Origin of the sequence: Mycobacterium palustre, from assembly GCF_002101785.1 — a bacterium.
In the GTDB taxonomy this organism is placed as follows: Bacteria; Actinomycetota; Actinomycetes; order Mycobacteriales; family Mycobacteriaceae; genus Mycobacterium; species Mycobacterium palustre.
The window spans coordinates 170684-226172 of sequence record NZ_LQPJ01000136.1 but is presented as its reverse complement, the minus strand read 5'-3'; the positions used below and the strand labels follow the sequence as shown (position 1 = coordinate 226172).

Annotated in this window: 57 protein-coding genes and 1 pseudogene (2 of these 58 cut by a window edge); 25 read left to right on the top strand and 33 right to left on the bottom strand. The window is 68.5% G+C overall.

Annotated elements, in window-relative coordinates; all coding sequences use genetic code 11:
- The 3 genes from AWC19_RS24265 to AWC19_RS24255 all read left to right on the top strand — a co-directional run.
- A protein-coding gene (locus tag AWC19_RS24265) for a tyrosine-protein phosphatase (RefSeq protein WP_085080625.1) crosses the window boundary here: on the top strand, positions 1-661 show its 3' portion. 179 nt of this gene lie to the left of the window's left edge; the window shows 661 of its 840 coding nt (coding positions 180-840); its start codon lies beyond the left edge, outside the window; the stop codon is at positions 659-661.
- Entirely contained in the window at positions 642-2855 is a 2214-nt protein-coding gene (locus tag AWC19_RS24260; RefSeq protein ID WP_245849290.1) for a PE family protein, read from the top strand. The genes AWC19_RS24265 and AWC19_RS24260 overlap by 20 nt, the downstream gene beginning before the upstream one ends.
- 97 nt (positions 2856-2952) lie before the next feature.
- Positions 2953-4683: a PE family protein gene (locus AWC19_RS24255; protein ID WP_085080623.1), complete on the top strand. Its 1731-nt coding sequence runs from the start codon at positions 2953-2955 to the stop codon at positions 4681-4683.
- Positions 4684-4694: 11 nt separating this feature from the next.
- Here AWC19_RS24255 and AWC19_RS24250 read toward each other — a convergent pair whose 3' ends face one another.
- The 8 genes from AWC19_RS24250 to AWC19_RS24215 form a co-directional block, all read right to left on the bottom strand.
- On the bottom strand, positions 4695-5663 hold the full coding sequence (locus tag AWC19_RS24250) for an NADPH:quinone oxidoreductase family protein (protein ID WP_085080622.1): 969 nt from the start codon (positions 5661-5663) through the stop codon (positions 4695-4697).
- A gap of 4 nt (positions 5664-5667) precedes the next feature.
- Complete coding sequence (locus AWC19_RS24245) at positions 5668-6528, bottom strand: SDR family oxidoreductase (protein ID WP_085080621.1); 861 nt, start codon at positions 6526-6528, stop codon at positions 5668-5670.
- Positions 6529-6584: 56 nt separating this feature from the next.
- A complete protein-coding gene (locus AWC19_RS24240; protein WP_085080686.1) occupies positions 6585-8015 on the bottom strand; it encodes an aldehyde dehydrogenase family protein in 1431 nt (476 codons plus the stop codon).
- A gap of 126 nt (positions 8016-8141) precedes the next feature.
- The gene (locus AWC19_RS24235) at positions 8142-9065 is read right to left on the bottom strand and encodes an SAM-dependent methyltransferase (RefSeq protein WP_085080620.1); all 924 of its coding nucleotides are present in this window, start codon (positions 9063-9065) and stop codon (positions 8142-8144) included.
- The gene (locus AWC19_RS24230; RefSeq protein WP_085080619.1) at positions 9066-10007 is read right to left on the bottom strand and encodes a class I SAM-dependent methyltransferase; all 942 of its coding nucleotides are present in this window, start codon (positions 10005-10007) and stop codon (positions 9066-9068) included. It abuts the gene before it with no gap.
- Positions 10008-10038: 31 nt separating this feature from the next.
- Positions 10039-10977 (bottom strand): class I SAM-dependent methyltransferase, encoded by a 939-nt coding sequence (locus AWC19_RS24225; RefSeq protein WP_085080618.1) that lies wholly within the window; start codon positions 10975-10977, stop codon positions 10039-10041.
- 79 nt (positions 10978-11056) lie between these two features.
- On the bottom strand, positions 11057-11695 hold the full coding sequence (locus AWC19_RS24220; protein WP_085080617.1) for a TetR/AcrR family transcriptional regulator: 639 nt from the start codon (positions 11693-11695) through the stop codon (positions 11057-11059).
- A gap of 2 nt (positions 11696-11697) precedes the next feature.
- The gene (locus tag AWC19_RS24215; protein ID WP_085080616.1) at positions 11698-12681 is read right to left on the bottom strand and encodes a pirin family protein; all 984 of its coding nucleotides are present in this window, start codon (positions 12679-12681) and stop codon (positions 11698-11700) included.
- A gap of 96 nt (positions 12682-12777) precedes the next feature.
- Between AWC19_RS24215 and AWC19_RS24210 the strand changes: the two genes are divergently transcribed.
- A complete protein-coding gene (locus AWC19_RS24210; RefSeq protein WP_085080615.1) occupies positions 12778-14223 on the top strand; it encodes a chloride channel protein in 1446 nt (481 codons plus the stop codon).
- Between the two features lie 4 nt (positions 14224-14227).
- On the opposite strand, the gene dps is transcribed toward AWC19_RS24210, so the two are convergent.
- Entirely contained in the window at positions 14228-14773 is a 546-nt protein-coding gene (gene dps / locus AWC19_RS24205) for a DNA starvation/stationary phase protection protein Dps (RefSeq protein WP_085080614.1), read from the bottom strand.
- Between the two features lie 87 nt (positions 14774-14860).
- On the bottom strand, positions 14861-15772 hold the full coding sequence (locus AWC19_RS24200; RefSeq protein WP_085080613.1) for a DNA-3-methyladenine glycosylase family protein: 912 nt from the start codon (positions 15770-15772) through the stop codon (positions 14861-14863).
- Between the two features lie 100 nt (positions 15773-15872).
- On the opposite strand from AWC19_RS24200, the gene AWC19_RS24195 reads away from it, so the two are divergent.
- The gene (locus tag AWC19_RS24195) at positions 15873-16280 is read left to right on the top strand and encodes a nuclear transport factor 2 family protein (protein WP_085080612.1); all 408 of its coding nucleotides are present in this window, start codon (positions 15873-15875) and stop codon (positions 16278-16280) included.
- A 14-nt stretch (positions 16281-16294) separates the two neighbouring features.
- On the opposite strand, the gene AWC19_RS24190 is transcribed toward AWC19_RS24195, so the two are convergent.
- From AWC19_RS24190 to AWC19_RS24180, 3 genes are read right to left on the bottom strand one after another with little or no spacing between them, the layout of a single operon-like run.
- Positions 16295-16675, bottom strand: coding sequence for a DUF427 domain-containing protein (locus AWC19_RS24190; RefSeq protein WP_085080611.1), 381 nt, complete (start codon positions 16673-16675; stop codon positions 16295-16297).
- A 59-nt stretch (positions 16676-16734) separates the two neighbouring features.
- Complete coding sequence (locus tag AWC19_RS24185) at positions 16735-17760, bottom strand: NAD-dependent epimerase/dehydratase family protein (protein WP_085080610.1); 1026 nt, start codon at positions 17758-17760, stop codon at positions 16735-16737.
- Positions 17757-18263, bottom strand: a complete 507-nt coding sequence (locus AWC19_RS24180; protein WP_085080609.1) for a nuclear transport factor 2 family protein — start codon at positions 18261-18263, stop codon at positions 17757-17759. The genes AWC19_RS24185 and AWC19_RS24180 overlap by 4 nt, the downstream gene beginning before the upstream one ends.
- Before the next feature lie 102 nt (positions 18264-18365).
- Between AWC19_RS24180 and msrA the strand changes: the two genes are divergently transcribed.
- Positions 18366-18881, top strand: a complete 516-nt coding sequence (gene msrA, locus AWC19_RS24175) for a peptide-methionine (S)-S-oxide reductase MsrA (RefSeq protein ID WP_085080608.1) — start codon at positions 18366-18368, stop codon at positions 18879-18881.
- Between the two features lie 6 nt (positions 18882-18887).
- On the opposite strand, the gene AWC19_RS24170 is transcribed toward msrA, so the two are convergent.
- A complete protein-coding gene (locus AWC19_RS24170) occupies positions 18888-20213 on the bottom strand; it encodes a cytochrome P450 (protein ID WP_085080607.1) in 1326 nt (441 codons plus the stop codon).
- A gap of 130 nt (positions 20214-20343) precedes the next feature.
- Between AWC19_RS24170 and AWC19_RS24165 the strand changes: the two genes are divergently transcribed.
- Together AWC19_RS24165 and AWC19_RS24160 are read left to right on the top strand one after the other, a co-directional pair.
- Entirely contained in the window at positions 20344-20949 is a 606-nt protein-coding gene (locus tag AWC19_RS24165; protein ID WP_085080606.1) for a TetR/AcrR family transcriptional regulator, read from the top strand.
- Between the two features lie 39 nt (positions 20950-20988).
- The gene (locus AWC19_RS24160; RefSeq protein WP_085080605.1) at positions 20989-21201 is read left to right on the top strand and encodes a TOBE domain-containing protein; all 213 of its coding nucleotides are present in this window, start codon (positions 20989-20991) and stop codon (positions 21199-21201) included.
- Between the two features lie 21 nt (positions 21202-21222).
- Here the strand turns inward: AWC19_RS24160 and AWC19_RS24155 are convergent.
- Together AWC19_RS24155 and AWC19_RS24150 are read right to left on the bottom strand one after the other, a co-directional pair.
- Positions 21223-22112 (bottom strand): annotated as a pseudogene (locus AWC19_RS24155) (alpha/beta fold hydrolase).
- Between the two features lie 27 nt (positions 22113-22139).
- Complete coding sequence (locus tag AWC19_RS24150) at positions 22140-23303, bottom strand: sulfotransferase family protein (protein ID WP_142281390.1); 1164 nt, start codon at positions 23301-23303, stop codon at positions 22140-22142.
- A 105-nt stretch (positions 23304-23408) separates the two neighbouring features.
- Between AWC19_RS24150 and AWC19_RS24145 the strand changes: the two genes are divergently transcribed.
- A complete protein-coding gene (locus AWC19_RS24145) occupies positions 23409-23996 on the top strand; it encodes a TetR/AcrR family transcriptional regulator (protein WP_085080603.1) in 588 nt (195 codons plus the stop codon).
- Positions 23993-25105 carry a DUF1214 domain-containing protein gene (locus tag AWC19_RS24140; RefSeq protein ID WP_085080602.1) on the top strand — a complete coding sequence of 371 codons (1113 nt, stop codon included), beginning with the start codon at positions 23993-23995 and terminating at the stop codon, positions 25103-25105. Before AWC19_RS24145 ends, AWC19_RS24140 begins: the two co-directional genes overlap by 4 nt.
- A 54-nt stretch (positions 25106-25159) precedes the next feature.
- On the opposite strand, the gene AWC19_RS24135 is transcribed toward AWC19_RS24140, so the two are convergent.
- The 4 genes from AWC19_RS24135 to AWC19_RS24120 are packed head-to-tail and all read right to left on the bottom strand — an operon-like array spanning position 25160 to position 28943.
- Positions 25160-26194, bottom strand: a complete 1035-nt coding sequence (locus tag AWC19_RS24135; RefSeq protein ID WP_085080601.1) for an LLM class flavin-dependent oxidoreductase — start codon at positions 26192-26194, stop codon at positions 25160-25162.
- Positions 26194-26718 carry an SRPBCC family protein gene (locus AWC19_RS24130; protein WP_211284987.1) on the bottom strand — a complete coding sequence of 175 codons (525 nt, stop codon included), beginning with the start codon at positions 26716-26718 and terminating at the stop codon, positions 26194-26196. Before AWC19_RS24130 ends, AWC19_RS24135 begins: the two co-directional genes overlap by 1 nt.
- Positions 26719-26729: 11 nt before the next feature.
- On the bottom strand, positions 26730-27830 hold the full coding sequence (locus AWC19_RS24125) for a fatty acid desaturase family protein (protein WP_085080600.1): 1101 nt from the start codon (positions 27828-27830) through the stop codon (positions 26730-26732).
- A gap of 18 nt (positions 27831-27848) precedes the next feature.
- Complete coding sequence (locus AWC19_RS24120; protein WP_085080599.1) at positions 27849-28943, bottom strand: ferredoxin reductase; 1095 nt, start codon at positions 28941-28943, stop codon at positions 27849-27851.
- Between the two features lie 69 nt (positions 28944-29012).
- Here AWC19_RS24120 and AWC19_RS24115 point away from each other — a divergent pair, with 69 nt between their 5' ends.
- Positions 29013-29687: a TetR family transcriptional regulator gene (locus tag AWC19_RS24115; protein ID WP_085080598.1), complete on the top strand. Its 675-nt coding sequence runs from the start codon at positions 29013-29015 to the stop codon at positions 29685-29687.
- Positions 29688-29728: 41 nt separating this feature from the next.
- Here AWC19_RS24115 and AWC19_RS24110 read toward each other — a convergent pair whose 3' ends face one another.
- Positions 29729-30088: a hypothetical protein gene (locus tag AWC19_RS24110; RefSeq protein WP_085080597.1), complete on the bottom strand. Its 360-nt coding sequence runs from the start codon at positions 30086-30088 to the stop codon at positions 29729-29731.
- A gap of 46 nt (positions 30089-30134) precedes the next feature.
- On the bottom strand, positions 30135-30740 hold the full coding sequence (locus AWC19_RS24105) for a GNAT family N-acetyltransferase (protein ID WP_085080596.1): 606 nt from the start codon (positions 30738-30740) through the stop codon (positions 30135-30137).
- 126 nt (positions 30741-30866) lie between these two features.
- Between AWC19_RS24105 and AWC19_RS24100 the strand changes: the two genes are divergently transcribed.
- Together AWC19_RS24100 and AWC19_RS24095 are read left to right on the top strand one after the other, a co-directional pair.
- Entirely contained in the window at positions 30867-31964 is a 1098-nt protein-coding gene (locus AWC19_RS24100; RefSeq protein WP_085080595.1) for a F420-dependent hydroxymycolic acid dehydrogenase, read from the top strand.
- 86 nt (positions 31965-32050) lie between these two features.
- Positions 32051-32635, top strand: a complete 585-nt coding sequence (locus AWC19_RS24095) for a hemerythrin domain-containing protein (protein ID WP_085080594.1) — start codon at positions 32051-32053, stop codon at positions 32633-32635.
- Positions 32636-32702: 67 nt separating this feature from the next.
- On the opposite strand, the gene AWC19_RS24090 is transcribed toward AWC19_RS24095, so the two are convergent.
- Positions 32703-33599 (bottom strand): manganese catalase family protein, encoded by an 897-nt coding sequence (locus tag AWC19_RS24090; RefSeq protein WP_085080593.1) that lies wholly within the window; start codon positions 33597-33599, stop codon positions 32703-32705.
- A gap of 163 nt (positions 33600-33762) precedes the next feature.
- Between AWC19_RS24090 and AWC19_RS24085 the strand changes: the two genes are divergently transcribed.
- Positions 33763-34458: a GAF and ANTAR domain-containing protein gene (locus tag AWC19_RS24085; protein WP_085080592.1), complete on the top strand. Its 696-nt coding sequence runs from the start codon at positions 33763-33765 to the stop codon at positions 34456-34458.
- A 66-nt stretch (positions 34459-34524) separates the two neighbouring features.
- On the opposite strand, the gene AWC19_RS24080 is transcribed toward AWC19_RS24085, so the two are convergent.
- Positions 34525-34980, bottom strand: coding sequence for a MaoC family dehydratase (locus AWC19_RS24080; RefSeq protein ID WP_085080591.1), 456 nt, complete (start codon positions 34978-34980; stop codon positions 34525-34527).
- 107 nt (positions 34981-35087) lie between these two features.
- Between AWC19_RS24080 and AWC19_RS29965 the strand changes: the two genes are divergently transcribed.
- From AWC19_RS29965 to ag85C, 6 genes are all read left to right on the top strand, one after another.
- Positions 35088-35261 (top strand): hypothetical protein, encoded by a 174-nt coding sequence (locus AWC19_RS29965; RefSeq protein WP_169718148.1) that lies wholly within the window; start codon positions 35088-35090, stop codon positions 35259-35261.
- A 29-nt stretch (positions 35262-35290) separates the two neighbouring features.
- Complete coding sequence (locus tag AWC19_RS24070) at positions 35291-35797, top strand: metallophosphoesterase family protein (RefSeq protein WP_085080589.1); 507 nt, start codon at positions 35291-35293, stop codon at positions 35795-35797.
- 56 nt (positions 35798-35853) lie between these two features.
- Positions 35854-36315, top strand: coding sequence for a MarR family winged helix-turn-helix transcriptional regulator (locus AWC19_RS24065; protein WP_085080588.1), 462 nt, complete (start codon positions 35854-35856; stop codon positions 36313-36315).
- Positions 36312-37133 carry an ATP-binding cassette domain-containing protein gene (locus AWC19_RS24060; protein ID WP_085080587.1) on the top strand — a complete coding sequence of 274 codons (822 nt, stop codon included), beginning with the start codon at positions 36312-36314 and terminating at the stop codon, positions 37131-37133. The genes AWC19_RS24065 and AWC19_RS24060 overlap by 4 nt, the downstream gene beginning before the upstream one ends.
- Positions 37123-37950, top strand: a complete 828-nt coding sequence (locus AWC19_RS24055; RefSeq protein ID WP_085080586.1) for an ABC transporter permease — start codon at positions 37123-37125, stop codon at positions 37948-37950. Before AWC19_RS24060 ends, AWC19_RS24055 begins: the two co-directional genes overlap by 11 nt.
- A gap of 240 nt (positions 37951-38190) precedes the next feature.
- Positions 38191-39192 (top strand): diacylglycerol acyltransferase/mycolyltransferase Ag85C, encoded by a 1002-nt coding sequence (ag85C, locus tag AWC19_RS24050; protein ID WP_085080585.1) that lies wholly within the window; start codon positions 38191-38193, stop codon positions 39190-39192.
- Between the two features lie 36 nt (positions 39193-39228).
- Here the strand turns inward: ag85C and AWC19_RS24045 are convergent, their stop codons facing one another.
- The 5 genes from AWC19_RS24045 to AWC19_RS24025 form a co-directional block, all read right to left on the bottom strand.
- Entirely contained in the window at positions 39229-39942 is a 714-nt protein-coding gene (locus AWC19_RS24045) for a YoaK family protein (RefSeq protein WP_085080584.1), read from the bottom strand.
- Between the two features lie 25 nt (positions 39943-39967).
- Positions 39968-41332 (bottom strand): maltokinase N-terminal cap-like domain-containing protein, encoded by a 1365-nt coding sequence (locus tag AWC19_RS24040; RefSeq protein ID WP_085080583.1) that lies wholly within the window; start codon positions 41330-41332, stop codon positions 39968-39970.
- Positions 41329-43107, bottom strand: a complete 1779-nt coding sequence (gene treS, locus AWC19_RS24035; RefSeq protein WP_085080684.1) for a maltose alpha-D-glucosyltransferase — start codon at positions 43105-43107, stop codon at positions 41329-41331. Before treS ends, AWC19_RS24040 begins: the two co-directional genes overlap by 4 nt.
- Positions 43108-43228: 121 nt before the next feature.
- Positions 43229-44284, bottom strand: coding sequence for a S1C family serine protease (locus AWC19_RS24030; protein ID WP_142281380.1), 1056 nt, complete (start codon positions 44282-44284; stop codon positions 43229-43231).
- Between the two features lie 147 nt (positions 44285-44431).
- Positions 44432-44884: a nuclear transport factor 2 family protein gene (locus AWC19_RS24025; RefSeq protein ID WP_085080581.1), complete on the bottom strand. Its 453-nt coding sequence runs from the start codon at positions 44882-44884 to the stop codon at positions 44432-44434.
- Between the two features lie 50 nt (positions 44885-44934).
- Here AWC19_RS24025 and AWC19_RS24020 point away from each other — a divergent pair, with 50 nt between their 5' ends.
- The gene (locus tag AWC19_RS24020; RefSeq protein ID WP_085080580.1) at positions 44935-45342 is read left to right on the top strand and encodes a TIGR03668 family PPOX class F420-dependent oxidoreductase; all 408 of its coding nucleotides are present in this window, start codon (positions 44935-44937) and stop codon (positions 45340-45342) included.
- 161 nt (positions 45343-45503) lie between these two features.
- Positions 45504-47663, top strand: coding sequence for an elongation factor G-like protein EF-G2 (locus tag AWC19_RS24015; protein WP_085080579.1), 2160 nt, complete (start codon positions 45504-45506; stop codon positions 47661-47663).
- A gap of 9 nt (positions 47664-47672) precedes the next feature.
- Here the strand turns inward: AWC19_RS24015 and AWC19_RS24010 are convergent, their stop codons facing one another.
- Positions 47673-49274 carry a FadD7 family fatty acid--CoA ligase gene (locus tag AWC19_RS24010; protein ID WP_085080578.1) on the bottom strand — a complete coding sequence of 534 codons (1602 nt, stop codon included), beginning with the start codon at positions 49272-49274 and terminating at the stop codon, positions 47673-47675.
- A 237-nt stretch (positions 49275-49511) separates the two neighbouring features.
- Here AWC19_RS24010 and oxc point away from each other — a divergent pair, with 237 nt between their 5' ends.
- Positions 49512-51251: an oxalyl-CoA decarboxylase gene (gene oxc / locus AWC19_RS24005; RefSeq protein ID WP_085080577.1), complete on the top strand. Its 1740-nt coding sequence runs from the start codon at positions 49512-49514 to the stop codon at positions 51249-51251.
- On the opposite strand, the gene AWC19_RS24000 is transcribed toward oxc, so the two are convergent.
- The gene (locus tag AWC19_RS24000; protein WP_085080576.1) at positions 51235-52167 is read right to left on the bottom strand and encodes a LysR family transcriptional regulator; all 933 of its coding nucleotides are present in this window, start codon (positions 52165-52167) and stop codon (positions 51235-51237) included. The two genes, oxc and AWC19_RS24000, sit on opposite strands and share 17 nt — an antisense overlap.
- Positions 52168-52217: 50 nt before the next feature.
- A complete protein-coding gene (locus tag AWC19_RS23995; RefSeq protein ID WP_085080575.1) occupies positions 52218-52874 on the bottom strand; it encodes a cysteine hydrolase family protein in 657 nt (218 codons plus the stop codon).
- A 195-nt stretch (positions 52875-53069) separates the two neighbouring features.
- Here AWC19_RS23995 and AWC19_RS23990 point away from each other — a divergent pair, with 195 nt between their 5' ends.
- Positions 53070-53795 carry a L,D-transpeptidase gene (locus tag AWC19_RS23990; RefSeq protein ID WP_085080574.1) on the top strand — a complete coding sequence of 242 codons (726 nt, stop codon included), beginning with the start codon at positions 53070-53072 and terminating at the stop codon, positions 53793-53795.
- A 37-nt stretch (positions 53796-53832) separates the two neighbouring features.
- Here AWC19_RS23990 and AWC19_RS23985 read toward each other — a convergent pair whose 3' ends face one another.
- Positions 53833-54459, bottom strand: coding sequence for a hypothetical protein (locus tag AWC19_RS23985; RefSeq protein WP_085080573.1), 627 nt, complete (start codon positions 54457-54459; stop codon positions 53833-53835).
- A 157-nt stretch (positions 54460-54616) separates the two neighbouring features.
- Here AWC19_RS23985 and AWC19_RS23980 point away from each other — a divergent pair, with 157 nt between their 5' ends.
- Positions 54617-55489, top strand: partial view of an NADP-dependent oxidoreductase gene (locus tag AWC19_RS23980; RefSeq protein WP_085080572.1) — the 5' portion only. It continues 81 nt past the right edge of the window; only the first 873 of its 954 coding nucleotides appear in the window; its start codon is at positions 54617-54619; its stop codon lies beyond the right edge, outside the window.

The window sequence follows — 55489 nt, the reverse complement described above, 5'->3', positions numbered from 1 at the left end:
GGCCCGCGAGGTGGCCCGGCGCGGCCCGGGGCTGGTGCCCGAGGGCGTCGAAATCCACCTGCTGCCGGTTCCCGACTTGTCCGATCGAACCTCAGAGGGCGAGCAGGCCGAGGGTGCGGCGCCGCACGAGGAGGCGTTCCAGCGACTGCTGCGCGGGCAACCCGACGGCTCCGGCGAACCCGTCAACGAGGCCGCGGCCCGCTTCATGACCGACGAGTACCGACGGTTCCCGACCCGTAACGGCGCGCAGCGCGCGCTGCGCCGCGTCGTCACGCTGCTGGCCGCGGGTCGGCCCGTGCTCACCCACTGCTTCGCCGGCAAGGACCGCACCGGCTTCGTCGTCGCGACCGTCCTCGAGGCGGTCGGCGTCGACCACGACGCCATCGTCGCCGACTATCTGCGCAGCAACGACGCCGTGCCCGAACTCCGGACGCAAATCTTCGAGATGATCCAGCAGCGCGGCGATACCGAGCTGACGCCGGAGGTGGTCACCTTCACCGAGGCTCGCCTGTCCGATTGGGTGCTCGGGGTCCGCCCCGAGTATCTGGCCGCGGCGCGACAGACGATCGACGAGGAGTTCGGGTCGTTGGGCGCCTACCTCGCCGACGCCGGCATCACCGACGCCGACGTCGATCGCCTGCGTGACGCGCTGCTCGCCTGAAAGCCGCCTCCCCGCCGCGGGATCGCTTCAGCCGCGGGCGATTTCATGGCCGAGGGGCGTCGGGCCTTGGCCTGCCCGGCATTTCACGACTTCCCGTCGATTTCGTCGCCGCCGCAACGGTCCGTCGGCGGGTTTTGTCCGGTCGCCGGAAACGACCGACACCGACGTCGTCAACGCCTTGAGCCGGGGGGGCGACGGCCACCCGGCTGCTTCCGACCGCGGACATCCTCAGTGCCGCAGCGACCGCCATCCCGGTCTAGGACTGGCGGCCCTGGCGGGCTCCTGGTGTCGAAGGCCTGGCCCCCGGGGGAGGGGCGGCGATGCGGCGCAAAACGATGCGTCAAAATGCCGCGCGCGCCGGGGCGCCCGCTCTAAGCTACTCGTGCAGGTTCCAGCGATGCACCAGCTCAACGGCTTGTCAACCTCGTCGGTTCCGCCACCACAGCCCTGCGTCCGAAAGGGAAAGCCGATGACGAGCTTGATCACGCAGCCCCAGATTTTAGCGACGGCGGCGCAGGATGCTTCGGCACTCAGGTCGGTGATCGAGGAGGCCCGGACGGCCGCGGCCGGCCCCACGACCAGCCTCGCGGCGGCCGCCGAAGACGAGGTGTCGGCCATCACCGCGCAGTTCTTCGGCGCGTTCGGTCAGGAATATCAGGCGCTGCTGCAGCAAGCGACGGCGTTCCACAACGAGTTCGCGGCGACATTGGCCGCGGCAGGAAACGCCTACGCGCAAGCCGAGGTCCAGATCGCCGCCTCGCTCGGGCTCACCGCTACGGCGAACCCCGTGTTTGCCGCGGCGACCCAAGGGGCGGACCCGGCCGTCGTCGCCAATCTGATCATGACCGGCAGCGGCACCGCGACACCGTCAATGGCTTATATGAACGCCGTCTTCAGCCGCTTTTTAAACGGCACGTTCGGCGGCCTCGGGCCTTTCACTGGCCCGCTTCAAGCGGTCTCCACCGCAGAAGGTTTATATCCATTCACTGGCGTCAAGGATCTGACGCTGGACATCTCGCTGGCCCGCGGCGTCACCGAGCTGGACAACGCGATCAACCTGGCGATCCACCCCAACACCGCCAACGCCGTCTCGATTTTGGGCTACTCGCAGAGCTCGATCATCGCCTCGCTGGAGATGCCGAAACTTCTGGCCGAGGGCTTTACCAATGGCACTGGTGGCAGCCCAATCCAGGCATACTTCACTTTGCTCGGTGATCCGGCAAACCCCAACGGCGGCCTGCTGTCCCGCTTCCCGGGCCTGAGCTTCCCGAGCCTGGGCGTCACGTTCGGCACCTCCACGCCCAGCAACGATTTCCCGACCACCATTTGGACGCTCGAATACGACGGCTTCGCCGACTTTCCGCGGTACCCGATCGACATCTTCTCCGACCTCAACGCGCTCGCGGGCATCGTCTTCGTGCACGGCACCTACCCCCGCCTGACGGATGCGGTGCTTCAAACGGCCTTCCAATTGCCGCAATCCGGTGCGCCGTCCATGACCACCTACGAGATGATCCCGACCAACGACCTGCCGCTGCTGACGCCGCTGCGGGCGATCCCGCTGATCGGCAACCCGATCGCGGACCTGGTCCAACCGGACCTGAAGCTTCTGGTCAACTGGGGCTACGGCGACCCCAACTTCGGTTTCTCAACCAGCCCCGCCGATATCCAGACGCCGTTCGGGTTCCTGCCGCCGCCGAGCGCGACGACGCAACTCGCCGCCCTCTTGCCCGGCGCCACCCAGCAGGGGGTCAGCGCCTTCGTCAACGACCTGTCGAACCTGGGCACCTCCCTTCCGGGCGCGGCGTCGTCGGGGCTCGCCGCGTTGACACTGCCCGCGGCGACGATTCCGACAACACCCACCGGCATCATCTCGGCCATCGAGGCGGCCAACAACAACATCGTCGGCACCTTCACGACCGACTTCTCGACCGCTTACGCCACGCTGCTGCCAACAGCAGACATCGGGACAGCGGTCTTTGTGACCATTCCGTCCTACGACGTGAACCTGTTCCTCAACGGGATCACCGAAGCGATCAACGGCAACCCGATTCAAGGGCTGATGGATGCGTTCGGCGATCCGATCGCCGCCGATATCGGGCTGACCACGCTCGCGGGCGGTTTCGAATTCATCAGCCTCGAGAATGCGTTCGACACGATCTTGACCGGGACACCGAACCCAGGCCCCTTCTGATCGTGTTTGCCGCCGACGAGGCCAATAACGTTGCTGCGCAAGCATATCCCGGGTTAGCATTCGACGACGAGCCGTGGTGACAAGGGGGAAGTAGCGCATGACGGGCTTGCTCGCGGAGCCACAAGTGCTGGGGGCGGCCGCCGCGGACGCTTCGGAAATCGGTTCGACGATCAACGCCGCCAGGGCGGCGGCCGCTGGCCCGACGACCGCTGTCGTGGCCGCCGCCGAGGATGAAGTGTCGGCAATCGCCGCGTCCCTGTTCGCCGCGTACGGCCAGGAATACCAGGCGATCCTGCAGCAGGCGACCGCGTTCCACGACCAATTCGCCGCGGCGTTGGCGGCCGCCGCAAGCGCCTATGCCGCGGCCGAAACGCAGGCCGCCAATACGCTCGGCTCGCTGACCGGCAATACGCTTGGCTCGCTGACCGGCAATACGGCGGCCGGGATGGCAGGAGCGACGGTGGCCAACGCGCCGCTGGCCGATCCGCCGGTCGCCGTTTCGCTGATCCTGGGCGCAAGCGGCGTGCCGATCCCGTCGCCCACCTACATCGCGGCGGCGTACGGCAAGTACATCTCTCCCTACTTCACCACCGGCAACCTACAGCCGGTGTTCACGCCGGAGGGGTTGTACCCGATCACCGGCATCAAGGATCTGACCCTGAACATCTCGGTGGATCGGGGGCTGACGATCCTGGACAACGCGATCATGCAACAGGTCAATGTCAACAACAACACTCCCGTCAACGTGTTCGGCTACTCGCAGGGCGCCATCCTGGCCGCGCTGGAGCTGCCGCAACTCGCGGCCGCCCACGTGCCGCCCTCGGCCGTGAACTTCGTGCTGGTCGGCAACGAGATGACCCCCAACGGCGGCATGCTCGCGCGCTTCCCCGGCCTCAACATCCCCAGCCTGGGGCTGCCGTTTTACGGCGGGATGGCGTCGAACCTGGGATACACCGTCATCAACAACACGATCGAATACGACGGCTTCGCCGACTTTCCGCAGTACCCGATCGACTTCCTTGCCGACCTCAACGCCGTCATGGGCATCGTGTACGTGCACGGCACCTATCTGGAAATCCCGCAGGCCCAAATCGCTTCGGCCATTACCTTGCCGACGTCTCCCGGCTACAACGGTGGCACCACCTACCGCATGATTCCGAACCCGCACCTGCCGCTCTTGGACCCTCTGCGTTCGATCCCCTATTTCGGCAACCCGCTCGCGGATTTGCTGCAACCGGACCTGAGGTATCTCGTCAACTGGGGCTACGGCGACCCGGCCTACGGTTGGTCGACCGGCCCAGCGGACATCACCACACCGTTCGGGGTGTTCCCGCCGCTCGCCGCGACCACCGCGCTGCCCGGCGACCTGATCAGCGGTGCGCAGCAGGGAATTGCTGCGGCGGCAGCCGATTTCGCGGCCCAAGGGCCGCCGCAGTTGCCGCACCTGTCGCTGTCGGGCATGGCGGGGACGCCGCTGTCGTTGCCGTCGCCCTCGATCGACGGGTTCATCAACTCCCTGCAGACGGCCAACACCAATGTCGTCAATGCGTTCGCGTCCGACTTCTCGACGGCCTACGCGACGCTGCTTCCCACCGCGGACATCGGCACCGCCGTGCTGGTCACGCTGCCGTCATATGACCTCAACCTGTTTCTGAACGGGATTTCGCAGGCCATCAGCGGCGACCCTGTCCAGGGCCTCGTCAACGCCATCGGCCAGCCCATCGCCGCCGACGTCGGCCTGGGCACGGTGGCGGGCGGCGTCGAACTCCTGATCATGGTGGACACGCTTGACACGATCGTCACCGGCACGCCGCACCCGAGCCCCTGATCGGCGCGGGCCTAGGGTTCGAGCACGACCTTGCCCAGCACCCCGCCGTCGGCCAGGGTCTGCAACGCCGTCTGACCCTCCGAGAGCGGAAAGCGTTGCGGTGGGGGCGGTTTCAACCCCAGGAAGACCAGCTGGCCAAGGCCCCAAGCGAACAGGGCCGCCGAGCCGGGGACCCTGTTCAGATACTCGCCCCAGGCCACGCCGACCACGCTGACGTTGCGCAGCAGCAGGCGGTTCACCTTGACGGTGGGGATGCCGCCCGCGGCGAACCCGATCACCAGCAGCTTGCCGTCGATGGCCAGCACCCTGATCGCGTCGTCGAACGCGGGCCCCCCGATGGGGTCGACGACGATGTCCACGCCGCGGCCCTCGGTGTAGTCGCGCACCCGGTCGGCCCAGCCGTCGGTCAGCGGCAACACCAGGTCGGCGCCCAGCGCGGCGACGTAGTCGACCGCGGCCTCCCGGTGTACGACGCCGATCACCTTCTTGGCGCCCATCGCCTTGGCGACCTGGATCGCCGCGGTGCCCACGCCGCCGGCGGAGCCCAGCACCAGCACCGTGTCGCCCGGCCGCATGGCGGCGCGGCGCGCCAGGGCGAAATACATGGTGTTGTAGTTGACTAACAACGAAACCGCTTCGGCGTCATCGAGTTCGGCGGGGCTGCGCATCACATTGGGCACCGGGACCGCCACCTGTTCGGCGTAGGCGCCCAAGATCCCGAACGCCGAAACCCGTTCGCCGACACGAAAACCCGATCCCTCCGGCGCCGACCGCACCACCCCGGCGGCCTCCATGCCCGGCACGAACGGCGGCGGCAGCTTCAGCTGGTATTCGCCCTTGGCCAGCAACAGGTCCGGGAAGCAAACCCCGGCCGCCCGCACGTCGATGACCACGTGGTGATCGTCGGCGGCGACGTCGTCGATGTCGGTGTATACAAGGCCGTCCGGGCCGGACAGCCTTTTGACCACACAGGCTTTCATGGCCCTACAGCTTGAAGCCGGCCTTCTGCGCTTTGGAGAGGTCGGTGATCTCGCTCCAGTGCTCGGCGACGTCCTGCACCGACGGCGGCCGGTCGAAGTTCACGCCCTGGTTCTCGAACAGCGCGACGCGCTGGACCTTGCCGCCGCCGACCACGAAAATCGAACCGTTGTCGGCGTTTTCCTCGGTGCACAGGTAGGCCACCACCGGCGCGACGAAGTCGGGCGTCAGCTTCTCGAGCACCTCGGGCGGCAGGATGTCCTGGGTCATCCGGGTCGCCGCGATCGGGGCGAGGGCGTTGGCGTGAATGTTGTACTTGGCCCCCTCCAGCGCCAGCGTGTTGATCAGTCCGACCAGGCCGAGCTTGGCCGCGCCGTAGTTGGTCTGGCCGAAGTTGCCGAACAGGCCGCTGGTGGAGGTGGCGACGACGACCCGGCCGTAGCTCTGCTCGCGGAAGTGCGGCCACGCGGCGCGGATCACGTTGTATCCGCCGTAGAGGTGCACCTTGAGCACCGCGTCCCAGTTCTCGAAGGACATCTTGTGGAAGGTGCCGTCGCGCAGGATCCCGGCGTTGCTCACCACGCCGTGCACGGCACCGAACTCGTCGAGCGCGGTCTTGATGATGTTCTCGGCGCCCTCCGGCTCGGCGACGCTGTCGTAGTTCGGAGCCGCCCGCCCGCCGGCCTCCTTGATCTCGGCGACAACCTGGTCGGCCATGTTGTGGCCGGCGCCGGTGCCGTCGCGGGATCCGCCCAGGTCGTTGACGACGACGCTCGCACCCTCCCGGGCGAGGGTCAGGGCGTACTCACGGCCCAGTCCCCCTCCCGCGCCGGTGACGACGATGACGCGATCCTGCACTCCGGGCATCGGGTTCCTCTCTACGGTGAAAGATAGTTCCTGGCAAGTGAATTGGTGTGGCGGTGTCAGAACATTCGGCGTGCCATCTTGAAGGCGCGCTTGGTGTAGGGCGGGTAGATGAAGCTGGACAGGTCGGGCCGCGTCGGCTTGGTCAGCACCGACTTGCGGTGGCTGAACTCCTCGAACCCGTACTTGCCGTGGTAGGCGCCCATGCCGGACGGGCCGACCCCACCGAACGGCAGCTTGGCCGTCGACACCTGGAAGGCGATGTGGTTGACCAGCATGCCGCCGGCCGGCACCTCCTTGATCACGCGCTCGCGGGTCTCGCGGGCCTTGGTGAACAGGTACGCGGCCAACGGCTTCGCGCGCGAATTGACGAAACGTATTGCGTCGTCGAGGGATTTGACGGTGATCACCGGCAGCACCGGGCCGAAGATCTCGTTTTGCATCAACGGCCCGTCCGGATCGGGATCTACGACGACCGCCGGCTGGATGCGCAGGCTCGACGGATCACAACTGCCGCCGACTGCGATTTTGCCGTCCGCGCCGGAGAGGTAACCGCTGATCCGGTCGAACTGGCGCTGGTTGACGATCCGCACCCCGTCGGGCTTGTCCGACGTGAATTCGGTGATGGCCGCGCCGATCTTGTCCACGAGCTCGTCGCGGATCTTCGCGTCCGCCAGCACGTAATCGGGTGCCACACAGGTCTGCCCGTTGTTCAAAAGCTTCATCCAGGCGATCCGCTTGGCGGCGACGTCCACGTCGGCGTCGGCCGCCACGATCACCGGACTCTTACCGCCGAGCTCGAGGGTGCACGGCGTCAGGTGCGGCGCCGCGCCCTCGTAGACCTTGCGGCCGATCTCGGTGCCGCCGGTGAACATCACCCGGTCCAGGCCCTGCGCGATGAGCTCCTGGCTGACCGATCCGTCGCCCTCGACCACGGCGATCGCGTCGCGGTCGAGGTAGCGCGGCACCAGCTCGGCCATCAAATGCGATGAGGCGGCGGCGATCTCGGACGGCTTGAGGATGACGGCGTTCCCGGCGGCGATCGCCCCGACGGCCGGGCCCAGCGTCAGGTAGTACGGGTAATTCCAGGCGCCGATGATCAGCACGGTGCCATAGGGTTCGTACTCGATCCAGCCGCGGCCCGGCAGTTGGGGCACCTCCAGCAGTTGATACCGGCGGCGCGTCCACCGGCGCACCCGCTTGGCCGCGTACTTCGCCTCACCGGCGGTGGTGGCGACATCGGCGATGTAGGCCTCGAACGGGTGGCGGTCTAGGTCCTCGACCAGCGAGGCGGCGATCGCGTCCTCGTTCTCTTCCATCAGCCTGGCCAGCTGCAGCAGCTGATGCCTGCGCCACTCGATGTCGCGGGTGCGGCCGGTGGCGAACGTCTTGCGCAGCCGGGCCACCGTCCCGGGGATGTCGACGGCCTTGGCTGGGGTCCCGTTGGTGGCTTGCGATGTCTTCGGTGCAACCGATTCGGTGGTCATCACGTCCCTTCCCTTGTGCACCTCCATGAGGCACCGCTACCCCGCGCGCGCGTTCATGGGTGATAACCGCGATCCTAACTATCCGGTTGGGTGAGCAGTAACGAAGACGGTGGGCGGGGACTCGCCGGATCAGGGTTTGGTGGCGGTCACGAAGCTGTTGGTGAAGGGCCGCCCCTCGGATTGCGGAGCGCGGCCCAGTCGCAGCGCCTCCTCGCGGGCATTGACCGTGCGGGTCGACCAGCCGTGCGCCCCGAACCAGTGCGCGGCCTCGGGGCGGCCGTCGTCGTCGAACCAAAGGTCGAACGGGTTGAACGAGGTGTCTTGGCCCCGCGCCTCGCGCTTGGCCCGCAGCTGCTGCCACCTCTGCTCGGCCTCGCGGCGTTTGGCCTGGTCGACGCCGAACATCTCGACGGCCAGCCGGCTGCCGGGCGCGCTCAGCGCCTCGATCGAGCCGAACATGGCCTCCTGCGCGGCCGCCGGCAGGAACGGCAACAGCCCCTCGGCCAGCCAGGCGGTCGGGCGGGTGCCGTCGAAGCCCGCGTCGCGCAGCGCCTTGGGCCAGTCGTGGCGCAGGTCGACCGGCACTGGCCGCCGGTCGGCCACCGGGATGGCGCCGTGGGCGGTGAGCGTCTCGGCCTTATAGTCCAGCACCTTGGGCAGGTCGATCTCGTAGACGACGGTGCCGGCCGGCCAGTCCAGCCGGTAGGCGCGCGAGTCCAGGCCGGCGGCCAGGATCACCACCTGCCGGATCTCCGCCGCGGTGGCCTCGGCGAAGTACCCGTCGAAGAAGTGGGTGCGCACCGCTTGGTAATCGATCATGTGGCGGGAGTCGACGGTGAAGTCGGCGTCATCGTCGTCGTCGGGGGCCCACCACGCCGCCACCTGCTCCCGAACCCCCTCGAGCTCGGGAGTAGAGACCAGGACCTCGGCGAATTCGTCCCGGATGAGCGGGTCGGTGCTGGCCGTCTCGGCGGCGCGGGCCAGCGCGACCATCACCGCGGTGGCGCCGACGCTGGTGGCGATGTCCCAGGAGTCGTCGACCGCGCGCGGCATTTAGAGCCGCTCCCCGATCACGAAGTCGGAGAACGCGTCCTTGTCGTCGGCCAGCACGATGCCCTCGATCCAGCGACCCAGCCGGCGCATCTCGTCGGTCGAATGCTGCGCGTGCGCGCGCCAACCGTGGTCGTTGAGCCAGGCGGTGACGTCCGCGCGGTGCTCGTCTCGGTACATCAGCTCGCCGACGTCGACGGTCTCCTCCAAGCCGATCTCCTCGGCGACCTTCCGAAACCTCTCACGCATCTGCTGTCGCCGCTCGTCGGCGTGCGAGGGGGCGGTCTCGGCCGAGACGCGGCTGCCGGCCGGGCTCAGTTCACCGACCAGGGTGAACAACCGGTCCTGAGCCTCGGCGGGCAGGTACATCAGCAGGCCCTCGGCCAGCCACGCGGTCCGCACCAACGGATCAAACCCCGCGGCGCGCAGCGCCGTCGGCCAGTCCTGGCGCAGGTCGATGGCGACCTCCCGGCGGTCGGCCGACGGTGTCACGCCGTTTTCGGCCAGCGTCGTGGACTTGTAGGCCAGCACCTCGGGCTGGTCGATCTCGAACACCGTGGTGCCGGCCGGCCAGTCCAGGCGGTAGGCGCGGGAGTCGAGCCCCGACGCGAGGATCACGACTTGCCGGATCCCGTCGGCGACGGCGTCTTTGAAGTAGGTGTCGAAGAAGTGCGTCCGGACCGCTTGATAGCCGCGGATGTGCTCGATGTGCGCCGCGGATTCGGCGTCGAGCTTTTCCACCTTGGCCGCGACCTCGGGATCGAGCAGGGCCTCCCACAGCACGCCGGCCCCGGCGTTGGTGACCAGGAGCTTGGCGTACGGGTCGCGGATCAGGGCGTCGGGCCGCTCGGATTCGACGGCCCGCGCGGCGGCCACCATCACCGCGGTCGTGCCGACGCTGGTTTTGATGTCCCAGGTGTCGTCGTGGGTGCGCAGTGAGCTCATCGCGTTGCTCCTTGAATCGATCCTTGGCCGGTCACGAGGTGTCGCCGAGCCGCGCCCGCAGCAGCGTGCTGCGGGCCGCGTCGTCGGTCAGGTCTTGCGGTACCGCGCGGCCCAGCCGGGCCATCTCCTCGCGGTTGTTGACGGCGCGCACGTGCCAGCCGTGCTCGGTTAGCCATTGCCCCGGGTCGGAACGGTCGGGCTCGTGGAAGGTCAGCGCCTCGACGTTGACGTCCAAACCGAGGCGCTCGCGCATCCGGCGCCAACGCCGGGTGTTGCTCGACGAATTCATGCCGAAGGCCTCGATGGCGACGCGGCTGCCCACCGCGCTGAGGGCGGTGAACTTTTCGAAGAGCCGGTCCTGGGCGTCGCTGGGCAGGTAGGGCAGCAGGCCCTCGGCGAGCCAGGCGGTCGGCCGGGTGCGCTCGAACCCCGCGGCGGTCAGGGCCGCGGGCCAGTCGTCGCGCAGGTCCACCGGGACCGGACGCCGCACGGCGGCGGGAACCGCGCCGTGCGATTCCAGGATGTCGGCCTTGTATTCCAGCACCTTCGGCTGATCGATCTCGTAGACCACGGTGCCGGCCGGCCAGTCCAGGCGGTAGGCGCGGGAGTCGAGGCCGGCGGCCAGGATCACCACCTGGCGGATCCCCGCGCCGGCCGCGTCGGCGAAGTACGCGTCGAAGAAATGGGTGCGCACGGCTTGGTAGTCGATGCTGAGGCGATGGGCCCGCCGCCCCTGCTCGTCGCCGTCGAGCCAGGCGAGCCCGGGGTCGGTGAGCCGGACCCATGCCGGGCCGGCGGCGGAGACCAACGTCTTTGCGAACTCGTCACGGATCAGCGGGTTCGGGCCGGCGGTCTCGGCGGCGCGCGCGGCGGCGACGCCCAGCGCGGTGGCGCCGACGAGTTCGGTGATGGTCCAGCTGTCGCCGGCGGTTCGTAATGAAGGCGGTAGCGAGGCGTCCACGTCAGTCATGTCGGCACCATGCTACCGAATAAGTTAGTTAGCCTATGCGCTTTGTGCCCGATCTCACTGGGTCGGGTCGCCGCGGTCGTCAGGCGTCGGGGCGCCCGAGGGCGCCTTCGAGCAGCCTGCGCAGCATGTCGCTGATGGCCAGAATCTCTTCATAGCTGCGGACGTAGCCGGCATAGAACGCGACGCCGCACAGCACGACGATTATCGTCTCGACCAACGCGCAGGCGTCGATATCCGCCGCCACCTCGCCGCGCTCGATTGCGTCGTTGACGGCGGCCGTCAGAAATTTCCGGGTAATTCGCACGGAATCGATTTCGGTCCCGCTTAATTCCGGGTGCCGTTGCGATTCCAGCACGGCGGTAACGAGAAACGCGGAGACGGCCGGGTTGTCGGAATTCGCGCGCACTGCGGCGGTGATGAACGCGGTTAGCCGGCCCATCAGGGTGGTCTCGCCTTCCGCCTGCCGGATGCCTTCCCCGATGACCACCGCGTTGGCCTGCTCGAGCACCTCGCGGTACAGCAGCCGCTTGGTGGAAAAGTAGTGGTTAATCGCCGGACGGGTCAGGTCGGCCCGCAGGGCGATCGCCTGGAACGTCGCCCCGTCGTAGCCGCGTTCGCTGAACACCAGGCGAGCCGCTTGCATGATTCGCTGGCGCGTCTCCTCTGCCTTGGCTGCAGGCGGCCGTCCCGGCCTGCGACTCGCCGTGGGGGGCGACATTTCTAAAGTGTGCCACCACCCCGGCGGGGCATTAAAGCGTTCGGCGGAATGCTGCCGAACTTTCCGGCTTGGTAGTCCTGGAGCGCCTCGAGCAATTCCACACGTGTGTTCATCACAAAAGGTCCATAGTGGAATACCGGCTCACGAATCGGCCGCCCGCCCAGTAGCAGCACGTCAATTGCTGACGTCCGGGACGAGTCCTGGACCCGATGCGCGCCGACCGTTAGCCGATCGCCGGGACCGAGCACGGCCAACTGGCCCGCGCCGATCGGGTGAGCGTCCGGACCGACGTAGCCGGCCCCGGACAACACGTACACCAAGGCGTTGAAATCGCGTCGCCACGGGATGTTGAGCCGGGCGCCGCTTTCGATCGTGGCGTGCGCCAGCGTGACCGGCGTGTGGGTGACGCCGGGGCCGCGGTGTCCGCCGATCTCGCCGGCGATGATGCGCACCAGCGCCCCGCCATCCTCGGACGCGACCAACGCGGCGTCGCCGCCTTCGATGGCCTGATAGCGGGGCGGCACGAATTTATCCTTCTTCGGCAGATTCACCCACAGCTGGACACCGTGGAACAGGCCCCCGCTGTCGACCAGTTCGGCGGGGGGCGTCTCGATGTGCAAAATCCCGGAACCGGCCGTCATCCATTGCGTCGCGCCGTCGGCGATCAGGCCGCCGCCGCCGTGCGAATCCTGGTGGGCGAACTTTCCGTCGATCATGTAGGTGACGGTCTCGAAGCCGCGGTGCGGGTGCCAGTCGGTGCCCCTGGGCTCGCCCGGCTGGTAGTCGACCTCGCCCATCTGGTCCATGTGCACAAAGGGATCCAGGGCGGCGGAGCTGACGCCGGCGAACGCACGGACCACCGGGAAGCCCTCACCCTCGTAGCCGCGCGGACCGGTGGTGACGGATCGAACCGGCCGTTCCGACTCGGCGGGACCGGCCGGCGCGACCCGCGGCAACGTCACGGTGTCGGCGGTGACAGCAGGCATGTGTTTCGTTACCTCCTCGACCAGACTGCCGATATAACCGGACTCCGGTCCAGTTATTCCCCTGCCGCAGGGGTCGCCGGATGCTTGGATGGGAGCGTGGGCGAACCGGAGGGTGGCAAACCCGGGCTTAACGGTGCGCCAGTCGCCCCGGTGGCCGCCGCCGGCGGACGGTTCGGGGCATCGATCCGGAAGTCCGGATACCTGCAGAAGTGGCTGCTGCTCGGCGTCACCATCGGCGCCGTCGCCGGCCTCGGGGCCGTCGTCTTCTATCTCGCGCTGCGCTACACCGGCGAGTTCCTGCTCGGCTACCTGGCGGGCTACCACATCCCGAGGCCCGCGGGGGAGGGCGGCGGCCGCGGATCCGCCGGCTTCGTCCGCCCGTGGGCGATCCCGCTGGTGACGACCGGCGCCGCGCTGCTGTCGGCGTTTCTGGTGGTGAAGCTCGCCCCGGAGGCCACCGGTCACGGCACCGACCAGGCGATCGAGGCGGTGCACACCGATCCGCGCGCCATCCGCTTCCGGGCGGTGCTGGTGAAGCTGGTGGCCAGCGCGCTAACGATCGGCTCCGGCGGTTCGGCCGGCCGGGAGGGCCCGACGGCGCAGATCTCCGCCGGGTTCTGCTCGCTGCTGACGCGACGGCTGAACCTGTCCGACGAGGACGGCCGCATCGCCGTGGCGCTGGGCATCGGCGCGGGCATCGGCGCCATCTTCGCCGCACCGCTGGGCGGGGCGGTGCTGGCGGCGTCGATCACCTACCGCGACGACTTCGACTACCGCTGCCTGCTGCCGGGTTTCGTCACCTCGGGCACCGCCTACGCGGTGCTCGGGGCCTTCCTCGGGTTCGATCCGCTGTTCGGCTACATCGACGCCGAGTACCGGTTCGAGAGGGCCTGGCCCCTGCTGTGGTTCGTGGTGATCGGTGCGGTCGCCGCCGCGGTGGGCTACCTGTACGCGCGCGCCTTCCACGCCTCGGTTCGGCTCACCCGCCGGCTGCCCGGCGGGCCCGTGCTCAAGCCGGCGGTCGGCGGGCTGCTGGTGGGCCTCCTCGGCCTGGTGATCCCGCAGGTCCTCGGCAGTGGCTACGGCTGGGCGCAGCTGGCCGCCGACCGCGGCGCCCTGATGGCGATCCCGTTGTGGATCATCATCGTCTTGCCCGTCGCCAAGATCGTCGCCACGTCGCTTTCGATCGGCACCGGCGGGTCCGGCGGCCTTTTCGGTCCGGGCATCGTGATCGGCGCCTTCGTGGGCGCCGCCGTGTGGCGGCTGGGCGAGCTGTGGGCGATGCCCGGCGTGCCCCACCAGCCGGGAATCTTCGTCGTCGTCGGGATGATGACGTGCTTCGGCAGCGTCGCCCGCGCGCCGCTGGCAATCATGATCATGGTCGCGGAGATGACCGGCTCGTTCTCCGTGGTGCCCGGGGCCATCCTGGCCGTCGGGGTGGCGGCGTTGCTGATGTCGCGCACCAACGTCACGATCTATGAGGCGCAGCGGCTGGATCGGGAGGCCGCCGAGGCGGCGCGCCGCGTGTCGGGGCAGGCCTAACCAGCTACGCGTTGCGCGCGCTGCTCGCCGCGTCCTGCTCGGTGGTCGATCCCTCGTGGGTCAGCCGCCCGCCCCCGCTTTCCAGGTGGGCCCTGACGAACCACTGAAACTTCTCGAGATCGGCCGCCTGGTCGATCAGCAGGTCCTGGGTGACCGGGTCGAGCTCCTCGGTCTCTTCGATGCATTTGCGAATGTCTTCGATCACGCCCGTGTAAACCAGGTCCAACGCGGCCAGATGGGACTGCGCGCAGTCACGGCCGATGGAATAGTCGTCCCAGGTGCGGTCCTTGATGATGGCGCCCGGCGTGCCCTGCGGTGAGCCGCCCAGCGCGGCGATGCGCTCGGCGGCGTCGTCGGCGAAGCCGCGGACCGCCTCCACCTGCGGATCGATCATCTCGTGCACGCCAATGAAGTTGGGGCCCACCACGTTCCAGTGGATGTGCTTCAGCGTCAGGTGCAGGTCGTTGTAGGTGCTCAGCTGCTTTTGCAGCAGCTCGATCAGCCGCGCCGCCTGCTTGTCGGTCAGTCCCGGAATGGTGAACTGTGTCATAGGAAACTCCTCCTGTCTCGTCACGTCTTCGCCCTGGGTTACCCGATGGCCGTTGCTAAAAACCCAGGGCGCGCAACGCCACAGTGCTCAGAGCCGGCTGATGTGCTGCACCGGGAGCCGCGCCCCGCGCCGCGGTTCGCGCGCCAGACCGCTGGCATCGAGCAACCGCACCACGCGGTGGCGGTGCGGCCGCATCGGTTCGAGCAGCTCGATCATCCCGGCATCGTCGACCGGCCGCCCCACCAGCGTCCAGCCGATCATCTTCGGGATGTGGTAGTCGCCCACCGACAGCGCGTCGGCGTCGCCGAACGCCCGCTGCGCGGTCTCGGCCGCCGTCCACTGGCCCACCCCGGGCAGCGACGTCAGCGCCTCGCGGGCCTCGTGCGGCGGGCGCGACGTCAGCCGCTCCAGTGAGGCCGCCCGCCGCGCGCACGCCACGATCGACCGCGCCCGGCCCGGGTCGACGTTGGCGCCGTGAAACTCCCACGAGGGGATGTGGCGCCACACGTCGGCCGCCGGTGGCACCCGCATCCCCGCGGGCGCCGGCCCGGGCGCCGCCGATCCATACTTCGTCACCAGCAGGCGCCACGACCGGAACGCGTCCGCGCCGGGCACCCGCTGCTCGATGATCGCGGGGATCAGCGCTTCCAGCACCAGCCCGGTGCGGCCCAGCCGCAGGTGCGGAACCCGTCGGTGCGCAGCGGCGACCGTCGGGTCGCGCGGCACGAAGTCCGAGGCGTCGTCGTCGGCGCCCAGCATCGCGGGCAGCCCCTCGAGAAACTCCTGCGCGCCCGCACCCCATGCCACGCAGTGGGCGGCGTCGGCTGCCGCGCGGCTGATCCGCGCGGTGACGGCCCCGGTCGGCAGTAGGCTGGTGCGCCAGATGGTGCCGTCGCCGGGCAGCCGGAAGCACGGGTCGCGCGGGCCGCGGCGCAGCGGGGCCAGGGTGTGGCCGAAGCTGGCCGCCCCGGAAAACGTGACGGTGCGCGCGTTTTTCACCCGGCTCTTCTCATTTGCGGAAATGTATTTGCGGCAATCACAGTTAGTTCTACGTTCGTGCTGATTGACCGCCACTCGTGTGCCACGACACTATTGCGATGTGATGACGCCATTCGATGGCCCTCACACAGAGCTCGCCTGGATGTTCCTGCAGAGCATGAGCGAGGGGGGCGATTTGGACGAGGGCTTCACGTTGCTCAGCGACGACTTCACCTACTGGAGCGTCTACACCCGGGTTTCGTTTGACAAGGACACGCTGCGCAAGGCGATCGACTGGCGCAAGCAGACCCTCGAGCTCACCATCGACCTGCTCCGCTGCATCAGCGAGGGCGACACGGTGGTGGTGGAGGCCAACGCCTCCGGCACCACCGTCGACGGCGTGAAGTTCGACAGCCCGTTCGTGTGCATCGTGGAAACCCGCGACGGGCTGATCGTCTCGATGCGCGAGTACAGCGACACGCGCGCGGCGGAGCGGGCCCTGCCGGGCGCGGCGGAGCGGGCCCACTGACCCGCTACCGGGTGCTATGAGGCCGAGACGCTGATTTCGGCCTTGTCGGGGTAGAACGCGACATGCCCCGCGATCGCCGCGACGGCCGGGTAGGGGTGCTCGTAGGTCCAGATCACGTCGTCGACGGTGTCGCCGGCCGCGGTGGTCACGCTGTAGTAGCTGGCGTCGCCCTTGAACGGGCAGTAGGTGCTGGTGTCGGTGCGGGTCAGCCGGTCGGAGACCACATCGCTTAGCGGAATGTATTGCACCGCAGGCAAAGTCGCTTCACGCAGTTCCAATGCCTCGGTCGTGTCCGCGACCAGCTCGCCGTTGACGCGAACCTGCACCCGTCCCCGCGTGGGCTCGATCGTGATGGGATGGCCGGCGTTGGGTTCGAGGACTTGGCGGTGGCTCATCGATGTCTCCTTCTTACGCAGGTGTGTGGTGCAACACCGCGAGGCCGGCCAGGCTTCCCCTAATCGGCTTGGGCGGGGGCGCTGTCTTTGCGGCCGGTGCGCATCGCGGCCCAGAATCGGGCCGCCTCGCGCACGGATTCCTCGACCGGGCGGGGCTGCCAGCCCAATTCCCGGACCGCCTTGCTGTGGTCGACGGGCGCTTCCGCCCGCATCATCCGCACCGAGGCGAGGCTGAGCTCGGCATCCTTGCCGGTGAGGCGGGCCCGCAGGCTGCCCAGCGCGCCGAGGGCATACAGCGTCGGCACCGAGATCGAGCGCCGCGGCGCCGGCACGCCGGCCTCGTCGGCCGCGATCCGCACGACGTCCTTCAGCGCGATCATCCGCTCGGAAATCAGGTAACGCTCGCCGATGCGGCCGCGCTCGGCGGCCAGGATCATGGCCCGCGCGGCGTCGTCGACGCCGACGACCTCCAGTTCGATGCCGTCCATGAGGAAGGGCAGCTTGCCGAAGACCGCGCCGGCGATGAACGCCCCATGCGGGGTGCGGCCCCAGTCGCCGCTGCCGTACGTCGTCGAGACGCACATGGCCACGGCGGGCAACCCCGCCTCGGCCGCGTAGCGCATCACCAAGTCCTCGGCCTGCACCCGGGACTGGACATACGGGGTCAGCCCGCGCGGCTCGATGACGTCGTCCTCGGTCGCCACGTGCCCGTGCCGCCGGCCCACCGTGGCGTAGGTGCTGGTGAAGACGAACCGGTGCAGACCCGGTTGTCTGACGGCCACGTCGAGGACGTTGCGCAGGCCTTCGACGTTGGTGCGAAACAGCGGCGACGGATCCCGCAGCCAGGCGCGGGTGTCGACGACGCAGTAGTAGACGTCGTCGACGCCGTCCATCGCCTCGCGCAGCGTCGCGGTGTCGAACACGTCGCCGTGAAACCGGCTGAGCTTGAGGTCGTCGATGGCGCGGGTGTTGGCGGTCGGGCGCACCATAGCGCGCACGTCGTGTCCGTCGGCCACCAGCTGGCGGGTCACGTGCGAACCCAAAAAGCCGTTGGCGCCTATGACGAGCTTGGGTTTCGCGCTCACTGGACCCCTCCGTGTTGCTGCATCCAGCGCGCGGCCTCCTCGTCGAGGGTGCCGAGGGCCTGCGCCTTGCGGCACCACTTCATGCCCGCTCGCAGGAACCGCAGCGGGTTGTAGATGTCTTCTTCGCGGCTCCACTGGCCGTCGCCGGCGTACGTGATGATCGTGATGTTGGTGGCGCTGATGACGCTGCCGTCGCCGGGGTCGCGCATGGGGTTGTCCAGTTCGAGGATGACCCGACCGGTGGGCTCGTCGATGACCGACCACAACGTCGGGAATGCCACCATGTGGCTGCCCGGGAACGTCGTCATCGTTTTATGGATCCAGTCGCGCACTTGGTCGCGGCCCCGCATGGTGCCAGCCGCGTGCTCGACGTAGAGCACGTCGGGGGTGTACTGGCGCACCCAGGCGTCCCAGTCGCGGGTCTGCGCGGCCCGCGCCACCGTGGCCTCGAACTGCTCGAACGCCGAAGCAAGTTCGCTCCGGGAAAACTCTCGCGTGCCCACAACAGAACTAGAACACGTTCTAATGAAGTTTGTCGAGGGTTCGCCCGGCCGGTGATGCGGGATAATCGGAGGCGATGCACGCACACGGCAAGGAGGACGGGTATGGCGGCGCATGAGAAGGCGATCCTGGCCGGCGGCTGCTTTTGGGGCATGCAAGACCTGATTCGCAAGCAGCCCGGCGTGATTTCGACCCGGGTCGGCTACACCGGGGGTGACGTTCCCAACGCGACCTACCGCAACCACGGCACGCACGCCGAGGCCATCGAGATCATCTACGACCCGGCGGTCACCGATTACCGCACGCTGCTGGAGTTCTTCTTCCAAATTCACGACCCGACGACGAAGAACCGGCAGGGCAACGACCTGGGGCCCAGCTACCGCTCGGCCATCTTCTACCTCGACGACGAGCAAAAGCGCGTCGCGCTGGACACCATCGCCGACGTGGACGCGTCGGGGCTATGGCCCGGCAAGGTGGTCACCGAGGTCAGCCCGGCCGGTGACTTCTGGGAGGCCGAGCCCGAGCACCAGGACTACCTGGAGCGCTACCCCCAGGGGTACACGTGCCACTACGTGCGGCCGGGCTGGAAGTTGCCGCGCCGCGCATCGGCGCCCCAGTAGGCCGGTTCAGCGCCGACGAACCGCGATGCGCCCGCCGTCCTTGGGAATGTAGGCGACGCCCCGGCAGTACCACCGCTCCCCCGGTGCTGCCGTGGTCTCGATGGTGAACTGGCGCAATACCGTTCGCAGCACGACGTCCATCTCCATGTTGGCGAACGCGGCGCCCACGCACCGCCGGGTGCCGCCGCCGAACGGGATCCAGGCGAAGGTCGACGGCTTGTTCCCGATATACCGCCGCGGGTCGAAACGGTCCGGATCGGGATAGACCGCGGGGTCGTCGTGAATCTGAGCGATGCTGACGATGAGCGAATTTCCTTGGGGGATAACCCATTCCCCAAGCCTGAAGGTCGGCGCATAGACACGCCTGGCCGCGAAATCGATTACCGTGCGCGTGCGCTGCACCTCGAGAATCGCGGCTTGGCGCAGCTCCGAACCGCCGTTGTCGGCCTCTTCGACCATGGCCGCCAGCACGTCGGGGTGCCTGACCAACCGCTCGAACGCCCAGGCGAGCGTGGCCGCGGTGGTTTCGTGCCCGGCGGCAAGCAGCGTCAGCAGCTCGTCACCGATGTCCTTGCGCGACATCGTCGAACCGTCGTCGTAAGTGCTGCGCAGCATCAGGGCGAGCACGTCGGTTCGCTCGGCGAAGTTGGGGTCGGCCCGCTCGGCGGCGATCAGCCGGTCGAGGACGATGTCGTACTGGCGGCGCCACTCGGCCAGCCGCCCCCAGGGGCTGAACCGGCCATAGGTCCGTTGCGGTTTGGGCAGGGTGGCCAGGCGCGAGCCGAGGGTGACCCACGGCGGGATGAGCCGGCGCAGCTCGTCGAGCTCGGCGCCGTCGGCGCCGAAGACGGCGCGCAGGATGGCGTTGAGCGTGATGCGCATCGTCGACGGCAGCGTCGGAAACGGCCGGCCCTCCGGCCAGTTCGCGGTCTCGCGTAGGGTCTCTTCCTCGATGATGGCCTCGTAGTTCTTCATGCTCTTGCCGTGGAACGGCGGCGCCAACAACCGCCGGCGCCTGCGATGATCGTCGCGGTCGAGCGCGAAGACCGAACCCGAGCCGAACAGGCGGCTCAGGTTGGGCTGGATGTTGCCGAGCTCCTCGGGGCTGGTGGTGAAGATCCGCTTGGCCAGCTGCGGATCACCGACCACCACGACGCGACCGTAGATCGGGACGTTGAGCATGAAGACGTTGCCGTAGCGGCGCGCCAGGCGCTTGATCATCCCGCGCCTGGAAATCGCAAAGATCATGCCGCAGAGGGGCTTTGGGATCCGGGCCGCCGGCGGCAATCGGACTGCCGGGGACGCCGGGGGGGCCGTGGCTAGCTCGCTCATGGCGGTGGTCGCTCCCAATCATCTGCCCCGAAGCGGGGTGGTACCGCGCTGTACCAAGCGTTCCCGGGATACGGTACTCTGTGGTACCAGACCGGACAAGGTGCCGTGATCACCGAAGGGGGCGCCGGCCGTGACAGCAGCGGTTGACGACGCGGTCCTCGGCGAGGTCGATCCGTTCCGGCTTCGGCTGCTCGACGGCCTCGCCACCTCGATCGCCGAGCGCGGTTACCGCGCCAGCACGGTCGCCGACATCGTCCGCCACGCCCGCACCTCCAAGCGCACCTTCTATGGCCAGTTCGCCAGCAAGGAGGAATGCTTCCTGGAACTGCTGCGGGACGACATCGAAAAGCTGGGCGAACACATCGCAGCGGCAGTCGATCCCGAAGCCGACTGGCACCGGCAGATCCGCCAGGCCGTCGAGGCCTACGTGGGCCACATCGAGTCGCGCCCGGCCATAACCTTGAGCTGGATCCGCGAACTTCCGTCGCTGGGCGCGGTCGCCCGCCCCGTCCAGCGCCACGGGCAGCAGTTGCTGTCCGACCTGCTGATCGCCCTCAGCGCCAACCCTGGGTTCCGGCGCGCGCAGCTGCCGCCGCTGACGGCGCCGCTGGCGTTGATCCTGCTGGGGGGCCTGCGCGAACTGACCGCCGTCACCGTCGAGGACGCCCGGCCCGTCCGAGAAATAGTCGAACCGGCCATCGACGCCTCCGTAGCTTTGCTCGGCCCCCGACATTAGGCTCGACCCCGACCCGGAAAACCACGACGGAGGATCGCGATGCGGTTATCGACCCGAAACCAGCTCCAAGGAACGATCACCGAAGTGGAGATCGGTAGCGTGATGGCGATCGTGAGGGTGAAGCTGGACGGCGGCGATCAGACCGTCACGGCGTCGGTCACCAAGGACGCCGCGCTCGAGCTCGGCCTCAAAGAGGGGCAGCCCGCGACCGTCTTCATTAAGTCCACCGAGGTCACCATCGGCGTCGACTGACGCGCAAGGCTCAGCGGCGCTTCACTTTTCGTCGCGAAGGAAGGCCTTGAGTCGGTCCAGCACCAGCTCGGGCCGCTGTTCGACGATCCAGTGGCCGGCGCCCTCGACGATCTCGACCTCGAAATCGCTTATGCGGTCGGCATATCCGTCAAGTAGATCCACCGTGAGCACCGGGTCTTTGGTGCCGCTGAGCCAGCGCACGGGCACGTCGACGCGGGCGTCGTCGTATTCGCCGCGCAGCCAACGGAACAGCTCCGTGCTCAAAAACGTCCGGTACCACCGCGAACCGGCCAGCGCGTGGCCGGGCTGACGCATGCACTCGATGTAGAAGCGGACGTCGTCGTCGGGTACCAGGTAGCCGCCGCCCACCCACGACGCCAGAGCCCGGTAGAACCGGGCCTTGGGATCGCCGACCACACGCGGGCCGATCACCGGCAGCGCGATCGGTACCTGGTACCAGAACCGCCAGAGGTTGCGGAGCATCTTGAGGCTGGGGATCACCCAGGGCGCGGAAGTGTTCATCCCGAAAAAGCCGGTGACTTTCTCCGGGTGGCGCAGCATCATCGTGAACGCGATGGGGCCGCCCCAGTCGTGGGCGGCGAGCCTGACGGTCGCGACGCCCAACCGATCGAGGGCCGCGGCCAAGTCGTCGGCCATGTCGTTCTTGAGGTACCGGCAGCGGGGGCCGAGCTCCAGCCCGCGCCGCGGAGGTCCGGGCACAGCACCCGAAACCCGTCCTCGGCCAGCGGTTGGATCAATTCGTGCCATTCCCACCAGTTCTGGGGGAAGCCGTGCACCAGCATCACCGCCGGGCCGTGGGCCGGGCCGGCATCCGCGACGTGGATGGTGACGCCGTCGCCGAGTTCGACATACCTGTGTTCGACACCGTCCAGCGCGGGCATAGCGACCATGTGTTGAGAAGGTACTCGATGCCCCCATTAGGCCAGGAACCGCTCGACGTAGGGCGCGAAGCGCTCGCGCAGGCCCTCTTCGGTCAGCCCGAACATCTCGGGCGACGTCTCGACGCTTCCCAGCCGGCCGCGCCGGTGCCGTGCGGCGTAGTCGGCGATCGCCGCGCGCACCGGCTCGCTGCAGGGTTCGCCGGCCAGGGCGTACACCCGCTCGGCGACGCCCAGTTCGTCGGCCATGAAGTCGTCGAAACGCACGTCGACCGAGCGTTCCGGGCCGATCGTGTCGCGGTCGCGGACGAGCGCGGCGAGCATTCGATCCAGGCGCTCGATCCAGTAGGCCGCGATCTTCGCCACGGGCACCGGTGAGCGGTGCATCCGCGCGGAATAGGTGATCATCGCGATCATCGACAGCGCCACCGGCACCGGGTCGCGGTGGGTGAACACGACGATGCTGCCCGGGAAGACCCGATCCAGCACCGGCACCTGCTCGAGGTGCTGGGGCGACTTGAGCAGCCAGCGCCGCCCGCCGCGCAGGAACTGCATCGCCTTGAGCTGTCGGGCCAGGTGACGGTAGTGGGGAGTCTGGTCGTGGGCGGTGTAGTGGTCGCGCCAGCGCGGCACGTCGGCCAGCGTCTCGAAGAGCATCGTGGAAAAGTCGTTGGCCAGCAACTGGATCTCTTCGTGGACGTGGTCGGTGGTCATCTCGTGCATCAGCGCGAAATGCGGCATCACCGTGTTGATCACCGCGACGGCCACGTCCATCCGCGCCCGCCGCGGATCCGGTTCCGCCCCAACCTCATTGGGCAGCGGAAACGGTTCGACGCTCTCCCAGTACGGCATGGTGCGGAAGGTGGGCGGCGCGGCCAGCAGGTTGTGCAGGTGGGTGGTCCCGGTGCGGGGCAGGCCGGCGATCACGACCGGCGGTTGCAGCTCGATGTCGTCGATCTCGGGATGGCGACTCATCAGGTCGGTGAACAGCAGCCGGTTCTTGAGCGACTGCAGCAGCTGCCCGTAGAAGTTGACCGCTCCGGCGGGGTGCAGGCCGTCGATGTCACGCAGCGCGGCGAGGTAGACGTCGAGCCGTTCTCGGTAGTCTGGCGCGCCGAAGTCGTCGAGGCCGGTGTCGGCGGTGGCGCGGGCGTGCAGCGCGTCGGCGTCGAGCGGGCAGTCGGGGGCCATCGTGGCCATCATGTCGAGGATCTGCCGGGCCTCCGCGGTGAATCGGGGCTGCGCTAGGTCGTCGAGGATGACGACGCCGGTGTCGGTCACCTGACTTATGTTACTTTCAGTTTCGAAATGGTAGTGGATTTTGGGCGGCCCCGTGACCCCCGCATCGACGCCGCCGTGCTTTGCGCGACGGTCGAGCTCCTCGCCGAAACCGGCTACGCGGGGCTGTCGGTCGCGGCCATCGCCACGCGTGCCGGCACCAGCAAGCCCGCCATCTACCGGCGCTGGCCCAGCAAGGCCCACCTGGTGCACGAGGCCGTCTTCCCGATCGGCGCCGCGACCGCGATCCCCGACACCGGGTCGCTGCGCGACGACCTGCGTGAAATGGTCTGCCGGACAACCGATTTCCTGTCGACGCCGGCGGCCAGGTCGGCCCTTCCGGGGCTCGTCGGCGAGATGGCGGCCGACCCGACGTTGCATTCGGCGCTTTTGGAACGGTTCGCCGACGTCATCGCCGGCGGCCTCGCGGAGCGGCTCGACAAGGCCGCCGCGCGGGGCGAGGCGCGCGCCGACGTCACCGCCGCGGAACTGGCCGAAGCCGTCGCGGGCCTGACACTGGTGGCGCTGCTCACCCGCCCGGCCGAGCTCGCCCCCGACGTTCGGGATGCCTGGGTTGATCGCACGACCACGTTGCTCCTGAAGGGAATCAGCGCATGACGCATGAGTCGACCGCCGCCTGGCAAGAGCTGCTCGCGACCGTCGGGCAGCTCGACCGGTCCTTCCTCGAGGGCGCACGCGCCGTCACCGACGACCGCCACGTCGCAGACGGCTACCGCATGCTCGCCACCACGCTGGGCGTGGCCCTCGACAGCTACCTGTTCACCGAGCCGGGCCGCCCCCAGTTCGTCGCGGTGAACACGCCGTTCCGCCGCGACCGGCGATGGGGCGGCGACAACACCGACGCGTATTACTTCATGTGCCCGGTCGATCCCGCTCGGCGCTACCGCATCAGCGGCAACAAGGGCGACAGCGTCTACTTCTCGGTGACCGCCTACAACGAGCCGTCGCCCGGCGCCTGGTCGGACCGCGTCGTTGCGATAGTCCGCGACAGCGACCTCGACGTCGACGCCGATGGCAATTTCGCCTTCGAATTCCCCCCGACGCCGGATGCCGCGGTGTTGATGACGCGCGACTATCAGGCCAACCCGCTGACCGGTCGGCCGGTGGCCTGGCGCATCGAGGCGCTCGACGCGCCCGAGCCGATCCGCCACGGCGACGCGGAGACGGCCGCGCGCCTGCGGGCGGCGGCCACCTGGCTGCGCACCATGTTCGCCATCGTGCCGCTGGCGGTGGGAGTGCGCGCGGACGATCAGCACGCGCTTGGACATGAAACCGCCCACGCCGCAAACGAATTCGCCGATCCATATCAGGTGCCCGACGCCAACTTCGGCTGGTCGGCACGCGACGCGTGCTACTCCTACGGCAGCTTCGTGCTCGACGACGACGAGGCGCTGGTCATCACGCACCGGCCCCCTTCGTGCCGGTTCTGGAACATGGTGGTGTGGAACCAGTTCATGGCCACCTACGGCGCCGCCGAGGGCCCCGACGCCCGCTGTTCGGTCAACGGCCATAGCGCCGTGCCCAACGCCGACGGCTCGGTGACCATCGTGTTGTCCCGGGGGATGACGGCCCACCCGAATTCGGTGACCGCGCTGGGCTATCCGCGTGGCAACCTCGCCTTTCGCTGGTTCCTCGCCGACGGTGTGCCGGCGCGGCCGCAGGTAGAACTGGTGAAGGTGTCGGACGCGCCGACGGCCGTCTCCTAGAGTCCGCCGAGCGTGCAATGAGGGCGGAAAAATTGCGGAAATTCCGCCCTCAGTTCACGTTCGGCGAACCAGTTCGATCGCCCGCCCCAGGGTGGCTAGCTTGGCATCCAAGCTGTCCCCCGCGGGATATAACCGCACGGTGGTCACGCCCGCGTCGCGCCACACCTTGAGGCGGGCCCGTACCATCTCTTGCGTCCCAATCAAGGTGGTGGCCAGCACCATCTCGTCGGTCACCAAGGCGGCCGCGCCGTCGCGGTCGCCGCGCTGCCAGCGCTGGCGTACCTCGGCCGCGACGTCGGCCCAGCCCTGACGGCTGTAGGCCTGGTTGTAGAAGTTTGTGCTCGACGACCCCATGCCGCCGAGGCTGAACGCGAGTTCTTTCTTGCGGTCGGCGACCATGCCGGTGAGTTCGTCCTCGTCGGTCGCGAAGGCGACCTCGGCGCCCTGACAGATGTCGATGTCGGCGCGGGTGCGACCGGCGGCCGCCAGTCCCTCGTCGAGGTGAGCGAAGTAGGCGTCGTCGGCGCCCTCCGGGACGAAGCTGGTGCCCAGCCAGCCGTCCGCGATCTGTCCGGTCAACCGCAGCATCGCCGGTGACAACGTGGCCAAATAAATGGGAATAGGATGGTCGGGCCGCGTCGACAAGCGCATCGGCACCGCTTCCCCGCCCGGGCGCGGAATCTGAATCTCCTTGCCGGAGTAGGAGATCTTCCCGCCCTCGAACACCTGCCGGACGATCTCGACGGTTTCGCGCATGCGCGTCAACGGCCGGGCGAACGACACCCCGTGCAGACCTTCCATCACCTGAGGTCCGGAAGCCCCCAGGCCGAGCAGGAACCGTCCGCCGGACAGGTTGGACAACGTGATCGCCGTCTGCGCGACGAGTACCGGGGAGCGGGTACCGACCTGAATCACGCCCGAGCCGAGCAACATCCGGCCGGTCCGGGCCGCGAGGTAGCCGATGGCCGACGGAGCGTCTGTCCCCCACGCCTCGGCGACCCAGCACAGATCCAGGCCCAGTTTTTCGGCCTCGACCACGAAGTCGACCACCCCCGGTTGGGACAGCTCGACCGTCGTGGCGGTCCGCATCAGCGCACCCCGTGTTCGGCCAGCCGTTTGATCGCCGCCAGGGTCTTGTCGATCGCCGCCTCGAACTCGCGCATCCGCACGAAGACGATCTTTTCCTCCTTGTCGGGCATCGAGTCGATGGCGACCGACAAGCCCGAGCGTCCCGGGCCCATCTGCATCCAGAAGCTCAGCGCGGTACCGCCGTCGCGGGGCGTCAGCCGAAAACGCCACTTCGCCGAGGGGCTCTCGGCGTCGCCTACCGCCCAACAGAATTCACGTGGCTGGTCGCACTCGACGATCTGCGAGGTGGTGCTCCATTGTCCGAAGGCGTCGTGCTCGTTGTATCCGACGAAGCGGGCGCCGACCCGGGGCCGGTCGGCCCCGTCGGTCCACTCGACCCGCTGCAGCTCGTTGGAGAGCGTCGGCATCAGTTGGATATCGGAGACCAGGCTCCAGACCCGCTCCGGGTCAGCGTCGATCCACGTCGATGCTTCCACTGTTGGGTTGTCCGCGTAGCGGGCGCCGGTCCATTCCACGACGCCCATTGTGCTCCCGTCTACGCCGCGGCAGGAACCCGATCGTCAAGCCTGCCGGCCGTGGACTTCCGCGACCCCGGGAACGCCAACCGGACGATCTTGCGGACGACGGTGCCGAACTGGCGCGGCAGCGGACCCTTGTTGTAGGGGATGCCGTAACGTTCGCAGATCTCTTGCACCTCGGGCGCGATCTCGCCGTACCGGCGCGCCGGCATGTCCGGGAACAGGTGGTGCTCGATCTGGTGCGACAGGTTTCCCGACAGCAGATGGAAAAGCTTGCCGCCGGTCAGGTTCGCCGAACCGAGGACCTGACGGAAATACCACTGGCCGCGGGACTCGTCCGTGGTCTCCTCGACCGTGAACTCCTGTGTGCCGTCGGGGAAATGACCGCAGAAGATGATCATGTAGGACCACACGTTGCGCATCAGGTTGGCCGAGAGGTTGCCCGCGAACACGAACGGGGCGAACGGGCCGGCGAGCAGCGGGAAGGCCACGTAGTCCTTGAGCGCCTGGCGCCGCGTCTTCTTCCAGATGTCGCGCAAAACCCCGCGCTTGTCGGCCAGCCGGATCTCGCCGCTGCGGATGCGCTCGGTTTCCAGTTCGTGCAACGCGACGCCGTACTGAAACAGCACCATCAGCAAGAACGCGTAGAGCGGGTTCCCCAGGTAATAGGGGTGCCACCGCTGGTCTTCGCTCATCCGCAGGATGCCGTAGCCGATGTCGCGGTCCATCCCGACGATGTTGGTGTGGGTGTGGTGCATGTAGTTGTGCGAATGCCGCCATTGATCGGCGGGGCAAGCGGTGTCCCACTCGAAGGTGCGGCCGGAGATGGCCGGGTCCCGCATCCAGTCGTATTGACCGTGCATGACGTTGTGGCCGATCTCCATGTTGTCGAGGATCTTCGACAGGCCCAGCATCGCGGTGCCCAGCAGCCACGCCGGCGGCAAAAACAGCAGGGCGCGCCCGCCGGCCTCCAGCGCGCGCTGGGCCTTGATGACGCGACGGATGTACTCGGCGTCCTGTTCGCCGAGGTCGGCCATCACGCGTTCCTTAATGGCGTCGAGCTCGCGGCCGAACTGTTCGGCCTGCTCGGGGGTCAGGGTAATCTTCTTGTCTGACATGGGTTTACCTCCAGTGCTTTAGAGGGCGAGGTCGACGTCGCCGACCGGCACGGACACGCAGATCTGGACGTCCTCGCCGGGGCACGTCGAGACCGCGCCGGTGACCAGGTTGCGCACGGTGCCCGCGGTCTTGCGCCGGGTGCACGTGTGGCAGATGCCCATCCGGCACCCGTTCTGCGGCGTCAGCCCGGCCGATTCGGCCTGTTCCAGCAGCGACCGACCGTCGTCGACGACGTCGATTCCGCTCTCGGCGAAGGTGATTCGCCCGCCCGACGGATTGGCCGGCGCGTCGAACACGGGCGGCACGAAGCTTTCGGTGAAGACGTTGTCGCAGTGCTCTCGCACCGACTCGACCAATGTCGTTGGGCCGCAGACGAACACCGCATCGGGCGCGAGCATCGCCGCGGCCAGGTGCTCTCGGCCGAAGCGGCCGATCAGGTCGCCGCCGTCGGAGCGGGTGTAGCCGTGCAGCACCCGTACGCCCGGCAGCTCGTTGTGGGCGACCAGTTCCTCGCGGTAGCAGGCCTCCTCGGGCACCCGGGCGTAGTGGATGAACGCGACCTCGCCGCGATGGCGCTCGGCGATCAGCGTGCGCAGCATCGCCATGACCGGCGTGATGCCGCTGCCGCCCGAGACGAGCAGGATCCGCCGCGGGCGCCGCGCGGGCAACACGAAGTCACCGCCGACGCCGTCGAGGCCGACGACCATGCCGCGGCGGGCCCGCTCGTAGAGGTGATTCGACACCAGCCCTCCGTCGTGCTGACCGATCGTCAGCTCGAGGCGGGAGCTGCCTTCGGCGTTGGCCGGCGAATAGCAGCGGGTGTGCCGGCGACCGTCGATGTCGAGCGTGAGGTTGACGTGCTGGCCGGCTTTGACGGTGTGGGCGGACGCGAAGGCGTCGTTCGGAGCGAGCGTGACGGTGACGCTGCGCGGCGTGGTCCGGCGCACGTCGACGACCTTGGCGCGGGCCTCGCCCAGCGTCCACGTCGGCGCCACCAGCTCGGTGTAGCGGTCCACGCCGTGCGGACCGGTGAGCAGGTCCAGCAGGTCTGAACCCAGGACTCGCTTCCGCAGGGTTTGGGCGAGATTCCGGGTGGGTGTTTGGGTGAACATATGTACACCGTGCGTCGGCTCCTTGCAGGTCGTCAAGGTTTAGTGGCAGTTTGTGGTAGGGTTCACACAGTGAACAGCCGTACTCCTAGCTCACGGCCGCACCGCTCGGGCCGCGAGCGTTCGGGCGAAAGCCTGTCGCGCGAGGAGCGCAAGGAGGCCACCCGGCGCGCCATCATCGCCGCCGCGTTGAAGCTGCTGCAAGACCGCAGCTTTTCCAGCCTGAGCCTGCGCGAGGTGACGCGGGAGGTCGGCATCGTGCCGGCGGGCTTCTACCGCCATTTCGAGTCGATGGAGGCCCTCGGGCTGGTGCTGATCGACGAATCGTTTCGCACCCTGCGCGACACTTTGCGCGGGGCGCGCGCCGGCAAGCTGGACCCCAACCGGGTGATCGAGTCGTCGGTCGAGATCGTCGTCGCGAGCATCACGGAACGCCGCGAGCACTGGCGCTTCATCTATCGGGAGCGCTCGGGCGGAGTCACCGTGCTGCGCTACGCGATCCGCACCGAGCTGCGGCTCATCACCTCCGAGCTGGCCACCGACCTCGCCCGCTTCACCGGGCTCAACGCGTGGAGCACCGAGGACCTCAACGTGTTGGCGACGCTGTTCGTCAACTCGATGATCGTCATCGCCGAGGCGATCGAGGACGCGCAAACCTCGGAGGCGCTGGAAGACATCCGGCGGGCGGCGGTCAAGCAGCTGCGGATGATCACCATCGGGATCGCCGGCTGGCACAGCAGCCCGTAGCGGCTCGCCTCATCTTTCGCGAGTGAACAACCGAGCACTGATTACTCGTCGACGACCTCGTACAGCGAGTCCCCGTCTTCGGGTGTGCCGTCGATCTGCCCCCGGTGGGCGCGCCCGGGAACCTCGTCGTCCGCGGGGCCGACCCTATCGGGGGTGAGGTCCGGCTCTTCCTCGGCCAGGCGGTCGTCGAGGGATTCGCCCTCTCGAGCTTCGCGCGCCGTCATCCCGAACCGGTCGGCCTCGCTCCAGCCCTCGGGCGGGTCCACGACGATGTCGCCGTCGTCGTTGCGCAGCTCGTCGGGGTCGGTGCCTTCGCTGGGGTTCAGGGTGTCGCCCGGGCCGCCTTCCTCGGGGAAGTCGGCGGCGTCGACCAGCTCGTCGGCTTGGGGGTTTTCGCTCATGCGCACCGGTTGCCCGCCGCCTGGGGCGGCTAAACGCTGCCGGCCGCTATCGCGGCGCGCGCCACATCGCCCACAGCGGCGGGCCGCCGTCGGGCAGCGGGATCTCGCGGGTGACGGTGAAGCCGAAACGTTCGTAGTACGGGACGTTTTCGGGCTTGCTCGACTCGAGATACGCCGGGCAGTACTCGGCGTCGCAGCGGTCCAGCCGGGACCGCATCAGTGCCTGCCCGAAGCCTTGGCCGCGGACGCTCGGGTCGCTTCCGATCACGGCCAGATACCAGTGCGGTTCTTCCGGGTGCATGCGCTTCATCAGTTCCTGCACCGCCCGTCCACGCATCGAGCGCGCGCCGAAGACCCGGATGAACGTCGGCGTCATCGCGAGCTGGCCCCAGCGCGTTTCCTGCCATTGATTCGGCGGATCCCACAGCGCCGCCGCACCGATCTCCGGGCCGTCGGCGGCCACCTCGACGCCGCCCCGGCTCAGGTGGTGGTGCCGGGTCATCGTTGCGAACAGCCGGTATAGCTGAGCGGTGCGCGCCTTGTCGTCCGGCAGCAACCACATCATCACCGGGTCGTCGTAGAACGCCCGCGCCAGCGTGCGGCACAGGTTGCGGATGTCGGGTCTCGACGCCGGGCGCGCCTGCGGGGTCACCCACGTCAGGCTAGCGGGTCGCCGCCATTGAGCCAGCGGCGATCGCGAGAGCGGCGCAGCCGGTCGACGCGGGTCGCCGCCATTGAGCCAGCGTGTGACGCGGGGAACGACGGGTATGCCGATGGGGTGACTGGCATCTCGCGGCGCGCGTTCGGGCGGCTGGCCGCGGGCGCGGGGATGATCGGCGGCGCCGGGTTTTGCGAAGGCTGCGGCAAGCCGGGAGCCGACCACGCCAATTCCCCCGGTCCGCCCGCGCCGGCGGCCAGGGGCGTCGGCGTCGTGCTCTCCCACGAGCAATTCCGCACCGATCGCCTAGTGGCGCAGGCCCAGGCCGCTGAACAGGCCGGTTTTCAATACGTGTGGGCCAGTGACCACATTCAGCCCTGGCAGGACAACGAGGGACACTCGATGTTCCCGTGGCTGACGCTGGCTCTGGTCGGCAACAGCACCAGCCGCATCTCGTTTGGCACCGGGGTGACCTGCCCGACGTACCGCTATCACCCCGCCACCGTGGCCCAGGCTTTCGCCTCGCTGGCGATCCTCAGCCCCGGCCGGGTGTTTTTGGGAGTGGGCACCGGGGAGCGACTCAACGAGCAGGCCACCACCAACACCTACGGCAACTACCGCGAGCGGCATGACCGGCTCGTCGAGGCCATCGAGCTGATCCGTCAGCTGTGGAGCGGTTCACGAATCTCCTTCTCCGGCCGTTACTTTCAGACGAACGCCCTGAAGCTTTACGACACGCCTCCCACGCCGCCGCCGATCTTCGTCGCGGCCGGCGGCCCGAAAAGCGCAAGATTGGCCGGCCAATACGGCGACGGCTGGATCACCCAGGCCCATGACCTGACGAACGCCAAACTGCTGGCGGCCTTCGGCGCGGGCGCCCAAGCCGCCGGCCGCGACCCCGCCACCTTGGGAAAGCGCGCCGAGCTGTTCGCCGTGGTCGGCGACGACCGGGAGGCCCGCCGCGCCGCCGCCCTGTGGCGATTCACCGCCGGAGCCGTCGACCAGCCCAACCCCGTCGAAATTCAGCGTGCCGCCGAAGCGAACCCGGAAGAAAAGGTGCTCGGCAACTGGACTGTGGGAAACGATCCCGCAACCCACATCGACGCCGTGCAAAGGGTTCTCGACGCCGGGGCCGTTCCATTTCTGCACTTTCCCCAGGACGATCCCGTCGCCGCCATCGATTTCTACCGCGCCAGCGTCCTGCCCAAACTGCGCTAGCCCGGCCGCCGTGCAGCCGTTTCAACGCATCCGCCCCGGGTATCCGCAGCCAACTCTTCCGAAATGGCCCACTGGGAAGGCAAGGTATGGACGCTTTAACGTTTTTACGTCAGGACCACAAGAGTGTGCTCGGCCTGTTCGAGACGCTCGACGGGGCGCCGTCGGGCTCGGGCGCCGAGAGCAGCGGCCTCGAAACCGTGGTCAACAACCTCATCATCGCCGAGTCGCAGCACGAGGCGATCGAAGAGCAGTTCTTTTGGCCGGCGGTGCGCGATGCGCTCGAGGACGGCGACGCGCTCGCCGACAAGGCGATCGAGCAGGAGCAGGCCGGCAAGAAGCTGCTGCAACGGCTCGAGGACGGAAAGCCGGGTGACCCGGACTACCACGAAGCGCTGCAGGGGTTCGTGAAGGCGGGTCGCGAACACATCGCCTACGAGCAGGACGTGGTCTGGCCCCGGGTCGAGGCCGCGATCAGCCGCGCGGAGTTGGAGAAGATCGGCGAAAAGCTCGAGCACGCAAAGAAGATGGCGCCGACCCGCCCGCACCCGGACACCCCGCCCAATCCGGCGGTGCTCAAGACGATGGGCATGGGCGCGGCGATCATGGATCACGTGCGCGACGCGGTCACCGGCCGCGGCGAGGACAACCCGCCGGACCCGCAGGTGCACTGACGCAACGGGGTTTTAAGAAGGCCGGGCGTTGGCAGTGCGACGCCCGGCCTTCTTAAATTGCGCGAGATTAGCTCGTCGCCGCGTGCTGTTCGTGCGTGAACGGCTTCTCGGCCTCGATGGCGGGCGAGCCCTGGGGGTTCTGCTCGGCGCCCTTGTTTTGCCGGGTGGTGCCGCCCAGCCACTGCTGCTCGGGCTTCTCGACGTACTCCCATTCCATGCCCTGGGGCCACGGGCCCTGCCCTTGGTTCCACGGACCGCGGATCGATTCGCCGCCGCCGTTCGACATGTTGAATGCCACGTTTTGGAACCGCGGGTCGCCCGGCAGTTGGCCCGGCGGGAAGTTCACCGGCAGCTCGTTGAGCGCCGCGGTGAACTGCTGGTAGTGCGCCACCTCGCGCGTCATCAAAAAGCTCAGGGTGTCCTGCACGCCCGGGTCGTCGGTGAACTGCTTGAGGTACTCGTAGACGATTTTCGCGCGGGACTCCGCGGCCACGTTGTTGCGCAGGTCCACCGTGGGATCGCCGTTGGCGTCGATGTAGGCGCCCGTCCAGTTGTTGCCGCCGGAGTCCTTGACGTCCGGACCGCCGCCGCTCAGCACCAGGAACAGCGGGTTGACGGCAATCGAGTGGATGATGCCGTCCCGGCCGCCGGTGCTGGCCACCGCGGGCATCCAGTCACAGCGCTCGTTGGCAATTTTCAGGTTGTCGTTGAGGCCGTCGAGCAACATCGTGATCATCGAGCCGACCATCTCCAGGTGGCTGAGTTCCTCGGTCGCAATGTCCATGAAGAGGTCATACATTTTCGGGTTCTTCTGCCGCAGCACGAAGGCTTGGGTGAAGTACTGCAGCGCGGCGGTGAGTTCGCCGTTGGCACCGCCGAACTGGTCCATCAGCAGCGACGCAAACCGTGGATCCGGTCGGTCGACTCGGACCTCGAATTGAAGATCTTTGTTGTGTACGAACACTGGGGGCCTCCCTAGCGGGTCAGATGTTTCCGGTCGACGCCGGATACCCGCGGCCTATCCGACCAAACGCCGTGATAGCAAAACCGAAGCGGTGCGCCGTCCACGCTCCCGGCGCCACGCGCCGGGTGACGCGTCGCGCGCGGATCGTGGACAATCCGGACCTATGGAGTCTTTCGACCAGCCCTCGCGACACCACCTAGCCGTGCGGATGGCCGAGCTCGCCCGCGAGATTACCGTGCCGCGGGACCTGGAACAGATTCTCGCCGACGTGACCACCGCGGCGGTGCAACTCATCCCGGCCGCGGACATCGCGGGAGTGCTGCTGGTGAAAAAGGGCGGGGAATTCGACTCGTTGGCCGACACCGACAGCCTGGTCGCGCAGCTCGACAAGCTGCAGCACGACTTCGGCGAGGGCCCCTGCCACGATGCCGCGCTCAGTGAGACGATCGTGCGGGCCGATGACCTTCGCCACGAACCGCGTTGGCCCCGCTACGCACCGGCCGCCGTGGAGCGCGGCGTTCTCAGCAGCCTGTCGTTCAAGCTGTATACGGCGGAGCGTACGGCGGGCGCGCTGAATTTGTTCAGTTTCAAGGCCGACGCGTGGGACGCCGAGGCCGAAACCATCGGATCGGTGTTCGCCGCGCACGCCGCCGCGGCGATCATGGCCGGGCGCCACGGGGAACAAATGCTCTCGGCGCTGTCCAGCAGGGACCGCATCGGCCAGGCCAAGGGCATCATCATGGAACGCTATGGCGTCGACGAAGTGCGCGCGTTCGAGTTGCTGCGGCGGCTATCGCAAGAGAGCCAGACCGAACTCATCGACGTCGCCCAGCGCGTGATCGAAACCCGCGGCACATGAACGGCGGCGAAGACACGCCGGGAAACACAGCGGCGGTTCAGTTTTCGCCGTTACCGGCGCGACCGGTCAGGAAACGTAACGGACGATGCTTTCGGCCACGCACGCCGGCTTGGCAGAACCTTCGATCTCGACGGTGGTCGACATCGTCGCCTGCGCGGCGCCGTTGCCGAGGTCCTCGACGCTGACCAGCGTGCTCTGGGCGCGCACCCGGGAACCGACCGGGACTGGGGCGGGGAAGCGAACCTTGTTGAGGCCGTAGTTGATTGCCAGCTTGATTCCGTTGACGGTGTAGATCTGGTGCTGCAACCGCGGCAGCAGCGCCAGCGTCAAGAAACCGTGCGCGATGGTCGTGCCGAACGGACCGGCGGCCGCCCGCTCCGGGTCGACGTGGATCCACTGGTGATCACCGGTCGCGTCGGCGAACAGGTTGACATCTTCCTGGGTGATGGTCACCCAGTCGCTCTGCCCGATCGTCTCGCCCGCCGCGGCCGCGAGCTCGGCGACTGATTCAAAGGTTCGCATTGGCGTCCTCCTTGGTCCGGCTGCCAACAATAGCGCCGGCGTCGTTTCGCAACGACCCTCAGGGGAACCCGTGTGTGAACGCCTGCGAGCCGCACGGAAGGAACCTCATGCCCAAAGCAAAAGGCCACAAGGCCGAATCGGACGTCGAACCCGAAGCCCACGGGTCGCGATCGCGAGCCGCCCGCGGCGAAGACGACGGCGCCTACGTCGGGGCGACGGGCCCCGACGACGCCATCGATGCCGGCGAGACGGGCGCCGAGGCGCGCAGCCAGCGAGGCTAACGCCGGCGCGGCCGGCGCAAGATGGGACTGTGAGGCTGCTGCTGATGGCCGACACCCACGTCCCGAAACGCGCCCGCGACCTGCCGGCGCAGCTGTGGGACGAGGTCGCACGTGCGGACGTGGTGGTGCACGCCGGCGACTGGGTGTCGACCGAATTGCTTGACGAGCTGCAAGCCAGGGCCGCGCGGTTGGTCGCGTGTTGGGGCAACAACGACGGCCCGGCGCTGCGGGCACGATTGCCCGAACGCGCCGACGCCCAGCTGGACGGGCTGCGCTTGACCGTGGTCCACGAGACCGGCGCCGCGGCGGGCCGCGAGGCGCGCATGTCACGGCTCTACCCGGACAGCGACGTGCTGGTGTTCGGCCACAGCCACATCCCGTGGGACACCACGGCGACGACGGGGCTGCGCCTGCTCAACCCCGGCTCGCCGACCGACCGTCGCCGGCAACCGTTCTGCAGCTACATGACCGCGACCGCCGGAAACGGCGCGCTGACCGACGTCGTCCTGCATCCGCTGCAAACCCCGGAAAAGTAGCCGAAAGCTAGCTCCTACACAGCTGGCACACATACTTAGCTCGTAAACAGAGATATATGCAGGCAGTGAAGTCCGGCCCGGACCTGGTCGGCGAGGTTTTCGGTGTCGTCGGCCGATTCCGTCGGCAACTGCGCAGGTCAGCCGGCCGCGCGCTGGATTCGGCGCGGCTGAGCGAGGCGCAGACGGAGCTCTTGTGGCTGGTCGGGCGCCGCCCTGGGATCTCGGTCAGCGTCGCGGCCGCGGAGCTCGGACTGGTTCCCAACACCGCCTCGACCCTCGTCTCCAAGCTGGTCGCCAACGGTTTGCTGGTCCGGACCGTCGGCGAAACCGACCGCCGCGTCGGCCAGCTACGCCTCGCCGAGCCGACCCAGCAGATCGTCGACGCGTCCCGGGCCGCGCGGCGAGCGTTGGTGTCCGACGTGCTCGACGAGCTGGACGACCACCAGATCGAGGACCTCGCGAAGGGCTTGGACGTCCTCGACGCGATGACCCGACTATTGCAGGAGCGGCGATCATGAGCCAACGGCTGCCGACGGCGATCGACTGCCGCAATTTGACCTATCGCTACGACCACTTCACCGCGGTCGACGACGTCACGTTGCAGGTGCGCCCGGGCGAGACGATGGGCCTGCTGGGCCCCAACGGCGCCGGTAAGACGACGCTGGTCCGGATGCTGACCACGCTGACCCCGGTGCAGCAGGGCGAGCTGCGCATCTTCGGAATGGACGCCCGCGACCGGACCGAGGACATCCGAAGCAACATCGGCTATGTCCCCCAACAGCTTTCGATCGAGCCGGGGTTGACGGGCCGGCAGAACGTGCAGTGGTTCGCCCGGTTGTACGGGGTGCCGCGGTCCTGCCGGGCCGAACGAGTGGACCGGGCGCTGGACGCGATGGAGCTGCTCGACGTGGCCGACCGGCTGGCCGGGACCTACTCCGGCGGCATGGTGCGCCGCCTCGAGGTGGCGCAGGCGTTGGTCAACCGCCCCTCGCTGCTGGTGCTCGACGAGCCGACCGTGGGGCTCGACCCGATCGCCCGCGACGGGGTTTGGAGCCAGGTGCAGAGCATGCAGGCCCAGTTCGGCATGACCGTGCTGCTGACGACCCACTACATGGAAGAGGCCGACGCGCTGTGCGATCGGGTCGCGCTGATGCACCGGGGCGTGTTGAGGGCGGTCGGAACGCCCGCGGAGCTGAAATCGACTGTGTCGCCGGGCGCGACGCTGGAGGACGTGTTCCGCCACTACGCGGCCGAGGGCCTGTCGGCAGACGCGGAATCCTCGTCCGGCTTCCGCGAAATCCGTGCCAGCAGAAAGGTTGCCAGCCGTGCCGGTTGACAGCGCTACCCAAGCCCCGGCGACCAGCCTGGTGCGCGCCCCGCGCGGTTGGCAACGCGTGCAGGCGACGGTGGGCCGCGTCGCGGCATTCGCCATCGTCGAACTGCAGAAGCTGCAGCACGACCGGACCGAGCTCGTCGTGCGCATGGTGCAGCCCGCGCTGTGGCTGTTGATCTTTGGAACCACATTCAGCCACCTGCACGCCATCAACACCGGGAAGGTGTCCTACCTGGCGTTTTTGGCGCCCGGCATCATCGCGCAGTCGGCGCTGTTCATCTCGATCTTCTACGGCATCCAGATCATCTGGGATCGAGACGCCGGCATTCTGGCCAAACTCATGGTGACGCCGGCGCCGGCCTCGGCGCTGGTCACCGGCAAGGCGTTCGCGGCCGGGGTGCGCTCGGTCGCCCAGGTCGTCGGCGTGATGGCGCTGGCCTACGCCATGAACGTGGGCCTGACCGTCAACCCGCTGCGCATCCTGGCAGCGATGGCCATCGTCATGGTGGGCGCCGGGTTCTTCGCCTGCCTGTCGATGACGCTCGCCGGGCTGGTCCGCAACCGCGATCGCCTGATGGGCATCGGGCAGGCCATCACGATGCCGCTGTTCTTCGCGTCCAACGCCCTGTACCCCGTGGACGCCATGCCCGGCTGGCTGCACGCGCTGAGCAAGGTCAACCCGCTCAGCTACGAGGTGGACGCGTTGCGCGCGCTGCTGATCGGTACGGCGTTCCACGTGGCCGACATCGTCGTGCTCGTCGTCGCCGCGGTGATCGGGATCGGCACGGCGTCAACGCTTTTGCGTCGCCTCGTGGCCTAGCCCGTTGCGGCCCAACGTAATAGCGCATCCGCCGGCACGTCGCAAGAGGCGAAATGGGTTCCGAAAGCCAATCGTGATGCGATCGTGACGAGTCGCGGCCGAATCTCAATCGTTAGCCAACCGCGATCTTCGACCGCGGCCGCGACAGCCGAATGACGGCCCCTCCCTGTGTTTCACTGCCTGCGAACGGATCGGACCGCATCACGCGGCAGATGAAAAAGTGGGGATAGGTATCGAGCCATGTCGTTCTTCAACGAGGTGCGGAAGTTGCGTGGCGCGGCGGCAAGCATGCCGCGCCGGCTGGCCGTCGCGGCCGTAGGGGCGGCCCTGTTGTCCGGTTTGGTCGGCGCCGTCGGCGGGTCGGCCACCGCGGGGGCGTTCTCGAAGCCGGGTCTGCCGGTCGAATACCTGCAGGTGCCGTCGCCGTCGATGGGCCGCAACATCAAGGTCCAGTTCCAGGGCGGCGGGCCGCACGCCGTGTACTTGCTCGACGGCCTGCGGGCCCAGGACGATTACAACGGCTGGGACATCAACACCCCGGCCTTCGAGGAGTTCTATCAGTCCGGCCTGTCGGTGGTGATGCCGGTCGGCGGGCAGTCCAGCTTCTACACCAACTGGTACCAGCCGTCGTCGGGCAACGGACAGAACTACACCTACAAATGGGAAACGTTTTTGACCCAGGAGATGCCGCTGTGGCTGCAGGCCAACAAGCAGCTGTCGCCCGCCGGCAACGCCGTGGTGGGCCTGTCGATGTCCGGCGGCTCGGCGCTGATTTTGGCCGCCTACTACCCGCAGCAATTCCCCTACGCCGCTTCGCTTTCGGGTTTCCTCAACCCGTCTGAGGGCTGGTGGCCGACGCTGATCGGTTTGGCGATGAACGACTCCGGCGGCTACAACGCCAACAGCATGTGGGGCCCGTCGACCGACCCGGCGTGGAAGCGCAACGACCCGATGGTCCAGATCCCGCGGCTGGTCGCCAACAACACCCGGATCTGGGTGTACTGCGGCAACGGCACGCCCAGCGACCTCGGCGGCGACAACGTGCCGGCGAAGTTTTTGGAAGGCCTCACCCTGCGCACCAACCAGCAGTTCCAGAACAACTACGTGGCCGCCGGCGGGCGCAACGCGACGTTCAACTTCCCGGCCAACGGAACCCACTCGTGGCCCTATTGGAACCAGCAGCTGTTGGCCATGAAGCCCGACATCCAGCAGGTGCTGCTAGGCGCGAACAACAACGCCTGAGCGGCGAAAGAGCCGGCATCGGCAGCAGCGCACCGGTCAGCGCTGCTGCCGTTGCTTTTTGGCGACCTCTTGCCTGAGCAGCGCGCGCCGGTCTGAGTGGAAGTAGGTGTAGCCCGTCGTCGCCGCGCACACCACCGTGGCGGCGACGAGCATCCACGTGCCGTTAACCACCAAACTGATGCACCCGCCGACGACGGCGCCCAAAGCGAAGCTGGTGAACAGCAGAAAATAGCCGAGCCAATCCGCGGCCGATCCGCCGGCGATGTGCCTCTCGATGCCCTGCCCCATCTTGACCAGCGTGCCGGTCACGTAGCTCAGCGGCACCGACACCTCGCCATCCTTGACGAACGAGGTGTTCAATGAGCCAATCGCGAAGGCCACCAGCATGATTGGCGCGAAGTCCAGGAGGTTTTCCTCCCAGCCCTCGTCGATCACGTCCACCAACGTGGCGGCCAGCAGGCTGAAGGTGGTCAGCATGGTGGGGCCGTGCGGATGCGCCACCCAGAAATGCCGCCGGCACACCGACGCGATCACCACGCCGGCGACAAAACACAGGATGAGCAGCGCGGCAGTGATCGACAGCACCACGTCGCCCCGAAAGAACCCCAGCGCGGCGCGCTGGGCGTTGCCGGTCATGAACGTCACGAAGTAGCCGGCCGAGTGCGTGAACGCGGTCGCGCCGAGCACGCCGGCCACCCCGGCCAGCAGCCACGACAACCTCGCCTCGCTATCGAAGAGTTCACTCGCCACGAAGGCATGCTTTCAGACGCCGGGCCTACGCGGCGATCAGTCGGGCGATGGATCGCAACGGGATCGGCAACCACCCGGGCCGGTGCCGGGCCTCGTAGCCGACCTCGTAGACGGCCTTGTCGAGTTCGTAGGCGGAAAGCAGCTGCGCCGAATCGCGGGGATCCGATCCCGCCACGGCCGCGTAGCCGTCGCAGAATGCGGCGCAGTTACGCTCCACCCATTCGCGTGCCCGCGCGGCGAGCTGCTTGTCGTCGGCCTGGTCGACCAGTGGGCCGTAGGCGGCGTATTGGAAGGACCGCAGGACGCCGGCCACGTCGCGCAGCGGCGAATCCGGCGCGCGCCGCTCGTCGAGCGGCTGGCCGGGTTCGCCTTCGAAGTCGATCAGCAGCCAGCCCTCCGGGGTGCGCAGCACCTGCCCCAGGTGCAGGTCGCCGTGCACACGCTGAACGGTGATCGTCTCGCCCGCGAGCTTGGCGAATCGCTCTTCGATCGTCGCCGCGTACTCCCGCAGCTCTGGAACCTTGGCCGCGGTCGACGAGAGTCGCGCGAGCACCGTGTCCACCGGGAACGGTGCCTGCGCCGTCCCGAGGCGCTCGGCCAGCGTGGCGTGCACCGACGCGACCGCCTCGCCGAGCCGGTTGGCCTCTCCGGCGAAGTCCCCGCCCACCTCGTAGGCATATAGGTCGCCCTCGGCGAACAGGTCGCGGACGCTGGCGGTGGCCATCGCCCAGCCCTCGGCGGCCGTCGACGCAAACTCGGCGACCATGCCCAGCGGCCACGCGTCGTCCGGCGCATCCGCGCCCGGCGGGGCCATCTGGTAGGTGCCGAGCGGCCGCGCCACGTGGGGGTTGCCGGCGCGGGCCAGCACCCGGTTCAACTCGATGTCGGGGTTGATGCCGGGGCTCACCCGGCGGAACACCTTGAAGATGGCGCTGCGGTCGAAGATCACGCTGGTGTTGCTCTGCTCGGCGTCGGAAACGTGCGGCATCGCGTCCAGCGGCAGCGTGACGTCCGGCTCCTTGGTGAACTTCACCTCGGCGTCCGGCGAGCGCCGCGCCGCCTGCGAGTCGATCAGCGAGAGCAGGAATTGCGGCGCGTCGACGTCGTAGAGCGCGTCGAATCCGGTCCGGTCGCCCGCGGCGCCGATCGTGGCCACCGTGCTGTACTCCGACACCGGCGCCGAGTCCCACCCGACGATCACCTGGTAGCGCTCCGAGTGGCCGTCGGCATAGCTGGCGTCGACCAACACCAAGTCGAGATCGTCACGCAGCGGGACGATTACGGCCGCCTCCGCGGCGGCCAGCTCGCGATTGCGGCCGGCGTACCAACGTTGCTGCGGAAGCCACTCAGACCACGGCAGCTTGGCTGGTTCAGTCCTCTGCGCGGTCATTGGCGCCGTTCCTCCTCACATCCAGTCAACTGGAACCAATAGAACCCGTGTCCCGGCAGCGTGAGCAGGTAGGGCAGGTGACCGATGCGCGGGAACTCGACGTGGCCGGTCAGCTCCACCGGCGTGCAGCCGCTCCAATGCTGCAGGTTGAGCTCGATCGGCTGCGGGAACCGCGACAGGTTGTTTACGCACAGCACGGTGTCGCCGCCGTCGCCCACCTGACGCACGAACGCCAGCACCGACGGGTTGGACCCGCCCAACTCCTCGAAGCTCCCGATGGCGAACGCCTGGTGGCGCCGCCGCACCGACAGCATCATCCGGGTGAAGTTGAGCAGCGACGTCGAAGTGTCGCGCTGCGCCTCGACGTTGACCGCCTGATAGCCGTACACCGAGTCCTGGCTGGGCGGCAGGTACAGCCGGCCCGGGTTGGCCTTCGAGAAGCCCGCGTTGCGGTCGGGCGTCCACTGCATCGGGGTGCGCACCCCGTCGCGATCCCCCAGCCAGATCACGTCGCCCATGCCGATCTCGTCGCCGTAGTAGAGCACCGGCGACCCGGGCAGCGACAGCAACAGCGCCGTGAACAACTCGATTTGATTGCGGTCGTTGTCCAGCAGCGGCGCCAGCCGGCGGCGGATCCCGACGTTGGCCTTCATCCGCGGGTCTTTGGCGTACTCGGCGTACATGTAGTCGCGTTCTTCGTCGGTGACCATCTCCAGCGTCAACTCGTCGTGGTTGCGCAAAAAGATTCCCCATTGCGCCATGTCGGGAATCGCCGGCGTCTGCGCCAGGATCTCCGAGATCGGAAAGCGCGACTCCCGGCGCACCGCCATGAAGATGCGCGGCATCAGCGGGAAGTGGAAGGCCATGTGGCACTCGTCGCCGCCGGTGCTGGCGTCGCCGAAGTACTCGACCACGTCGCCCGGCCACTGGTTGGCTTCGGCCAGCAGCACCCGGCCCGGGAATTCGTCGTCGACCACCTTGCGGACCCGCTTGAGGAAGGCGTGGGTCTCCGGCAGGTTCTCGCAGTTGGTGCCCTCCCGCTCGAACAGATAGGGGACGGCATCCAGGCGGAACCCGTCGATGCCGAGGCCCAGCCAGAAGCGGATGACGTCGATCATCGCCTCCTGCACGGCCGGGTTGTCGTAGTTGAGGTCCGGCTGGTGGGAGAAGAACCTGTGCCAGTAGAACTGGCGTCGGACCGGGTCGAAGGTCCAGTTGGACTCCTCGGTGTCGACAAAGATGATCCGGGCGTCGGCGTACTTTTCGCTGGTGTCGCTCCACACGTAATAGTCGCCGTACGGTCCGCTGGGGTCGCGGCGCGACTCCTGGAACCAGGGGTGCGACTCGGAGGTGTGATTCATCACCAGGTCGGTGATGACGCGGATGCCGCGCCGGTGGGCGGCGTCGACCAACGCCACGAAGTCGTCGACGGTGCCGAACTCCGGCAGCACCTTGTAGAAGTCGCGGATGTCGTAACCACCGTCGCGCAGGGGCGAGTCGTAAAACGGCGGCAGCCAAATGCAGTCGATGCCCAACCACTGCAGGTAGTCCAGCTGGGCCATCAGCCCGCGCAGGTCGCCGGAACCGTCCGCGTTGGCGTCGAAAAAGGCCCGGACCAACACCTCGTAGAACACGGCGTGCTTGAACCAGGTCGGGTCGGCGGGCAGCGCGGCGGCGTTCTCGAAATCCTCGTAACTGGGATGCTCGACCACGCCTCCCTCGACGTGGCTGCCCCCCGCGGGATGGTGCTCGACAGCGTCTTTTGCGTCGTTCATCAATTCCACGATGCCACGTGTACCCGAGGCGGCACTTCGGGAATCACGCGCACGGACAAGCGACGAGTTAACCCCTGCCGCAACGGAATTGGACGGGAGCCGGGCATCGTCCGGATCGACGTCAGGCCGGCGGCCCGTCCGCGAGGGTCACGTTACCGGTGCGATCCTCGCCGCCCCGGGTGCGCCAGTGCAAGACGATGGTGTCTCCGGGGTGATGCGGCACCAGCACATCGGTCATCGAGGTGGCGCCATTGATCGGGGTGTTGTCGACGCCGGTGATGACGTCGCCCGGGGACACCCCGGCGCCCGCGGCGGGACCGCTGCCGACCACCCGTTCGACCCGCGCGCCGTTGCCGCCGTTGTCGGTGACGCCCAGCCCCAGGAACGCCGTCGGGCCGATGTGCACGGTGTTCGATCCGGCGCCCGAGCGGATCTGCCCGGCCACGCCCATCGCCGTGCCGATCGGGATGGCGAAGCCCTGCCCGCGGGACATCTTGTAGCTGTCGGTGGCGGCCGTGTTCATGCCGATCACCTGCCCCGAGCTGTTGACCATGGGGCCGCCGGAGTCGCCGGGCCGGATCGCGGCGTCTGCCTGGATCAGGCCACCGAGCGTTTCGTCGGCGCCCGTCAGCGTGTCGGTCGCCGAGACGGTCTGGTTGAGGGCGAGGACCTTGCCGGCCACCGCGCTGGGCGTCCCGCCCTGGCCACCGGCGTTGCCCAGCGCGACCACCGGATCCCCGACGCTGACGCCGTCGCCGATGTTGGCGGCCGGCAGGCCCGCCGCGCCGCGAAGCTGCAGGACCGCGACGTCCGCGTTGCGGTCATAGCCGATCACGTCGACCGCGTAGGTCTGGCCGTTGCCGACGTCGAACGCGCTGATGTCGGTGGCGCCCGAGATCACGTGGTTGTTGGTCAAAACCACGCCGCCCGGATCGATGACGATGCCGGTCCCCGCTCCGACGGCGTTGTTGTAGCCGAACTTGGTGCTGATGTCGACCACCTGCGGGCCGACCTTGCCGACGATCCCCGACGGGTCGGCCGGCGCCATGCGGCGGTCGTGCCCCAGGCTCGGTGGTGACGCGGAGGCCGGCGCGATCGCCAGGCCCAAGCCCAACCCGACCACGGCCAGCACGCTGACCAGCCATGACCACCAGACTGAGCGGTGGTGCGATTTCATGCCCGTCACCTCCTGCATCCCGATAGAACCAGAACTGGCCCAGCCAGAGGGTCTGGGCGGCGCGACCTAGTCCGCATAACCGTAATGCAGGTAGCTATGCGGCACAGTGGTCAGGCCGACTCTGCCTACACCCTGCGGATCCGCCGCTCATGCCTGCCGCGCCGGCGCGATCGGGTGCGCCAGGTGGCGGCTGACGTCGCCGACCATGTCGATGAGGGTGAGGTCGCGGTAGGAAAAGCGCCACCGGCCGTCGACGCGTTCGAATCGGTCGTGGTAGCGCCCGGTGACGATGGTCTGCAGCGGGAAGTCGTCGGTCTGCTGCAGGACGGTGTAGTAGCTGCGGCAGCTCGCGGTGCCGGCGCCCTCGTCGATCTCGATGATCGGGTTGGTGGTGACGTGCTTGGTGCGCGGTGTCCCGTCGGGATGGAGCACGATCAGCGACTTCCAGATGGCCAGCAGGCGGTCCGCGTCGATCGTCTCCGCGCCGCCGATCCGGATGCGGGCGTGCGCGAACAGGGCGGCCGCGCCCGCCAGGTCGCCGGCGTCGATGCATTCGGCGTAGCGATACAAAAGGTTGGTGATCTGCGTCTCCGCCAGCATGCGATCAAACGTACGGCTTTCGGCCCGACGCCGGCACCTAAGCTGACCGGGTGGGCGAGTTCGACCCGAAGGCCCGCTTCGCGCGGTCCGCAATCGCCCGGCTGGCCACCGTCGCACCGGGCGGCGTTCCGCACCTGGTGCCGGTGGTGTTCGCCGTCGACGGTGACGTGGTGTACACGGCCGTGGACGCGAAACCGAAATCCACGCGCCGGCTGCGCCGCCTGGCCAACATCGAGGGCAATCCCCGGGTGAGCCTGCTGGTCGACCACTACGCCGACGACTGGTCGCGGCTGTGGTGGGTGCGGGCCGACGGGGTCGCCGCGATTCATCGCGACGACGAGTCGATGGCGGCCGGATGCCGTCTGTTGCGCGCCAAATACCCCCAGTACCAGTCGGTTCCGTTGGACGGCCCGGTCATCGCGGTGACGGTGTCGCGCTGGTCCAGCTGGCACGCCTGACCCCGGACCGATTATGGCCGGCCCGGTGGCCTTGTGTTAGGCCGCCGTTGGGGGAAAAGTTGCCTTCAGCGTCGTGTGGTCTAGGACACACCGCGCCGCGCGGGGGCACCTGCCGGTCCGCGCGGGCGAGCCAAGCGACCTGCAGAAACCGGAGGAAAGTCATGGCGGACAAAGCAAACGTTTCCCAGGGCGTGGGGGCCGCTCCCATCGCGAAGGGGCCGGGCGATGTTCGCAACGTGGTCCTGGTGGGGCCGTCGGGCGGCGGCAAGACGACCCTGGTCGAGGCGCTGCTGGTGGCCGCCGGGGTGCTGTCTCGGCCGGGATCGGTCGCCGAGGGCAGCACGGTCTGCGACTACGACGATGCCGAGATCCGGCAACAGCGGTCCGTGGGCGTCGCGGTGGCCTCCCTGTCCCACGACGGCATCAAGGTGAACCTGGTCGACACGCCCGGGTACGCCGATTTCGTCGGGGAGCTGCGGGCGGGGCTACGGGCCGCCGACTGCGCGCTGTTCGTGATCGCGGCAAACGAGGGCGTCGACGAGCCGACCAAGTCGCTGTGGCAGGAGTGCAGCCAGGTCGGCATGCCCCGCGCCGTGGTGATCACCAAGCTCGACCACGCCCGCGCCAACTACCAGGAGGCGCTGGCGGCCGCGCAAAACGCGTTCGGGGACAAGGTGTTACCGCTTTATTTGCCCACCTCCCAAAACAACTGCAGCGGCCTGGTCGGGCTGCTGTCGCAAAAGCGGTACGTGTACACCGACGGCAAGCGGACCGTGCAGGAGCCGGACCCGTCCGACGCCGAGCACATCGAGGAGGCCCGGGGCAGCCTTATCGAGGGGATCATCGAAGAATCCGAGGACGAGTCGTTGATGGACCGTTACCTCGGTGGCGAGTCCATCGACGAGTCGGTGCTGATCGCCGACCTGGAGAAGGCCGTCGCCCGGGGCTCGTTCTTCCCGGTGATCCCGGTGTGCAGCGGCACCGGCGTCGGCACGCTGGAATTGCTCGAGGTGGCCACCCGCGGATTCCCGTCGCCGATGGAACACCCACTGCCGGAAGTGTTTACGCCCAACGGCGCCGCGCACGCGACACTGGCCTGTGACGCCAACGCGCCCCTGCTCGCGGAGGTGGTGAAGACGACGTCGGACCCCTACGTCGGCAGGGTCAGCCTGGTCCGGGTGTTCTCCGGGACCATCAGGCCCGACACGACGGTTCACGTGTCGGGCCATTTTGCGTCGTTTTTCGGCGCGGCCGACGGGAATGGGCATTCGCACCCCGACCACGACGAAGACGAGCGCATCGGCGTCTTGTCCTTTCCACTGGGCAAGCAGCAACGCCCGGCGACCGCCGTGGTGGCCGGCGACATCTGCGCGATCGGCAAGCTGAGCCGGGCCGAAACCGGCGACACCCTTTCGGACAAGTCCGAGCCGTTGGTGCTCAGGCCGTGGACGATGCCCGAGCCGCTGCTGCCGGTGGCGATTCAGGCCCACGCCAAGACCGACGAAGACAAGCTGTCGGTCGGGTTGGGCCGCCTGGCGGCCGAGGACCCCACGCTGCGGATCGAGCAGAACCAGGAAACGCACCAGATCGTGCTGTGGTGCATGGGCGAGGCCCACGCGGGGGTGGTCCTCGACGCGCTGGCCAACCGGTACGGCGTCACCGTGGACACGGTGGATTTGCGGGTGCCGCTGCGAGAAACGTTCGCGGGCAAGGCCAAAGGGCACGGCCGCCACATCAAGCAGTCCGGCGGCCACGGCCAGTACGCGGTGTGCGACATTGAGGTGGAGCCGCTGCCGGAGGGCTCCGGGTTCGAGTTCGTCGACAAGGTGGTCGGCGGGGCGGTGCCGCGGAACTTCATCCCGAGCGTGGAAAAGGGCGTCCGCGCGCAGATGGAGAAGGGGGTGCACGCGGGTTATCCGGTGGTCGACATCCGGGTGACGCTGTTCGACGGCAAGGCCCACAGCGTGGATTCGTCCGACTTTGCATTCCAGGCCGCCGGCGCGCTGGCGCTGCGGGAGGCGGCCGCGGCGACGAAGGTGACCCTGCTCGAGCCGATCGACGAGATCTCGGTGCTGGTGCCCGACGACTACGTCGGCGCGGTGATGGGCGACCTGTCGGGGCGTCGCGGCCGGGTCCTCGGCACCGAGGCGGCGGGCCACGAACGCACCGTGGTCAAGGCCGAGGTGCCGCAGGTGGAGTTGACCCGGTACGCGATCGACTTGCGGTCCCTGGCGCACGGGGCCGCGTCGTTCACCCGCTTGTTCGCCCGCTACGAACCCATGCCGGAGTCCGCGGCCGCGCGGGTCAAAGCCCCCGCCTGACGGCGCATCTCACGACACGCGGCCGAACCGATCGGCCACCGCGCGCCGGTCCAGCGAGCCCTTCGCGGTGTGCGGCAGCGCGCCGGCTTCCCGGACGGTGGCGGGCACCTCGAAGGCCGCCAGCCGCTCGCGGCAAAACTCCGCAAGCTCGGCCTGCGTCGGTGCGGGGGCTTCGCGGGGCACGACGACCGCGGCCACCGTCTCGCCGTACATCGTGTCCGGCATGCCGAACACGGCCACCTCCAGGACGTTGGGGTGGCTGGCCAGCACGCCCTCCACGTGCTCGGGCGAGATCTTCTCCCCGCCACGGTTTATCAGTTCCTTGATCCGGCCGCGGATGCTCAATTCGCCGCCGGCCGAAAGCGATCCGAGGTCCCCGGTGCGCAGCCACCCGTCGGTGAAGTTGGCGGCCGTGATCGCCGGGTCGCCGAGGTAGCCGCGGACGACGGTGGGGCCGCGCAGCCACACCTCCCCGACGGCCTCGGCGGGCAGCGGCCGCCCGTCCGGGCCGGCGATCCGAATCTCCGGTCCGCTCGACCGCCCGACGAGACCCGGTGCGGCGGCGGCCTTTTCGTGCTGCTCTGCCGTGGTGGTGGCCACCTGGTGGGTCGCCTCGGTCATGCCGAACGCACACACCACCGGCGCCGAGAAGGCGGCCTGCAACGCCTGGGCCGTTTCCGCGGTGAGCGGCGCGCTGCAGCTGCGGATGAAGCGCAGTGCCGGCCGCCCGCTCGCCGGCCGCTCCGACTTGGCGCGCTCCAACAGGATCTGGTGAATGGTGGGCACCGCGGTGTACCACGTCGCCCGCACGGCGGCGACGTCGTCCCAGAACGTGTGCGCCGAGAACCGCCCCCGCGATGGCAGCAGCACGGTGCCTCCGGAGACCAGGGTGGCGAGCAGGGCGGCGATCAGCCCGTGCCCGTGGTAGAGCGGCATCACCGCGACGGTCGCGTCCCGGGGGCCGAGGCCGTAGCCGGCGGCGACGGCCCGCACCGAGCTGGCGATGTTGTGGTGGGTCCACGGGACCATCTTCGGCACGCCGGTGGTCCCGCCGGTGAACATGATCATCGCGTCGTCGTCGCGCAGCCCCTCCGGCGTCCGCACGCCCTGCGCCGGCCCCACGGCGGCGTCCACGCGCGCTTCGACGGCGCCGCCGTGGGCGTCCCGGCGCACCGTCACCGCGATCGGCCAGCGCCGCAACGCCGGTTCGTCCCTGTCGCCGGGCCCGTCGCCGTCGACGAGCACCGCCCGCGCCCCCGCCGCCTCGATTCGGCTGCGCTGCTCGCCGACAGGCAGGGCCGGGTCCAGGGGGACCGCGACCAGCCCCGCCCGCGACGCCGCCAACAGCCCCACGACGAACTCGGCGTCGCTGCCGGCGCGCAAGCCGACCCGATCGCCGGGCGCCAAGCCGGCCCGCCCGAGCTGGGCGGCCACGTCGTCGACGGCCCCGACCAGGTCGCGGTAGCTGATCGGTAGGCGATCGGCGGTCGCGACCAGGGCGGCCGCCTCCGGCCGCCGGCCCGCGCCGGCCGCGACGAGATCGGCGATGCGCAGGCCCTCGGATCCCGCCGACGGTCCCGCCTCGGTGCGAGTGGTCGAATCAGTCCTCATCGCCGCGCTCCTTTTCGCATCGGTGAACAGCTCCCGTTCGCACCATGCCCCGCGGCTTCCCCGCCGTCCAATACCGATCCGCTCACTATCGATAACCGCGGGCTATCGAGCCGGTGGGCCGGCTCGATAGACGGCGTGAATCGCCGCATAGCGGCTTCGTCTTGGACACCGGCCGGCGCCGAGACCACAGTGGTCACCGAGGGACATACCCGCCATCGCACCCGAGGAGTCGCCACCGTGACCGCAGTTTCGGCATCTCCCAACGAAGCGACCCGTTCGACCGACGGGTTCCACCTCGTGGTGGACGCGCTCAAGGCCAACGACGTCGACACCGTCTACGGGATCGTCGGCATCCCGATCACCGACCTGGCACGCACCGCGCAGGCGTCGGGCATCCGCTACATCGGCTTCCGGCAGGAGACCTCCGCCGGCAACGCCGCCGCGGCCGCCGGCTTTTTGACCGGCCGGCCCGGCGTGTGCCTGACGACATCCGGCCCGGGCTTCCTCAACGGCCTGCCGGCGCTGGCCAACGCCACCGCCAACTGTTTCCCGATGATCCAGATCTCGGGTTCGAGCAACCGCGCGATGGTCGACCTGCAAAGGGGTGACTACCAGGACCTCGACCAGCTCGGCGCCGCAAGGCCTTTCACGAAGGCGGCCTACCGGATCGGCCGCGTCGAGGACATCGGCCGCGGCGTAGCGCGCGCCATTCGCACCGCGACCTCGGGCCGTCCCGGCGGCGTGTACCTCGATATCCCCGGCGAGGTCCTGGCTCAGGCGATGGACGCCGCGGACGCGGCGGCCAGCGTCTGGCGCGTCGTCGACCCCGCCCCGCGGCAACTGCCCGCGCCGGAGGCGGTCGACCGCGCGCTCGAGGTGCTGGGGCGCGCCCAGCGGCCGCTCATCGTGCTGGGCAAGGGAGCCGCCTACGCGCGCGCCGACGCCCCGATACGAAAGTTCGTGGAGCAGACCGGGATTCCGTTCCTGCCGATGTCGATGGCCAAGGGCCTGCTGCCCGACTCGCACCCGCAGTCGGCCGCGGCCGCGCGCTCGCTGGCGATCGCGCGCGCCGACGCGGTGCTGCTGGTCGGCGCGCGGCTGAATTGGCTGCTCGGTCACGGAGAGTCGCCGCAATGGTCGGCCGACGCCAAGTTCCTGCAGGTCGACATCGCGGCGTCGGAATTGGACAGCAACCGGCCGATCGCGGCGCCGCTGGTCGGTGACATCGGCTCGGTGATGGCGGCCCTGTGCGACGCCGTGGCCGCCCACCCGATCGCCGTGCCCCCGGCGTGGGCCGGCGAGCTGGCCGAGCGGAAGGCCCGCAACGACGCCAAGATGCGCGAGCGCCTGGCCGAGGACCCCTACCCCATGCGGTTTTACAACGCGCTGGGCGCGATTCGTGCTGTGCTGCAGGACAACCCGGGGGTCTACGTGGTCAACGAGGGTGCCAACGCGCTGGACCTGGCCCGCAACGTGATCGACATGCAGGTGCCGCGGCACCGGCTGGATACGGGAACCTGGGGCGTGATGGGTATCGGCATGGGATATGCGATCGCGGCCGCCGTCGAGACCGGCGACCCGGTGGTCGCGATCGAGGGCGACAGCGCTTTCGGCTTTTCGGGCATGGAGGTCGAGACCATCTGCCGCTACCGGCTGCCGATCACCGTGGTCATCCTCAACAACGGCGGCGTCTATCGCGGGGACGAGGCGCCGACCGGGCGCGACCCGGCGCCGACGGTGCTGAACGCGCGCGCCCGTCACGAGCTGATCGCTGAGGCGTTCGGCGGCAAGGGATATCACGTCGCCACCCCGTCCGAGCTGCGGTCGGCGCTGGCCGAGGCGATCGCCGCGCACGCGCCGGCGGTCATCGACTGCGAGCTCGACCCGGCGGCGGGGGTGGAAAGCGGTCACCTGGCGAGCCTCAACCCGACCAGCGCGGCGGCGTCCGCAGCGGCCGCGGTCAACGCCGGCGCGTGATGCCCGACAGCTGTGCGTCGAAGAACTCGTTCAGGGCCAGCTGCTGCGCGGACGCGGTGAGCGCGCGGGCGATCGGTGAGCCCGGCCCGGTCGAGTTGGTGGCCAGCGCGATCTCCGCTTTCACCACGGGGTCGACCATTTCCACCGCGCGGATGTCCGCGCCGAGCGGCGACGTCCACAGCCACGTGTGCGGCACGATGCACGCCCAGTTGCCCGTCGCGACCTGAGCCAATAGCGAAGCGACGGAGTCGGTCTCGACCTGTGGCGTCACGCTGATCGCGTGGTCGGCGAAGGTCTTGTCGATGATCTGCCGGTCGCGCATCTCGGCGGTCAGCAGCGCCAGCGGCAACTGCGCGGCCTCCGGCCACGCCAGCGTCGACGCCCCGGAGGGCAACATGTCGGCCGAAGACAGCAGCACGTAGTGCTCCTCGTACAGGGGCACCAGCGTCATGTCGTGCGCGTCGCCGGGAGCGGTGTGCACGATCGCGGCGTCCAGATCGAATTCGCGCAGGCGCCGGTACAGTTCGGTGGCCGCCAGCCGGGAAAGGATCTGCACCTTGACCAGGGGGTGCTCCGAGCAGAACGCCGAGAGCACCAGGGACGCGGTGGTCGAGGCGGTGGGCACCGTGCCCAGCCGAAGCGTTCCCGTGATCCCGGATCGCACGGCATGCACCTCGGCCTTGAAGGCGTCGTGCTCGGCGAGAATCCGCTTGGCCCACACGACCAGTCGCTCGCCTTCCGGGGTAAGGCCCTCGAAGCTGTGCCCGCGGTTGATCAGCGTGACGTTGAGTTCCCGTTCGAGCTTGGCGATCGCGGCCGACAGTGCGGGCTGGGATACGTAGCACTTCTCGGCCGCCCTGGCGAAGTGGCGTTCCTGGGCGACCGCGACGAAGTACTCCAACTGACGGAAAAGCACCCGCCCCTCCTCGGCCTCCGGATACCGATGTCGCTGAGGCTAACGCGTCGCTAGGGTGCCAGCCAGTCCAGCGTCTGCGACAGGTCCCAGACCGCGACCCCGATGCCGCGGCATTCTGCTATGCCGCGGTCATACAGGCCCGAGATGGCGTCGGACACCAGCACGATACGAAAGTCACGTTCGGACGCTTCGTAGATCGAGGTGCGGGGGCAGTTCGGGAAGTTGCATCCGCCGAAAACCAGGGTGTCACTGCCCCTTTCGCGCAGGTGCCGCTCGAGGCGGGTGCCGTAGAAGGCCCCCCACCGCGGTTTGTACAGCACGTGCTCGGTCGGCGACAACTGTTGCAAGCCGCCGGCCAACAACGATTCGTGGTCCAGCTCAACCACATTGGGCAGCAGCTCGGCGGCGATCTGCGAACCGGGGCTACCGGGCAGGGCAATTCGCGCACCGCGTTCTATCGATAAGCGCCGCACGGGCTCGACGTTCGACCCATCCGGGCGGTAGAGGCGGACCACGTGCACGATGGGCAGCCCCCGCCGCCGAAAGGCCGTCGCCAGCCGGGCCATCGCCGGGATCGCGTCATGGGTGCCCTCGACGGGCATCGAGGCGCCACCGCCCGGGGCGTCGACGAAATCGCGCTGCACGTCGATCAGCACCAGGGCGGCCGAACCCGCCATTGGGCGCGTGTAGGGGTCGTCTGCGGTCATGCGTGCTCCTTGCTGGGCGGGCCGTGATGTGATCGCGCTCAACCGGTGATCCGACCGTTATCGGCGCGAGCCAGCTAAGTCGGCATCGTTTGCTGGGGGCCGTAACCGCGCGACAGCCAGTAGAATATCGATGTGTCCGTTGAACCGAGTCAAAGGGGGCGCGCCGCGCGCCGGGCGTTCCGTTATCTATCCGTGATGGTTGCGATCACGGCGATGGGCGCGCTGGGCAGCGGCGCACGCAGCGTGGCCGCGGTGCCTTTGCCCCAGCCCGTACCGCAGGTTGCCTCGGTTTTGCCCGCTAACGGTGCGGTGGTGGGCGTGGCGCACCCCGTCGTCGTCACCTTCACCGCGCCGGTCACCGATCGGCCCGCCGCCCAACGATCCATCCACGTCACGTCGCCCGGCGACATGCCCGGCCACTTCCAGTGGGTCGAGAACAACGTCGTGCACTGGGTTCCGAACCAGTACTGGCCCGCGCACAGCCATGTTTCGGTGGGGGTACAGGCGCTGAAAACCGGCTTCGACACCGGTGACGCTTTGCTCGGCGTCGCCAGCCTGTCCTCGCACACCTTCACGGTCAGCCGCAATGGCGAGGTGTTGCGCACCATGCCGGCATCGATGGGCAAGCCCAGCCGGCCGACCCCGATCGGCAACTTCACCGCCCTCGAGAAGCAGCGCACCGTGGTGATGGACTCGCGGACCATCGGCATCCCGCTGAGTTCCCCGGAGGGCTACAAGATCACGGCGCAGTACGCGGTCCGGGTCACCTGGAGCGGCGTTTACGTGCACTCGGCCCCCTGGTCGGTCGACTCGCAGGGGCATGCCAACGTCAGCCACGGATGCATCAACTTGAGCCCCGACAACGCCGCCTGGTACTTCAACCAGGTCAACGTCGGCGATCCGATCGAGGTCGTCGCCTGATCCGACGTTGCGGGACAACGGCGTTGGCGGTCACCGTCTAGCGGGGCAACCCGTTCTTGATCGCCGCCGCTTGCTTGCGCCCGATGTCGGTCGCCGTCGCGGGGTCGATCGAATTATTCGGCGCACTGTCGAATTCGAGGTTGACCAGCGCCCTGCCCTGGGTGAACACGAGCACCGTCACCGCCTGCGAATTGTCCGGCGAATTACCGGAAATCATCGCCCCGTTGGCCCCGACGTCCACGGGCTGCCAGGCGCCGGTGACCTTGCCGCGGTAGTTGGCCTTGGTGTTCTCGAGGCCGGCGACCGCGGCAGCCGGGTCGGCGACGATCAAGATCGTGTCCCCGATCCGGCGGCTGTTGTCGCCGTTGGCGAAGAGTTGCGCCACGCCCGCCGCGTTGTTGGGGTTCAGCACGGGCGGCTGGGGGGTGGTGATGTCGGCGCCGATGTCACTGGGCTTGATCAGCAACGAACTGTAGTCGGCTGGTTGTCCCGGCGACGGGATGGTCACCGCGGTGGACTCGGTCGACGACGAGACGGCGGTCGGGGACGTGGTGGAGGACCCGGGCGAGGAAGTTTCGTGGTCCTTGCCGCAGCCGGTTGTCGCGGTCCCGACCGCAATGGTGGCCGCCGCCCAGCCGGCGACACTGATGCGGGCTAGATCCATCGGGCTCCTTGTCAATCCGCAGTTCCGCCGCGGCGCCTGACGCTACTGCGAAATGTGTGCCCGGACAAGGGCGGCGCGGGGCGCGCCCGGGCCGCCCGGCGCGTCGGCGCCTATGCTGGGGTGAAAGAAAAAGGCGAGATGCGGTGAAGGGTGCACTATGGCCGACGCGGTGGCACGTGCGGTACGGTTCGATCGCTACGGGGGCCGCGACGTGCTGTACGTGGCCGACGTCGACATGCCGGTCCCAGGCGCGGGCGAGGTGGTGGTCGAGGTGCGCGCGGCCGGCATCAACCCCGGCGAAGCCGCGATCCGGTCCGGGGCCATCCACGAAATGTTCCCCGCCACATTTCCCTCCGGTGAAGGCAGCGACCTCGCCGGCGTGGTGACCGCCGTAGGGCCCGACGTGACCGAGTTCTCCATCGGCGACGAGGTTCTGGGGTTCAGCTTCCGTCGCTCCAGCCATGCCACCCACACCGCGGTCCCGGTGGATCAACTCATCCGCAAGCCCCCCCAATTGAGTTGGGAGGTCGCCGGTTCGCTTTACGTCGTCGGTGCTACCGCCTATGCCGCTGTCCGCGCGGTCGCGCCGCAGCCGGGTGAGACGGTAGCCGTGTCGGCCGCGGCGGGCGGCGTTGGCAGCCTGGTCGTGCAACTGTTGGTGCTGCGCAAGGCGCGAGTGCTCGGTATCGCCGGACCGGGCAACGCCGACTGGCTGCGCGCGCACGGCGTCACCCCGATCCCCTACGGCCCTGATTTCGAGGGCCTCGAGACGCGGCTGCGCGAGGCGGCGCCGGACGGCATCGACGCGTTCATCGATCTGTTCGGGCCGCAGTACGTCCAGCTCGCCGTGGACCTCGGTGTGGCGCCGGAGCGGATCGAAACGATCATCTCCTTCCAGAAGGCCGGCGAGGTCGGGGCCAAGACCGAAGGCAGCACCGACGCGTCGACACGCGAAGTGCTCTCCGAAATGGCCGACCTGATCGCCACCGGCGCAATCGATTTCGAGATCGCCGCCACCTACCCGCTGGAT

Bases quoted from the DNA above. Each gene is read 5' to 3' on its own strand.
- AWC19_RS23985 (WP_085080573.1), bottom strand. From the start codon at position 54,459: ATGGATCTAGCCCGCATCAGTGTCGCCGGCTGGGCGGCGGCCACCATT.
- AWC19_RS24080 (WP_085080591.1), bottom strand. From the start codon at position 34,980: ATGCGAACCTTTGAATCAGTCGCCGAGCTCGCGGCCGCGGCGGGCGAG.
- AWC19_RS24250 (WP_085080622.1), bottom strand. From the start codon at position 5,663: ATGAAAGCCTGTGTGGTCAAAAGGCTGTCCGGCCCGGACGGCCTTGTA.
- AWC19_RS24150 (WP_142281390.1), bottom strand. From the start codon at position 23,303: ATGATGGCCACGATGGCCCCCGACTGCCCGCTCGACGCCGACGCGCTG.
- AWC19_RS24065 (WP_085080588.1), top strand. From the start codon at position 35,854: ATGCAGGCAGTGAAGTCCGGCCCGGACCTGGTCGGCGAGGTTTTCGGT.
- AWC19_RS24145 (WP_085080603.1), top strand. From the start codon at position 23,409: ATGGTAGTGGATTTTGGGCGGCCCCGTGACCCCCGCATCGACGCCGCC.
- AWC19_RS29965 (WP_169718148.1), top strand. From the start codon at position 35,088: ATGCCCAAAGCAAAAGGCCACAAGGCCGAATCGGACGTCGAACCCGAA.
- AWC19_RS24255 (WP_085080623.1), top strand. From the start codon at position 2,953: ATGACGGGCTTGCTCGCGGAGCCACAAGTGCTGGGGGCGGCCGCCGCG.
- AWC19_RS24160 (WP_085080605.1), top strand. From the start codon at position 20,989: ATGCGGTTATCGACCCGAAACCAGCTCCAAGGAACGATCACCGAAGTG.
- AWC19_RS24135 (WP_085080601.1), bottom strand. From the start codon at position 26,194: ATGCGGACCGCCACGACGGTCGAGCTGTCCCAACCGGGGGTGGTCGAC.
- AWC19_RS24095 (WP_085080594.1), top strand. From the start codon at position 32,051: ATGGACGCTTTAACGTTTTTACGTCAGGACCACAAGAGTGTGCTCGGC.
- AWC19_RS23990 (WP_085080574.1), top strand. From the start codon at position 53,070: ATGGTTGCGATCACGGCGATGGGCGCGCTGGGCAGCGGCGCACGCAGC.
- AWC19_RS24010 (WP_085080578.1), bottom strand. From the start codon at position 49,274: ATGAGGACTGATTCGACCACTCGCACCGAGGCGGGACCGTCGGCGGGA.
- AWC19_RS24140 (WP_085080602.1), top strand. From the start codon at position 23,993: ATGACGCATGAGTCGACCGCCGCCTGGCAAGAGCTGCTCGCGACCGTC.
- AWC19_RS24125 (WP_085080600.1), bottom strand. From the start codon at position 27,830: ATGTCAGACAAGAAGATTACCCTGACCCCCGAGCAGGCCGAACAGTTC.
- AWC19_RS24190 (WP_085080611.1), bottom strand. From the start codon at position 16,675: ATGAGCCACCGCCAAGTCCTCGAACCCAACGCCGGCCATCCCATCACG.
- AWC19_RS24015 (WP_085080579.1), top strand. From the start codon at position 45,504: ATGGCGGACAAAGCAAACGTTTCCCAGGGCGTGGGGGCCGCTCCCATC.
- AWC19_RS24235 (WP_085080620.1), bottom strand. From the start codon at position 9,065: ATGCCGCGCGCGGTCGACGACTCCTGGGACATCGCCACCAGCGTCGGC.
- AWC19_RS24170 (WP_085080607.1), bottom strand. From the start codon at position 20,213: ATGAGCGAGCTAGCCACGGCCCCCCCGGCGTCCCCGGCAGTCCGATTG.
- AWC19_RS24085 (WP_085080592.1), top strand. From the start codon at position 33,763: ATGGAGTCTTTCGACCAGCCCTCGCGACACCACCTAGCCGTGCGGATG.
- AWC19_RS24215 (WP_085080616.1), bottom strand. From the start codon at position 12,681: ATGCCTGCTGTCACCGCCGACACCGTGACGTTGCCGCGGGTCGCGCCG.
- AWC19_RS24230 (WP_085080619.1), bottom strand. From the start codon at position 10,007: ATGAGCTCACTGCGCACCCACGACGACACCTGGGACATCAAAACCAGC.
- ag85C (WP_085080585.1), top strand. From the start codon at position 38,191: ATGTCGTTCTTCAACGAGGTGCGGAAGTTGCGTGGCGCGGCGGCAAGC.
- AWC19_RS24130 (WP_211284987.1), bottom strand. From the start codon at position 26,718: ATGGGCGTCGTGGAATGGACCGGCGCCCGCTACGCGGACAACCCAACA.
- AWC19_RS24245 (WP_085080621.1), bottom strand. From the start codon at position 6,528: ATGCCCGGAGTGCAGGATCGCGTCATCGTCGTCACCGGCGCGGGAGGG.
- AWC19_RS23995 (WP_085080575.1), bottom strand. From the start codon at position 52,874: ATGACCGCAGACGACCCCTACACGCGCCCAATGGCGGGTTCGGCCGCC.
- AWC19_RS24025 (WP_085080581.1), bottom strand. From the start codon at position 44,884: ATGCTGGCGGAGACGCAGATCACCAACCTTTTGTATCGCTACGCCGAA.
- msrA (WP_085080608.1), top strand. From the start codon at position 18,366: ATGGCGGCGCATGAGAAGGCGATCCTGGCCGGCGGCTGCTTTTGGGGC.
- dps (WP_085080614.1), bottom strand. From the start codon at position 14,773: ATGACACAGTTCACCATTCCGGGACTGACCGACAAGCAGGCGGCGCGG.
- AWC19_RS24110 (WP_085080597.1), bottom strand. From the start codon at position 30,088: ATGAGCGAAAACCCCCAAGCCGACGAGCTGGTCGACGCCGCCGACTTC.
- AWC19_RS24060 (WP_085080587.1), top strand. From the start codon at position 36,312: ATGAGCCAACGGCTGCCGACGGCGATCGACTGCCGCAATTTGACCTAT.
- AWC19_RS24225 (WP_085080618.1), bottom strand. From the start codon at position 10,977: ATGACTGACGTGGACGCCTCGCTACCGCCTTCATTACGAACCGCCGGC.
- AWC19_RS24220 (WP_085080617.1), bottom strand. From the start codon at position 11,695: ATGTCGCCCCCCACGGCGAGTCGCAGGCCGGGACGGCCGCCTGCAGCC.
- AWC19_RS24030 (WP_142281380.1), bottom strand. From the start codon at position 44,284: ATGAAATCGCACCACCGCTCAGTCTGGTGGTCATGGCTGGTCAGCGTG.
- AWC19_RS24040 (WP_085080583.1), bottom strand. From the start codon at position 41,332: ATGACCGCGCAGAGGACTGAACCAGCCAAGCTGCCGTGGTCTGAGTGG.
- AWC19_RS24120 (WP_085080599.1), bottom strand. From the start codon at position 28,943: ATGTTCACCCAAACACCCACCCGGAATCTCGCCCAAACCCTGCGGAAG.
- treS (WP_085080684.1), bottom strand. From the start codon at position 43,107: ATGAACGACGCAAAAGACGCTGTCGAGCACCATCCCGCGGGGGGCAGC.